The following is a 55329-nucleotide window of genomic DNA, read 5'->3' on the forward strand; positions in this document are numbered from 1 at the left end:
GTAGACGCCGCTGCCGGCGTTGACGAGCGCACCGAAGTACGTCATCTCGAGGGCCGACAGCAGGCGCGGATCGGCGTCGGGGCCGACGGCTGAGCGGATCCGTTTGTGGATTTCGCCACCGATGCGGTCGCGCACCTTGCGGACCGTCTCGTCGTCGCCGGACAGCAGGGCCGTCGTGCAGGCGGCCGCCACCCCCGGTTCGTCGGCGACCACGAGCGCGAGGCTGCGCAGTGCCTGCTCGACACGGCTGGCCCTCGTCTGGTTCACGTCGGTGAAGTAGGGCACCTGCCGAACCATGTCCAGGTACACCTCGGCGATGAGGTGGTTCTTGGACGAGAAGTAGGTGTAGGCGGTAGCCGGCGCGACCTTGGCGCGCGCCGCGACGGCCCGCACCGTCAGATCGGCGTAGGACGATTCCCGCAGCATCTCGCGACCGGCGGCCAGGACCTTCTGGAAGGTTTCCTCCTGGCGGCGGTTGCGCGGCTGGTCGTCCGCTTCTTGGCCGGTGCTTGTGAGGGCGGCCACTGCATCGCTGGACACATGTCCAAGTTAGCCGATGGCGCGGTACGGAAGCAAGAAGTGCATGAAAATAGCCTGTTAAACGGGCATTTATGCGGCGGTTTCGGTTGCCGATCTCGTCGGACTCTTGCCACTCGGTGGCGCGTGCGGTTATGGTTCGACTGAACGTTGTCGGACAGCTGTCCAGTAAACATCAGATCGCTGGACGTCGTCCCGAAGGCAGGAGCGCAGATGACCTTGTTGGGTGACGGCGAAAGTCGCCTTCTCATCGACGGAAAATTGGTGCCGGGTTCGCGAGGCACGTTCCCGACCGTCAATCCCGCGACCGAGGAAGTCCTCGGGGTGGCGGCCGACGCCACGGTCGGCGACATGGTGGACGCCATCGACGCCGCCCGCCGGGCTTTCGACGAGACCGACTGGTCCACCAACGTGGAGCTTCGCGTGCGGTGTCTGCGGCAGCTACAGCAGGCCATGCGCGACCACGCCGATGAATTGCGCGAACTGACCATCTCGGAGGTCGGTGCGCCCCGGATGCTGACCGCCGGAGCGCATTTGGACGGCCCGGTCGAAGACCTCAGCTTCGCCGCCGACACCGCGGAGAGCTACCAGTGGACCACCGACCTGGGACATGCCACGCCGCAAGGGATTCCGACCAACCGGACCATCGCCCGCGAGGCCGTCGGGGTCGTCGGTGCCATCACGCCGTGGAACTTCCCGCACCAGATCAATCTGGCCAAGGTCGGCCCGGCACTCGCGGCGGGCAACACCCTGATCCTCAAGCCCGCACCCGACACCCCGTGGGTCGCCGCGGTGCTCGGCGAACTGATCACCCAGCACACCGACTTCCCGGCGGGCGCCATCAACATCATCACGTCCCGGGACCACGGCGTCGGTGCCTTGCTGTCGAAACACGCTGACGTGGACATGGTTTCGTTCACCGGCTCGACCGCCACCGGCCGCGCCGTGATGACCGACGCCGCGGAGACCATCAAGAAGGTGTTCCTGGAACTCGGTGGCAAGTCGGCATTCCTGGTGCTCGACGACGCCGATGTCGCCGCCGCGTGCGCGATGGCCGCGTTCACGGCGTCGATGCACGCCGGCCAGGGGTGCGCGATCACCACCCGGCTCGTGGTGCCGAGGGCCCGCTACGACGAGGCCGTTGCGGCCGCCGCCGGCACGATGGGCGGCATCAAGCCCGGTGATCCGTCCAGCCCGCGCACCGTCTGCGGGCCGGTGATCTCGGCCCGCCAGCGTGACCGGGTGCAGGGCTACCTCGACCTCGCCCTCCAGGAAGGTGGCACGTTCGCCTGTGGTGGCGGCCGGCCGGCCGACCGCGACAAGGGCTTCTTCATCGAGCCGACCGTCATTGCCGGCCTGGACAATTCGGCTCGCGTCGCCCGCGAGGAGATCTTCGGGCCCGTGCTCACCGTCATCGCCCACGACGGCGACGACGACGCCGTCCGCATCGCCAACGACTCGCCGTACGGCCTGTCCGGCACGGTGTTCTCGGCCGACCCGCAGCGGGCGGCCGGCGTGGCGGCGCGGCTGCGGGTCGGCACCGTCAACGTCAACGGCGGCGTCTGGTACTCCGCCGACGCACCGTTCGGCGGATACAAGCAGTCCGGCAACGGGCGGGAGATGGGCATCGCCGGGTTCGAGGAATACCTCGAGACCAAGTGCATCGCCACGCTGGCCACGTAGGCGTCAGCGTCCCAAAACCATTGGCTCACACGAAGTAGACGAGAGGACATCATGAGCAGGTTCGAGAACAAGGTCGCGATCGTGACCGGCGCGGGCGGCGGCATCGGCCAGGTCTACGCCGAGGCGTTGGCCCGCGAGGGTGCCGCCGTCGTCATCGCCGATATCAACGTCGAAGGCGCCGAGAAGGTGGCCGCCGGCATCAAGGCCGACGGCGGCAAGGCGCTGGCCGTGCGGGTCGACGTGTCGGACATCGACTCCGCCAATGACATGGCCGCCCAGGCCGTCGCGGAGTTCGGCGGCATCGACTACCTGGTGAACAACGCCGCGATCTTCGGCGGCATGAAGCTCGACGGCCTGCTGACCGTCGACTGGGACTACTACCGCAAGTTCATGAGCGTCAACCTCGACGGGGCGCTGGTGTGTACCCGCGCGGTTTTCCCGCACATGGAGAAGCGCGGCGGCGGGGCCATCGTCAACCAGTCCTCGACTGCCGCATGGGTTTACGCCAACTTCTACGGTCTGGCCAAGGTCGGCGTCAACGGCCTGACGCAGCAGCTGTCCCGTGAGCTGGGGTGGCGCAACATCCGGATCAACGCGATCGCGCCGGGCCCCATCGACACCGAGGCCAACCGCAGCACCACGCCGCAGGCCATCGTCAAGCAGATCGTCCAGACCCTGCCGCTGGCGCGGATGGGCACGCCCGAGGATCTCGCCGGCATGTGCCTGTTCCTGCTGTCCGACGAGGCCAGCTGGATCACCGGGCAGATCTTCAACGTCGACGGCGGACAGATCATCCGGTCATGAGTTCGGATGTGAAACTGGGCTATATCGGCCTGGGCAACCAGGGCGCACCGATGGCCAAGCGACTGGCCGAATGGCCCGGCGGGCTGACCGTTTTCGACATGCGCGCCGAGGCCATGGCGCCGTTCGCCGAGCTCGGCGCCACCCTGGCCGACAGCATCGCCGAGGTCGCCAAGGCCGATGTAATCAGCGTGACGGTGCTCAACGACGAGCAGGTCCGTGACGTCGTGGCGCAGTTGGCCGAGCATGCCGAACCCGGTACCGTCATCGCGATCCACTCCACCATCGAACCCACCACCGCGGTCGAACTGGCCGAGCAGTTGCGGCCCAAGGGGATTCACATCGTCGACGCGCCGGTGAGCGGCGGCGCCCATGCGGCGAGCAAGGGTGAGCTGGCCGTGATGGTCGGCGCCGACGACGACGCCTACGACAAGGTCAAGCCCGCCTTCAAACAGTGGGCGTCGCTGGTGGTGCGGGCCGGCGAGCCGGGCGCGGGCACCAAGATGAAGCTGGCGCGGAATATGCTGACGTTCATCGGTTTTGCCGCGGCATGTGAGGCGCAGAAGCTGGCCGAGGCATCGGGCATCGATCTGCAGAAGCTGGGGCGCGTCGTCCGGCACAGTGACGCGCAGTCCGGTGGACCCGGCGCCATCATGGCGCGCGACGACACCAAGCCGCTGGCGCCCGACCACTTCCTCTACAACATGTTCGTCCACACCCGCGGGCTGGCGGAGAAGGATCTGTCGCTGGCACTCGGGCTGGGTTCGACTGTGGGAGTGGACCTTCCGCTTGCCGAGCTGGCGCTGGCCAACCTCGCCGAGGGCCTCGGCGTACCGCACCCGAAGGAGTCATGATGGACGAGCTGCGCGCCAAGGGCCTGGCGAAGATGAACGAGGTCTACGGCTGGGAGATGCCCAACATCGAGGGCGACCCGTACTTCGACCTCACCGTGGATCACCTGTTCGGCACCATCTGGAGCAAGCCCGGCCTGTCCATGCGGGAGAAGCGGCTGATGACGTTCACGTGCGTCACCGCCGTCGGCTCGCAGGACCTGGCCGAGATCCAGATCAACGCCGCCTTGCTCAACGAGGAATTCACCGAGGCCGAGCTCAAGGACATCGGCATCTTCCTGACCCAGTACCTCGGCTTCCCACTCGGTTCGGCGTTCAACGGCGCGGTGTCCAAGGTGGTTGCCAGACGGCGTAAGGCGGCCGAGAAAGGCGTGGCGGAGGATCGCAAGGCCAACGTCAACGCCGCGGTCAGGATGAACACCGGGAGCGAGCTCGATGACAAGTAGGTACGCGTCGCTGTCGCGAGCTGAGCTCGCGGCGCTGGTGCCGGAGCTGCTGCTCATCGGCCAGCTCATCGATCGCGCCGGAATGGCCTGGTGCATCGTCGAATTCGGTCGTGAGGAGATGCTGCAGGTCGCCATCGAGGAGTGGGCCGGGTCCAGCCCGCTCTACACCAAGCGCATGCAGAAGGCGCTGAAATACGAAGGCGTCGACGTCATCACGATCTTCAAGGGCCTGCAGCTCGATATCGGCGCGCCGCCGCAGTTCATGGACTTCCGGTACACCGTGCACGACCGCTGGCACGGCGAATTCCACCTCGACCACTGCGGTGCCCTCATGGACGTCGAGCCCATGGGTCCCGACTACGTGCGCGGCATGTGCCACGACATCGAGGACCCGACGTTCGATGCGACGGCCCTGGCCACCAACCGGCGCTGCCAGGTGCGGCCCATCCACCGGCCGCCGCGGGTCCCGGCGGACCGGACCCCGGCCTGCGCGTGGACCGTCATCATCGACGAGTCGTACCCCGAGGTCGGCTTCATCCCGCAGCTCGACATCATCGGCGCGACAGACGCTTACCGCTGCGAGCTCGACGACATCGATCCCGCGGACGAGGGCCAGGCCGACTACTCCGGTCCGCTGGTGAGCGACGTCGACTTCTCCGAGTTCTCGCACTCGGCGCTTGTGCGCATCGCCGACGAGGTGTGTCTGCAGATGCACCTGCTGGTGTTGTCCTTCGCGCTCGCCGTGCGGGCCCGCTGCAACGGCGACGTCGACAAGGAACGGTCCATCCGGACCAAGTCCCTCATCGGCATCTCCGGGGTCGCGGCCGAACGCATCCAGAAGGTGTTGGGGTTGCCGGCCGATGCCGCCGGTGCCCTGCGGGTACTGGAGCTGCATCCGCTCCTCAACCCGGCCGCCTATGTCTCCGTTGATGTTTCGGGCGACGAGGCGCACGTACACCCGTCGCCGGCGCACGAGGACGGCGCGTGGATCACCCTGGTGTCCCCGGAGTCCGATCTGCCGCTGCAGGCCGTCGCGACGGCCGTCAACCCACTGCTGCGGGCCGAGGTTTCGGGTGACGCCACCGACTGGAGCGTCCGGTTCATCGAAACCGACACCCCGGCAAAGGAACTCGGCGAGGTGTCGGTGTGCAAGGTCAGCAGTGGGGCGTCCTGGGTCTTCGAGGAACGCAAGTCCCTGCCGCTGACGGTGGTGTAGGGGTCGCTCAGAAGTCGTCGAACTCGCTGTCGAGGCTCTGGATTCGGCCGGCGACTCCCGACAGGTCGGTGTGGGAGCGCTGGATGATGTCGGCGACGTCGCCGCTGGCCTTGCCGATCGCCGACCACAGCGCGTGGTCGGCGGCAGCGGTCGGCGTCTTCTTCGATTCGTCGGCGAGGTCGGTCACCCACCGCTTGAGCGCGTCGAGTTCGCGCCGTCCGCCGTTGACCACGTCCGCGGACCGCTCGAGTTCGTCGCCCACACGCTTGTCGAGGTCGGCCAGCCGGCCGAGGGTCTGGGCGTGCTTGGCGTTGGCGTCGGCATAGCGGTCGGCCGCGCCGCCGGTCCAGTGCGAACCGGGACCCGCGGCCTTCACCTGATCCTGCAGCTCACGCAACTGCTCGCTCTTGTCGAACTCGGAGCGGTCGTGCGGAACGCCCTCGCCGAAGGTCGCGCGGGCCCGCTCCCACATCAGCAGGAAGGCATCCAGCGGCTCCACCGGTGCGGACCTCCTCGCGTGCGTCGGGCCTGCCCAGTTTAGGACGAGCCGACCAGCTACTAGGGTGTGGCTGTGCGCGTCCTCGTGATCGGCTCCGGTGCCCGTGAACATGCCCTGCTGCTCGCCCTGAGCCGCGACCCCCAGGTGGACTACCTGGCCGTCGCTCCCGGCAATGCCGGTACCTCCGCCGTCGCCGAGCAGCACGACGTCGACATCACCGCCGCCGACGAGGTCGTCGCGCTGGCCAAGAAGCTGACGGCCGACCTGGTCGTGATCGGGCCCGAGGTTCCGCTGGTGCTCGGTGTCGCCGACGCGCTGCGGGCAGCCGGCATCGCAACCTTCGGGCCGTCCAAGGACGCCGCCCGCATCGAAGGCTCCAAGGCGTTCGCCAAGGACGTCATGTCCGCCGCCGGCGTTCGCACCGCGACGAGCGAGATCGTCGACAACCCCGCCCACCTCGATGCCGCCCTGGACCGCTTCGGCCCGCCCGCCGGCCAGCAGGCCTGGGTCGTCAAGGACGACGGTCTGGCCGCCGGCAAGGGCGTCGTCGTCTCCGCCGACCGCGAGGCCGCCCGAGCCCACGCCGCCGAACTGCTCGAATCCGGCCACCCGGTGCTGCTCGAGTCGTTCCTCGACGGGCCCGAGGTGTCGCTGTTCTGCGTCGTCGACGGCGAGACCGTGGTGCCGCTGCTGCCCGCGCAGGACTTCAAGCGCGTCGGCGACAACGACAGCGGACCCAACACCGGCGGCATGGGCGCCTACACGCCGCTGCCATGGCTGCCCGCCGCAGTCGTCGACCAGATCGTCGACGAGGTCGTCAAACCCGTTGCCGCGGAACTGGTCCGGCGGGACAGCTCCTTCTCCGGGCTGCTGTACGCGGGTCTGGCCATCACGTCGAACGGCCCGGCCGTCGTCGAATTCAACTGCCGCTTCGGCGATCCCGAGACCCAGGCGGTCCTGGCGCTGCTGCAGACGCCGCTGGGCACGCTGCTGAACGCCGCCGCCACCGGAACCCTGGACGCGATCGGTCCGCTGCAGTGGCAGGACGGTTCGGCCGTGACGGTCGTCGTCGCCGCCGAGAACTACCCGGGACGCCCCCGCGTCGGCGACGTCATCACCGGGTCGGAGACCGCGGGCGTGCTGCACGCGGGCACCACCCGCCGCGACGACGGCAGCGTCGTCTCCTCCGGCGGCCGGGTGCTGTCGGTGGTCGGCACCGGTGCGGACCTGGCGGCCGCGCGCGCCGAGGCCTACCGGATCATCGAGTCGATCCGCTTGCCGGGCAGCCACTTCCGCACCGACATCGGCCTCGCCGCCGCCGAAGGCCGCATCTCCCTCTAGGGATTCGTGCACGATTTTCCGCGGTGCGCGCGGAAAATCGTGCACAAATCACTGGACGAGGAGCGGGGCCAGCCAGGAAATCTCGGCCGGCAGCTGCGCGCTCCAGAACGAGCCGTCGTGCCCGCCGGGGGAGAAGCCACCCGCCGCGCCGTTCGGCAGCTGCGCGATGAACTGTTTGGTCGCCGAGTAGAACGGGTCGCTGTCACCGCAGTCGATGCGGATCGGGATACCGGCCAGCCCGGGAAGACCCCACACCGAGTTGGCCGCGTAATCGGCCGCGCCGTCGAACGCGCCCGGGGCCGTCGCACCCGATGACGTCCACAACGCCGGGCTGACGGCACAGATCGCCGCGGTGCGGGCCGCACCCAGCCGGGCACCCAGCAGCAGCGCGCCGTAGCCGCCCATGGACCAGCCGAGAAAACCCACCCGCGAGGTGTCGAGGCCCTGCGAGGCCAGCATCGGGATCAGCTCATCGAGCACCATCGCGCCCGAATCCTCGCCGGACGCCCGCTTGTGCCAGTAGCCACCGCCCCCGTCGACGGCCACCACCGCGAACGGCGGCAGCCCCGCGGACACGGCCTGTGCCAGCCCCTGCTCGACACCGCCGGCCATCACTGTCGCGGCGTCGCTGCCTTTGCCGTGCAGCGCGATGACGGGCCGCAGCGGGGCGGTCTGGCCCGGCGGGCGGGCGATGGCCCAGTTGGTCGAGATGCCGCCGCGGGCCTGCGAGACGAAGGAACCGGTCACGTAGGTCGGCGCCGGATCCGCGACGGCCGGAGGCGGCGCCAGCGGCACCCCGACGCTCGTCATGGTCACCGGGTTCGCGGTGACCGTCGGGCGGCCCGACGTCGACCCCAGCGCGAACGCGCCGGCGGCCCCTGCGGCGGCGCCGGCTCCGAGACGGAGGACGGCGCGTCGGCTCAGCTCTGCCATGGCCGCCATCATGCCATCGGCCGCAGCCCGTCATTCCTGAGTAATGCCTAATGGATTACGTGAAATCGTGATCGCCGCGTGACCATTCCTGGCAGCATTTACAGCGTGATGACAGCAGTCACCCCGAAGGGGGAACGGCGACGGTATGCGCTGGTCAGCGCGGCCGCCGAGCTGCTGTGCGAGGGCGGCTTCGACGCCGTCCGGCACCGCGCCGTGGCGCAGCGGGCCGGGCTGCCGCTGGCCTCCACGACGTACTACTTCTCGTCCCTCGACGACCTCATCGAAAAGGCGGTCGAGCACGTCGGAGAATCGGAATCCCAGCAGCTGCGCATGCGCGTCTCGGCGTTGTCGCGGCGTCGCCGCGGCGCGGACGCGACGGCGGATCTGCTGGTCGACCTGCTGGTCGGTGACGGTAACCGGGCGTCCGACCAGTTGATCTCCCGCTACGAGCGGTACATCGCCTGCGCCCGTCAGCCCGGACTGCGCGACGTGCAGCGGCGCATTCTCAAGCAGCGGTCCGAGGCCGTTGTCGAGGTCGTGGAGCGGTCCGGGCGCTCGGTGCGCGCCGAACTGCTGACGGCCCTGGTCTGCGCGGTGGACGGGGCGGTAGTGGCGTCGATGGTGAGCGACGGCGACGGTCCGCGCGCGACGGCCCGGGCGACCCTCGTGGACGTCATCGACGTCCTGGCCCCCTTCGACCAGGAACGCCGGGTCGCCCTGTAAGCGGGCTTAGTAGGCTGTAGTTCCGTGAGCATCCCCAACGTGCTGGCCAATCGTTACGCCAGCGACGAGATGGTGGCCATCTGGTCCCCGGAGAACAAGATCGTCGCCGAACGCCGGCTGTGGCTGGCCGTGCTGCGCGCGCAGTCCGAACTGGGCGTGACCGTGCCGTCCGGCGTCGTCGAGGACTACGAGCGGGTGCTGGAACAGGTCGACCTGGGTTCGATCGCCGCGCGGGAGCGTGTCACCCGGCACGACGTCAAGGCGCGCATCGAGGAGTTCAACGCGCTGGCCGGCCACGAGCACGTCCACAAGGGCATGACGAGCCGCGACCTCACCGAGAACGTCGAGCAGCTGCAGATCCGGCAGTCGCTGGAGCTGGTGTTCTCGCACGGCGTCGCGGTGGTGGCGCGGCTCGCCGAGCGCGCCGCGCTGTACCGCGACCTGGTGATGGCCGGCCGTTCGCACAACGTGGCGGCGCAGGCCACCACCCTGGGCAAGCGGTTCGCCTCGGCCGCCGAGGAGACGCTGATCGCGCTGACCCGGCTGCGGGAACTGATCGACCGGTACCCGCTGCGCGGCATCAAGGGCCCGATGGGCACGTCGCAGGACATGTTGGACCTGTTCGACGGTGACGCCTCGCGGCTGGCGGACCTGGAGCGCCGGGTGGCCGAATTCCTGGGATTCACCGAGGTTTTCACGTCCGTCGGCCAGGTGTACCCGCGGTCGCTGGACCACGACGTGCTGTCCGCGCTGGTGCAGCTGGGCGCCGGTCCGTCGTCGTTCGCGCACACCATCCGGCTGATGGCCGGCCACGAACTGGCCACCGAGGGCTTCGCACCCGGGCAGGTCGGCTCGTCGGCCATGCCGCACAAGATGAACACCCGCTCGTGCGAGCGCGTCAACGGCCTGCAGGTCGTGCTGCGCGGCTACGGCTCGATGGCCGCGGAACTGGCTGGCGCGCAATGGAATGAGGGTGACGTCTTCTGCTCGGTGGTGCGCCGCGTCGCGCTGCCCGACGCGTTCTTCGCGATCGACGGACAGACCGAGACGTTCCTGACGGTGCTCGACGAGTTCGGCGCCTACCCCGCGGTGATCCAGCGCGAGCTGGACCGCTACCTGCCGTTCCTGGCGACGACCCGCATCCTCATCGCCGCGGTGCGCGCCGGCGTCGGCCGCGAGACCGCGCACGAGGTCATCAAGGAGCACGCCGTCGCGGTCGCGCTCGCGATGCGCGAAAAGGGTTTGGAGCCCGACCTTCTGGACCGGCTGGCCGCCGATCCGCGGCTGCCGCTGGACCGCGTCGAGCTCGACGCGGCACTGGCCGACAAGCAGGCGTTCAGCGGCGCGGCCGGTGACCAGGTCGACGCCGTCGTCGCCGCGGTGGACCGCCTGGTGGCGCAGTACCCGGAGGCGGCCAAGTACACCTCGGGCGCCATCCTGTGACCTTGGCGGGAAGCTTGGCCGGGGTTGACCTGACCGACCTCGACAACTTCGCGTCGGGCTTCCCACACGAGCTGTTCGCGCGGCACCGCGCGGAAGCTCCGGTGTACTGGCACGAGCCGACCGAGAACACCCCTGACGGCGAGGGCTTCTGGTCGGTGGCCACTCACGCGGAAACCCTTGCGGTGCTGCGTGATCCGGTGACCTACTCGTCGGTGACGGGCGGTACGCGGCCGTTTGGCGGGACCCTGATCCAGGACCTGTCGATCGCCGGCCAGGTGCTGAACATGATGGACGATCCGCGGCACGCGGAGATCCGGCGGCTGGTGTCGTCGGGGCTGACACCGCGGATGATCGCGCGGGTCGAGGATGACCTGCGTGCCCGCAGCCGGGCGCTGCTGGATGCGGTGTCGCCGGGGGTTCCGTTCGACTTCCTGGTCGACATCGCGGCCGAGCTGCCCATGCAGATGATCTGCATCCTGATGGGTATCCCGGAGTCGCAACGGCATTGGCTGTTCGAGGCCATCGAGCCGAGTTTCGATTTCGGCGGTTCCCGCAAGGCCGCCATCACCCGGTTGTCCGTGGAGGAAGCCGGCTCCCGGATGTACAACTTCGGCATGGAGCTGATCGCATCCAAGCGGGCCGAGCCCACCGACGACATGCTGTCGGTGGTGGCCAACGCCGAAGGCGTGTCAGACCTCGAGGTGTACCTGTTCTTCAACCTGCTGTTCAGCGCGGGCGCCGAGACCACCCGAAACTCGGTGGCCGGCGGGCTGCTGGCGTTGTGCGAGAACCCCTCTCAGCTGGCGCGGCTGCGCGCCGACCTGTCGCTGCTGCCGTCCGCGATCGAGGAGATGGTGCGCTGGACCTCGCCGTCGCCGTCGAAGCGGCGCACCGCCACGCGGGCGGTGTCGCTGGGCGGTTGCGATATCGAGGCAGGGCAGAAGGTGGTCGTCTGGGAAGGTTCGGCCAACCGCGACGAACTCGTGTTCGCCGACCCGATGACGTTCGATGTGGCGCGCAAACCCAACCCGCACTTGGGATTCGGGCAGGGGCTGCACTACTGCCTGGGCGCCAACCTGGCTCGTCTGGAGCTGCGGGTGCTGTTCGAGGAGCTGCTCACCCGGTTCCCGGACATCCAGGTGGTCGAGCCGCCCGAATGGACCCGCAGCAACCGGCACACAGGGCTCCGGCACCTCTGGGTGTCCCTGTCGTGATGTGTGCACGAAAATCCGCGGGTGGCGCGGAAAGTCGTGCACAGATCACGACTTTTCGAGGGTGAACTGATTGACGTCGACCTGGCGCAGCCGGAACAACTTCGCGCACCCGGTCAGGTATTTCATGTACCGGTCGTAGACCTCGACCGATTGCACTGCGATGGCTTCGTCGCGGTGTGATTCGAGGGCTTCGGCCCAGAGGTCGAGAGTTCGCGCGTAGTGCGGCTGCAGTGACTGGACTCTCGTCACCTTGAATCCGGCCGCCGCGGCGTGCTGACGGACCATCGGGCCGGACGGCAGCCGGCCGCCCGGGAAAATCTCGGTCATGATGAACTTGACGAACCGCAGCAGGTCAATCGTGACGGGCAGGTTCGTGTAACGCGGATCGGTGGTGCAGATGGTGTGCAGCAGCATGACGCCGTCGGGTGGGAGGGCGTCGTAGGCCATCTGGAAGAACGCCGGATAGCGTTCGTGACCGAAATGCTCGAACGCGCCGATGGAAACGATCCGGTCGACCGTTCCGTCGTATTGTTCCCAGCCGCCGAGGAGGACGCGACGGGAGCGGGTGGTGTCCATGTCGTCGAAGAGCCGCTCGACGTGGGTGGCCTGGTTCTTGGACAAGGTGAGGCCGATGACGTTCACGTCGTACTTCTCGATGGCGCGGCGCATGGTGGCGCCCCAGCCGCAGCCGATGTCGAGCAACGTCATTCCTGGTCTGAGGCCGAGTTTTCCGAGGGCGAGGGCGATCTTGGCGGTCTGGGCCTGTTCGAGCGTCATGTCGTCGCGCTCGAAGTATGCGCAGCTGTAGGTCTGGCTGGGGTCCAGGAACAGTCTGAAGAAGTCGTCGGATAGGTCGTAGTGGGCTTGAACATCCGCGAAATGCGGTTGAAGTTTATGCGCCATGATGTTCCTTCCTGGCGGTTGGACTGGATTCAGTGCTTCATGAAAAGCATTGAATTGCAACGGATATTGATGTGACGGTGTGATCCCGTCACATCGGCGGCATCAGGACCGAGTCGATCATGTACACCGTGGCATTCGCGGTCTTGACTCCGCCGCACACCAGCGCGGCGTCATTGACTTTCAGACCTGCGCCGTCGCCGGTGACGCTCACCGGCGAGCTCTCGAGGGTGGTGTGGGTGCCGGCCACCGCCGCAGGCGAGAGTTGGCCTTGTACAACGTGATACGTGAGGATTTTGGTGAGTGTGGCGGAGTCCGTCTTGAGTGAATCCAGGGTCGCTGCCGGCAACTTCTTGAAGGCATCATCGGTGGGCGCGAAAACGGTGTATTGGCCATCGTTCAGCGTCGCGACCAGGTTGACGTTCGGGTTCAGCTTGCCCGACAGCGCCGCCGTCAGCGTGGTCAGCATCGGATTGTCGGAGGCGGCCGTCGCGACCGGGTGCAACCCCATCCCGGCGACCGAGCCCGGCCCGGTGGGGACCTGCTGTGCGTAGGCCTCGCAACCAGTGCCCACGAGTGCCATGCCGGGCGGGGCCGATGTCGCTGCCGAGGCAGCACTTGGCATAGAAGCCATGTTCGTACTCGGCGCAGCTGAGGATGCCGACTTGGTGCCGGCGTCCGAACACGCTGACAAGCCGATGACGGCGACAATCGACATGCCGGCGGCCGCGATGTGTGGAAAGCGAGGGTGTTGCATTCGGGTCTCCTTAGTGCGGACGACTGCCGCCGTGGTTTGTTCTTTGTTTACTGGTTCGGAGCCCCCGCGCTTTTGGATGGGTCTGCGGGCAGATTGAATCAGGATTGTCCGCCAACGTGATTCGACTGAAAGGGTGGAGAGGCCAGGTTCGGGTAACCGAAGGCACCGAATTCGCTGCCGCACCCATCCGGGCCGCCCCTGGCTCCGAATCCCTCCTGCGACCCGCAGCGTGATGGCTCGGGCGCTGGACGAGAGTGAGACCACATGACGCAGCGATTTGACGTGGCGATCGTGGGCGGCGGACCGGCCGGTGCCGCCGCGGCGTGGCAGGCGGCGCAGGCCGGGGCCCGTGTGCTGGTACTCGACAAGGCTGAGTTCCCCCGCGACAAGCCGTGTGGCGACGGCCTGACGCCCCGGGCCGTCAGCTACATCCAGAAGATGGGACTTGCCGAGCAGGTTGCGAAGTTCCACCGTGTCAATCGAGCCACCGTCTACAGTCCGAGCCGTTGGGACCTGGCATTTCCGGACCGCCCGGGGATGCCTGATCACGGTCACGTGGCGCGTCGACTGGATCTGGACTTGATGCTGCTCGACCGGGCCGAGTTCTGCGGGGCGCAGGTGCGCCGCGGCGCAGAGGTGGCCGGGCCCATCATCGATTTCGGTGGGCGGGTCGCCGGAGTGATCCTCAAGACCGGGGAACGGGTCGCTGCCGATGCCGTAATCGCCGCTGACGGCGCCCATTCGCCGATCAAGCGGGCACTGGAACTCAAGTCGCGCTACAACGGCTACGCGGCGATCGCGATTCGCGCAGAAATGTCGGCGGAACGCCCGGATGTCGATTCTCTTGACGTACACCTGCAGCTCAGATTCGAGGGCGATCAGCTGCCGGGCTATGGCTGGGTGTTCCCGCTCGGAGGCGGCCGGGTCAACGTCGGCCTGGGTTACGTCAACAGCTACAAGAAGTGGCGACAGATCAATGCAACGCGGCTGCTGGGCGAGTTCCTCGCCGGGCTGCCTGCCGAGTGGAATCTACCGGCGATCGATGAATTGATGAAAGCCAAAGCCGTGCAAGCATGGCGGCTCCCAATGGGTTTCACCGCCTGGCCCCCGTGGCGGCCGGGCGTCCTTTTCGCCGGCGACGCCTTGGGCGCGGCGCGCCCCGCCTCAGGTGCGGGAATCTCGAAGGCCCTGCAGTCCGGTCTGGCAGCCGGTGAGTGCGCTGTCGCGGCGCTGACCAATGGCGGCCCAGGCGATTTCACCAACTACGCCCAGCGGGTAGAGGAGGCGTGGGGTACGGAATACCGCCGCGGCCGGTGGTTCCACAAGTTGGTCGGTGTACCGGCGATCGCGGCCGCCGGCGTGCACACACTCGACGTCGTCAGCAATCCGTCCGTGCGCGCGAGACTGCTGTTCTGGGAGCAATGGTCCAACGCTCAGAGCTAGCGGGTGATACGCAGTGGCCCAGTGTATTTGGCGTGTGACAGCGTGCGACCGGCCCGGACGGGCCGATCGCACGCATACCTAGGCCGCCGGCTTGTGATAGCCGGCCAGGGTGACGTCGAGCAGACCTTCGGTGAAGTAGCGTTCGCACCCACGCAGATATCTCATGAAGCGCTGGTAGACCTCCTCGGATTGGATTTCCACCGCCTTCTCGTGGTTGGCCTCGAGCGCGTCGCCCCAGATCTTGAGCGTCCGGATGTAGTGCGGCCGTAGGGATATGGCCTCGGGGACGACGAAACCGGCTTGTTCACCGTGGGTGATCATCATCTCCGTCGTCGGAATCCGGCCGCCGGGGAAGATTTCGGTGACGATGAACTTGATGAACCGCGCCGTCTCGAAAGTGACCTTCTTGCCGTCCGCGTGCAGCTCGTACGGGTGGTAGCCGACGCTGCTCTGAATCGTCATCCGGCCGTCGGCGGGAAGAATGCCGAAACATTTCTTGAAGAAATCCGGATAGCGTTCGAAACCGAAATGTTCGAAGGCCTCGATGGACACGATCCGGTCGACGGGCTCGTCGAACTCCTCCCAGCCGTGGAGCAGCACCCGGCGGGTCCGGTCGGTGTCGATACCGTCCAGGAGTTGTTGCGTGAACGCCCTCTGGTTCTTCGACAAGGTGAGTCCGACAACGTTGACGTCGTACTTCTCGACGGCCCGCTTGAGAGTGGCGCCCCAGCCACACCCGATGTCCAACAACGTCATTCCGGGTTTCAGGTCGAGCTTGTCGAGGTTGAGATCGATCTTCGCGAGCTGCGCGTCCTCGAGGGTCAGGGTCGGGGGTTCGAAGTAGGCGCAGCTGTAGGTACGCGACGGGTCTTGGAAGAGGGCGAAAAAATCGTCTGACAGGTCGTAGTGGGCTTGTACTTCTTCGAAATGGGGTCGCAGTTCGTTTTGGGAACCAGATGCCATGAATCGGGGCCTACTTCTCCAGGGTGAATTGATTGATGTCGACCTGGCGCAGCTTGAAACCCTTTGCGCAGCCGGTCAGGTACTTCATGTAGCGGTCGTAGACCTCGACGGACTGGATCGCTACAGCCTCATCGCGGTGTGCTTCCAGCGCTTCGGCCCACAGGTCGAGGGTTTTCGCGTAGTGCGGCTGCAGCGACTGGACCCGGGTCACCCGGAATCCGGCCGCGGTCGCTTGCTGCTCCACCATCGCTGCCGACGGCAGTCGACCGCCCGGGAAGATCTCGGTGGTGATGAATTTGATGAATCGGGCCAGCTCGAACGTCAGAGGTATTCCGAGTTCCTGGGCCTGCCGCGGGTCGAAGCCACAGATGGTGTGCAGCAGCATGACGCCGTCGGGCGGGAGCGCGTCGTAGGCCATCCGGAAGAACGCCGGATAGCGGTCGTGGCCGAAATGCTCGAAGGCGCCGATCGATACGATGCGGTCCACCGGTTCGTCGTACTGCTCCCAGCCTTCCAGCAGGACTTTCCGTGAGCGCGTGGTGTCCAGGCCGCCGAGCAGCTGATCGACATGTGCGGCTTGGTTTTTCGAGAGTGTCAGCCCGACGACGTCGACGTCGTACTTCTCGATCGCGCGCCGCATGGTCGCGCCCCAGCCGCAGCCGATGTCGAGCAATGTCATACCGGGCTCGAGGCCCAGCTTGCCCAACGCCAGGTCGATCTTCGCCAACTGGGCCTGCTCCAGCGTCATGTCGTCGCGCTCGAAATAGGCACAGCTGTACGTCTGGCTCGGATCCAGAAACAGTCTGAAGAAATCATCTGACAGGTCGTAATGCGCCTGGACGTCCGCAAAATGCGGCTTGAGTTTTTCTGCCATGGCTTCCTCTCCAGGCCGACGGCCTGAGAATGCTGATCGCGGGCACACACCTGATCAGCCGGCGACATCGACGGCCCGCAGGGAGGTGCGGTTGCCCTGTACACGTGTGTGGCGCCCGCACGGTTCACGAGCACGACAACAGGTATTCGTTGCCAGGTTTCAGTTGGATGGGTGGGACGCCGAAATTGATGAGTTGGCCCAGTTGCTGGAGCGACATCGGCGCAGCGTTCGACAGCGCAGGAATTCGCGGTCTGGCGGCGCCCGCGCTGCTGGAGCGATCAGCCAGAGAAGCCCTGAAATATATTGCCGACGGCTTACCAGTGAAGCAACGACTCAGGCGCAATGCAAGAGCAAACGCCCACGAACGGTCGGTGCGTCCGTCAGGACGACGTGGGGCGGGCCGGGCGCAGGCCGGCCGACCGCAACTCCAGTGCCGCCAGCTTCCGGATCGCGATGGTGTCGTGGGTACGCCAGGCGGTCACCGGGTCGTCGGAAACCTCGGTCAGCTTTGCCAGCGGCCGGTTGGCCAGCGCCCGTAACGCCAGCAGCTGTTCGCCGGCATCGGTCGACGCCAGCGTCACCGCCGTCCACTTACGGCGGAAGAACCTGATCCGCAGCACCAGCCACGGCATTGCGACGGCGAGGATCGGCGGCAGCGCCACCGCCAGCGCGAGCACCCAGGCCAGCCAACTGGCCGTGCTGTTCAGGCTGTCGCCGGCGCCCGCGATGTCGACCGCGGCGCTGCCGGCCGACCGCAGCGGACCGCCGAACGCCTTCCCGATCAGGGGAATGCCGTCGGCGTTGTGGCCGGCGGAGGCCAGGCTGTCGGCGACGCCGTCGGCACCGTCGTGTACTTGGCGCCCGACATCGGCGATGGTGGCGATCGCGCTGTGCACCGCGACGCCGACCGAGATCCAGATCGCGAACCACACCAGCGCGACGACGTCGCTGGTCAGCTGGGCGAGCAACCGGCCCGGCGTCCGGGCATAGGGCACGTAGCGCGAACTCATGCCACCCATCCCAACAGATAGGGTGGTCCGATGCGCCCAGCTTTGTCCGACTACCGGCATCTGACCAGCGGCAAGGTTCGCGACCTGTACCGCATCGACGACGACCACCTGCTGTTCGTCGCGTCGGACCGGATCTCGGCTTTCGACTACGTGCTCGACAGCGAGATCCCGGACAAGGGCCGCGTGCTCACCGCCATGAGCGTCTTCTTCTTCGATTACCTGGCCGAGCAGCTGGGCACCGCCAACCACCTCGCCGGCCCGGCCGACGACGCGCGCATCCCGGCCGAGGTGCTGGGCCGCGCCCTGGTGGTGCGCAGCCTGGAAATGATGCCGGTCGAGTGCGTGGCGCGCGGATACCTGACCGGTTCGGGGCTCATCGACTACCGCAAGACGGGCCAGGTGTGCGGCATCGCGCTGCCGGCGGGGCTGACGGAGGCCAGCCGGTTCGGTGAGCCGCTGTTCACGCCGGCGACCAAGGCCGAGATCGGCGCGCACGACGAGAACATCGCGTTCGACGCCGTCGTGAAGCTGGTCGGGGCCGAGCGGGCCGAGCAGCTGCGCGACGAGACCCTGAAGGTCTACAGCGCCGCCGCCGCGCACGCGCTGACCAAGGGAATCATCCTGGCGGACACCAAGTTCGAGTTCGGGGTCGACGCCGACGGCGGGCTGGTGCTGGCCGACGAGGTGCTGACGCCGGACTCGTCGCGGTACTGGCCGGTGGACGGCTACACCGAGGGTGTGGTGCAGCCAAGCTTCGACAAGCAGTTCGTCCGGAACTGGCTGACCGGCCCGGACTCCGGCTGGGACCGCGCCGGCGACACCCCGCCCCCGGCGCTGCCCGACGACATCGTCGAGGCCACCCGGGCGCGCTACATCGAAGCGTACGAACGGATTTCGGGCCGCCGGTTCGCTGATTGGATCGGCGCATGAGCGAGGCTCCCGTCGCGAAGAAGGTCGATCACCGTCGCGAACACCACGGTGACGTGTTCATCGACCCGTACGAGTGGATGCGGGACAAGAACGATCCCGAGGTGATCGCGCTCCTGAATGCGGAGAACGCCTACACCGAGGAGATCACCGCACCGCTGGAACCGTTGCGGCAGAAGATCTTCGACGAGATCAAGGCCCGCACCAAGGAGACCGACCTGTCGGTGCCGACCCGGCGCGGCGACTGGTGGTACTACGCCCGCAGCTTCGAGGGCAAGCAGTACAGCGTGCACTGCCGGTGCCCCATCAGCGATCCCGACGACTGGACCCCGCCGCAGCTCGACGAGCACACCGAGGTCCCCGGCGAGCAGGTGCTGCTGGACGAGAACGTCGAGGCCGAGGGCCATGACTTCTTCTCGCTCGGCGCGGCCACCGTCAGCGTCGACGCCAACATCCTGGCGTACTCCGTCGATACCGTCGGCGACGAGCGATACACGTTGAAATTCAAGGACTTACGTACAGGCGAGCTGTACGACGACCGCATCACCGGCATCGGTGCCGGCGGCACCTGGGCGGCCGACAACCGGACGCTCTACTACGTCACGGTCGACGATGCCTGGCGGCCGGACACCGTCTGGCGGCACCGACTGGGCTCCGGGCTGCCCGGCGAGAAGGTGCACCACGAATCCGACGAGCGGTTCTGGGTGGGCGTCGGCCGCACCCGCAGTGACAAGTACATCTTCATCGCCGCCGGCAGTGCCGTCACGTCCGAGATGCGCTACGCCGATGCCCGCGATTCCAAAGCCGAATTCAAAGTGGTGTTGCCGCGCAAGGACTCCGTCGAATACTCGGTCGAGCACGCGGTGGTCGGCGGCGAGGATCGCTTCCTCATCCTGCACAACGACGGCGCCGAGAACTTCGCGCTGGTGGACGTGCCGGTGTCCGATGCCCCGCTGACCAGCCTGGACGGTGCCCGCACGCTCATCGCGCACCGCGACGACGTGCGACTGGACGGTGTCGACGCGTTCGCCGACCAGCTGGTGGTCAGCTATCGGCGCGAGGCATTGCCGCGGATTCAGCTGTGGCCCTTCGACTCCGACGGCAACTACGGCGAGACCCAGGAGATCGCCTTCGAGTCGGAGCTGATGTCGGTCGGCCTGTCGGGCAACCCGAACTGGTCGTCGCCGCGGCTGCGGATCGGTGCGACGTCGTTCGTCATCCCGGTGCGGATCTATGACCTGGACCTGGCCACCGGTGAACGAATCCTGTTGCGCGAGCAGCCTGTTCTCGGGGACTACCGACCCGAGGACTACCTCGAGCGCCGGGATTGGGCGGTGGCCGCCGACGGCACGAAGGTGCCGCTGTCGATCATCCAGCGGGTGGGCGCGCCGACCCCGGCGCCGGCGCTGCTGTACGGCTACGGCGCCTACGAGTCCTGCGAGGACCCGCGTTTCTCGATCGCCCGACTGTCCCTGCTCGACCGCGGCCTGGTGTTCGTCATCGCGCATGTGCGTGGCGGCGGCGAGCTGGGCCGCGGCTGGTACGAGCACGGCAAGCTGCTGGAGAAGAAGAACACCTTCACCGACTTCATCAGTGCCGCAGAGCATCTGGTCGCCACCGGCGTCACCCGGCCGGAGAACCTCGTGGCCCTCGGCGGCAGTGCCGGTGGACTGCTGATGGGTGCCGTGGCCAACATGGCGCCCCAGCTGTTCGCCGGCATCCTGGCGCAGGTGCCCTTCGTCGACGCCCTGACCACCATCCTCGATCCGTCGCTGCCGCTCACCGTCACCGAGTGGGACGAGTGGGGTAATCCGTTGGCGGACAAGGACGTCTACGACTACATGAAGTCCTACACGCCGTACGAGAACGTGACGGCCCAGGACTACCCGGCGATCCTGGCGATGACGTCGCTCAACGACACCCGCGTGTACTACGTCGAGCCCGCGAAATGGGTTGCCGCGCTGCGTAGTACCAAGACCGACAACCATCCCGTCCTGCTCAAGACCGAGATGGCAGCCGGCCACGGCGGCACCAGTGGGCGCTACGAACGCTGGAAGGAAGCCGCGTTCCAGTACGCCTGGGTGCTAGCCACCGCGGACCGCGACAAATATGGCAGCGGCCAGGTAGACGACCTCCTGGACGGAGCGCACGCCTAGGTTCGACGCCATCGATGGTGGGGTGTCGGGCATCTGCGCGGCGTAGATGTTGGCCGGGAACATGGCCAGCATCAACAGGAACAGGCAGATGGCGGCCGCGACGCGCGTGGGCGGAAACAGCAGCCCGATGGCGCCGAGCAGTTCGAGCACGCCGGTGACGGCCACCAGCCGTTCCGGTGACGGCAGCTGTGGGGGAACAATCGCGGTCATGTCGCGCCGCATGCCCGGCGTGAAGTGCGCGACGCCTGTCATGAAGAACATCAGGGCCAGGCCGACCGCGATGGCGCTCGGCCAGCTGTTGACGTAGCCGACTCCGAGCCACCCCGCGACGCGGGCGCCGAGGCTGCCCAGAACGAGAACGAGAAGAACGGCCACGGTGCGCCCCTCCATGATCTAGTCGATGTCTAGATTGAGGATAGCGTTGAACTTGGCGCTGTCAAGATAGGATGCGGCCATGGCCAAGGGCAGCTACCACCATGGCGATCTGAAGGCCGTCATCCTGGAGCAGGCGGCCGCACTCGTCGCCGAGCGCGGCGCCGATGGCATCTCGTTGCGCGAGCTGGCCCGCGTCGCCGGGGTGTCGCATGCGGCGCCCGCGCACCACTTCTCCGATCGGCGGGGGTTGTTCACCGCGCTGGCGACCGAGGGCTTCACGCAGCTGGCCGCTGCCCTCACCGAGGCGGAGCCCGAATTCGCGCACGCGGCAAGGGCTTACGTGCAGTTCGCCCTCGACCACCCCGGCCACTACGCCGTCATGTTCGACAAGATGCTCTACGACGCGGACGACCCGGCCCTGCGCGCCGCCGAAGCCGAGGCGGCCGCCGAACTCACGGCCGGCGTCGCAACCCTGGCTGATCCCAACGCCCAGAACGACCCCGACGGCTCGGCCCTGGCCGCGTGGTCGCTGGTCCACGGCTTCGCGTTGCTGACCCTCAACGGCGCGGTCACCGACGCCGACCCTGTCGACACCGCCGAACGCCTCGCCCGCATCCTCTTCTCCGGCTAGCCCCACCTCCCGCACCCACTTCCTGCGAGCGGCCGTGTTTGTACGGGAACACGCCGCAATCTGCGTGCAGAAAGGTCGCGCTCACAACTGCTGAGCGGCCGTGTTTGTCCGGCAACACGCCGCAATCTGCGTGCAGGAAGGTGTCGCGGGTGGCTGCTGAGTGGCCGCGTTTTGTACACGTAGGTCGGCGTGTCGCCGGACAAACACGGCCGCTCGCGCTGAAGGGCAGCAGGGAGAGAAAAGGGGCAGTGTTCAGGCGGCACCAATGTCACGGCAACCGACGGGACACCTGACGTTGTCACACTGCTTACATGGCTGGCCAATTGATCGTCTCGATCTCGGGGATCCGGGACCGCACGCTGGGCGACGTCGCCGACATCTGTGCCGAACTCGACACCCGGCAGATTCCCGCGTCGCTGCTCGTTGCCCCGCGGCTCAAGGGCGGCTACCGGCTGGAGCGCGACATCCCCACGGTCGAGTGGTTGACCAAACGCCGCGCGGCGGGCGCCGCCGTCGTCCTGCACGGGTTCGACGAAGCCGCCAGCAAGAAGCGCCGCGGCGAGTTCGCGGCCCTGCCCGCGCACGAGGCCAACCTGCGGCTGATGGGCGCCGACCGGGTGCTCGAGCACCTCGGCCTGCGCACCCGACTGTTCGCCGCGCCCGGCTGGACGGCATCGCAGGGCACCGTCACCGCGTTGCCGCGCAACGGCTTCCGGCTGCTCGCCGGCGACACCGGCATCACCGACCTGGTGCGCTCGACGACCTTGCGGTCGCGGGTCTTCGGCATCGGCGAGGGCTTCCTCACCGAACCCTGGTGGTGTCGCACCCTGGTTCTTGCCGCCGAGCGCACGGCCCGGCGCGGCGGCACCGTCCGGCTTGCGGTGGCCGCCTCCCAGCTGCGGCGGACCGGGCCGCGGCAGGCCATGCTCGACGCCATCGACCTGTCGCTCATGCACGGTTGCGCGCCCGCGGCCTACGAGTGGACACCCGACCCGGCACTAACCGACGCGGCCTGAAGGTTGGGACGCTAGCGTGGCCCCATGGACGCTGACGTCATCGTCGTGGGGGCCGGGCTGGCCGGGCTGGTCGCCGCCGCCGAACTGCTGGAGCGGGGCCGCTCGGTTCTGATCGTCGATCAGGAGAACGAAGCCAATATCGGCGGCCAGGCGTTCTGGTCGTTCGGTGGACTGTTCTTCGTCGACAGCGCCGAACAGCGTCGCGTCGGCATCCGCGACAGCTACGAGCGGGCGCTGGAAGACTGGCTGCGCACAGCGGGATTCGACCGCGACGAGGATCACTGGCCCGAGCAGTGGGCACGGGCCTACGTCGACTTCGCCGCCGGCGAGAAGCGCAGCTGGCTGCGCGAACGCGGCCTGCAGACGTTCGCGTTGGTCGGCTGGGCCGAACGCGGTGGCTGGGACGGCAAGGGGCCGGGCAACTCCGTGCCGCGCTTCCACATCACCTGGGGTACCGGTCCTGCACTGGTCGACATCTTCGCCCGCCGGGTCGTCGGCCACCCCAAAGTGCGCTTCGCGCACCGGCATCGGGTCGACGAACTCATTGTCGATGGCGGCGCCGTCACCGGCGTGCGCGGCGCGGTGCTGGAACCGTCTGCCACCGCCCGTGGCGAGGCGTCGTCGCGTAACACTGTGGGGGAGTTCGAGTTCCGCGCGCAGGCGGTGATCGTCGCCAGTGGCGGCATCGGCGGCAACCACGACCTGGTACGCCAGAACTGGCCCAAGCGCATGGGCCGGGTGCCCGGCCAGCTGCTGTCCGGCGTGCCCGCGCACGTCGACGGCCGCATGCTCGGCATCAGCCAGGCCGCCGGTGCCAGTGTCATCAACAACGACCGGATGTGGCACTACACCGAGGGCATCACCAACTACGACCCGATCTGGCCGCTGCACGGCATCCGCATCCTGCCCGGGCCGTCGTCGCTGTGGCTGGACGCCACCGGCAAGCGGCTGCCCGACCCGCTGTACCCGGGCTACGACACCCTGGGCACGCTGGAGTACATCTGCCAAACCGGTTACGACTACACGTGGTTCGTGCTCGACCAGAGCATCATCGCCAAGGAGTTCGGGCTGTCCGGCCAGGAGCAGAACCCCGACCTCACCGGCAAGAATCTGCGGGAAGTGCTGGGGCGCAGCCGGGGTGGCGGTCCCGCTCCGGTCCGCGCGTTCGTCGACAAAGGCGTGGACTTCGTGTCGGCGAACACATTGCGCGACTTGGTTTCTGCCATGAACAAGGTGCCCGACGTCGAACCGCTGGACTACGCGACCGTCGAGGCCGAGGTCGCCGCCCGCGACAAGGAGATGACGAGCAAGCTCACGAGCGACGGTCAGACCGTCGCCTACCGGGCCGCGCGCTCCTACCTGCCGGACCGGTTGGCCCGCATCGCCGGACCGCACAAACTGACCGACCCCAAGGCCGGGCCGATGATCGCCGTCAAACTGCACATCCTGACCCGAAAGTCGTTGGGCGGCTTGCACACCGATCTGGACTCCCGGGTGCTCACGCCGGAGGGTGCGGTGCTCGACGGGCTGTACGCGGCCGGCGAGGCGGCCGGTTTCGGCGGCGGCGGCGTGCACGGCTACCGGGCGCTGGAAGGCACGTTCCTGGGTGGCTGCATATTCTCCGGCCGCGCCGCCGGACGCGCCGCGGCCCGCGCCGTCGGCTGAGCTTCCTACCTGCGTGCGGGCGACCGCACGCGGTCGGCGCCCTTGGCGCGCGGGGAGCGGTGTAATACCTGCGGGCCGGCGGCCAGGATCGCCAGGCACACCATCGACGTGGCGTAGAGCGCGCCGCCGATGATGTCGGTGAAGTAGTGGAAGTCGTTGCTGGCCATGCCGATAGAGGGGATGGCGGCGCCGATCGTGGCGATCGTGACGCTCCACACGTGAACGCCGATCCCGAGCACCAGCATGGCCGCAACGGTGATCGCCACGGTGGTGTGACCGCTGGGATACGCCAGATTCTCGCCGTACCAGGGCCGGCCGAACAGCACCTTGAGCACCTTGGCGCCGATGATCGAGATGACCGGGCACAACGCGGCGACGGTGGCCAGCCGCCACTCGCGTCGCCACATTGGGATGGCGACCGCCAGCACGTAGAGCGGCACCAGCACCTTGACGCGGTTCAGCAGCAGCATCCAGTACGGGTGGTCACCGAGCAGCGCGCGCGACGTCTGCATGAACCAGTGATCCACGGCCGAGTCCCCCGACCGGACGACGATGCCCAGCGCGATCATCGCGGTGAACCCGACCAGCGGCCACCACATCAAGAACCGTCGCGTGTTCAGAACCGCATCTCCTGCTCGGGAGTGAGCACCCGGAAGTCGGTGTCGGTCATCTCGTCGAGCCGGCCGTAGTAGATGCCCTTGGCCTGTTCGGCGACGACGCCCTGGTGGATCGGCACCGCGTGCTGCGGCGCGACGGCCCGCAGGAAGTCGACGGCCTCGGCGATCTTCATCCACGGCGCGGCGGCCGGTGCCGCCAGCACCTCGACCGGCTCATCCGGCACGAACAGCGCGTCGCCCGGATGCATCAGGCGGGCAGCGTGACCAGCATCACCGACCAGGTACGAGATGTTGTCGATGATCGGAATCTCCGGGTGGATCACCGCGTGCTTGCCGCCCGCGCCACGCACCGTCAGGTGACCGATCGACAGCGTGTCGCCGACGTGCACCGCCTGCCACGCGCCACCCAGCTGCGCCGCGGTCATGGGGTCGGCATACAGCTTGGCCTGCGGATTCGCCTCGACGAGGGCCGGCAGCCGGGCCGGATCGGCGTGGTCGGGGTGCTGATGGGTGATCAGGATGGCGTCCAGTCCCGTGATGGCCTCGAAGCCGTGCGAGAAGTTGCCCGGGTCGAACAGGACCGTCGCCTGTGCGTCGCCGTCGGTGAATCGGGCCAACAGGCAGGAATGTCCGAAGTGCGTCAGCTCCATCAGTCCATTGTGCGGGCATCGCGGCGTACAAGGGCGCCGGTAGAGTACAGATGTCTTCCCGTCGCTACGCTCGCCTCGGCAGAGCAATCCGACCCGAACAAAGGAGCGCGCGTGGCCCGCGTCGTTGTGCACGTGATGCCCAAGGCCGAAATCCTGGACCCGCAAGGCCAGGCGATTGTGGGAGCGCTGGGGCGCCTCGGGATCACCGGGGTGTCCGACGTCCGCCAGGGCAAGCGGTTCGAGCTCGAGGTCGACGACACCGTGTCCGACGAGACGCTGGAGCACGTCGCCGAGACGCTGCTGGCCAACACCGTCATCGAGGACTTCTCGGTGCACCGGGAGAACGCATGACCACCGCTGGGGCGAGCGCAGCGACGGGAAATTCGCGAGTCGGTGTCATCACCTTCCCCGGCACGCTCGACGACGTCGACGCGGCACGGGCGGTCCGGGCCGTCGGCGGCGAGGCCGTCAGCCTCTGGCACGCCGATCCCGACCTCAAGGGCGTCGACGCCGTCATCGTCCCCGGCGGCTTCTCCTATGGCGACTACCTGCGCTGCGGCGCCATCGCCAAGTTCGCGCCCGTCATGACCTCGGTCGTCGAAGCGGCCGGCAAGGGCATGCCCGTGCTGGGCATCTGCAACGGCTTCCAGGTGTTGTGCGAGGCCGGGCTGCTGCCGGGCGCGCTGACCCGCAACGAGGGTCTGCACTTCATCTGCCGCGACGTGTGGCTCGAGGTCACCGCGACGTCGACCGCGTGGAGCAGCCGCTACGAACCCGGCGCCGACATCCTGATCCCGCTCAAGTCGGGTGAGGGACGGTACGTCGCGTCGGAGAGCGTGCTCGACGAGCTCGAAGGTGAAGGCCGCGTGGTCTTCCGCTACCGCGACAACATGAACGGCTCGATGCGCTCGATCGCCGGGATCAGCTCGGCCAACGGCCGCGTCGTCGGCCTGATGCCGCACCCCGAGCACGCCACCGAGGCCCTCACCGGCCCGTCGGACGACGGACTCGGCATCTTCTTCTCAGCGCTCGACGCGGTCCTGAGCGCCTGACGCCCTTCTGCTTGCCAGCGAGGGTGCATACAGATCGCGAAAATCGCACGCGAGACGCGCTGGGCGCACCCTCGTTGGCGTGGCCGACGCAGCTGCGCCCAGGCTTCAGCGTCAACTCGATTTGAGCATCCCGACCCGTTGACCCTGACCTGAGGGCGCACCTCACTCGAACAAGTGCGCCCTGGGTACAGGATCAATGCGGTGGTGAACAACCGATGCGTCAGCTGTCGAGCGCGACCGACGCCTCGGCGGTGTAGCAGAGGAACGTCAGCGTCTCCTGCAGGTACAACTGCACCGTCTCGGCATCGTGCGACAGGTAGCCGATGGTCACGTCGGTGCCCAGCTGCAGATCGAAATCGCCTCCGCGCGTGGACAATACGAACGCGCCGTCGATGGCGGGCGCCCAGATGATCTCACCGTCGACCAGACGGTTGAGGTGCTCCAGCAGCGGGTAGCCGTGCTCGGTGGTCTCGCTGACCTTGGTGTAGGCCTCCGCCGACAGCAGCACCGAGTACGGCCCGTCCACACCGGCGAGCCGCAGCTCCGACAGCGCCTGCGAGATGACGTCCGGGTAGCCGCGGGGGTCGCTCGGCAGCGCCAGCGCCGGGTTGGAGCTGGCGGCCCGGATGCCCTCGATCTGCGCGGCGGGGTAGCCCTCGAAGATCGCCCGGTCCTCCGAGAACGCCAGCTTCTTGGCGGCTTCCTTCACCGGATCCCAGTCGGAGTCCTGCGCGCCGCGCTCGACGTCGTCGATGGCCGTGCGCGTCACCGTGAACGGCACCCGCAGCCGCACCAGCGGCCGGGCTTCCCGAAGATGCGCCACCACACCGTCGGCGGGTGACGTGACATCGACGAGGTGGCCGGTGCTGACCGCGGCCGTCTTGGGTCCACCCGGTTCACTCACGTCGACGACGCGGCGGCCGGCGATGTGCCGCTTGAACGTCCGCGCGGCTTCCTCCTCGATCTGCGCCCACGCGGCGGCGGTGACGGGAGCGAGATCGCGGTACAGGTTGTTCATTGCGGTTGACCTTTCAGACTGCCGATGGACAGGGTGCCGGGGGACGTGGGTTGGGCTTCGGGTTCGGCCGGTGGCGCGGCGGGCAGGGGCGGCGGGGCATCGAGGAAATCGACTGTGGGAGTGAAGAACAACACTCCGGTGACCGCGGTGGAGAAATCCAGGATGCGATCGGTGTTGCCCGGCGGATCGCCGATGAACATATTGCGCAGCATGCGTTCGGTGACGGCCGGGTCGGCCGAGTACGCGATGTAGTACGTGCCGAATTCCCCTGAGCCGACGCGGCCGAACGGCATGTTGGCCCGCACGATCTGCAGCTGGTTGCCGTCGTCGTCCTCGATGACGTTGAGGGCCAGGTGTGAGTTGGGCGGCTTGACGTCGTCGGCCATCTCGATGTCCTCGAGCTTGCTGCGGCCGATCACCCGCTCCTGCTCGGTGACACTGAGTGATTCCCACGACGCCATGTCGTGCAGGTACTTCTGCACGTGAACGTAACTGCCACCGGCGAATCCGGGATCGTCGTCGCCGACCAGCGCCGCGACCACGGCGTCCGGACCGTCCGGGTTCTCGGTGCCGTCGACGAAGCCCAGCAGGTCGCGGTTCTCGAAGAACTTGAATCCGTGGACCTCGTCGACCACCTTCACCGCGCCGTCGAGCGATTTCAGGATCTGGCTGGCCAGCTCGAAACACACGTCCATGGCGTTGGCCCGGATGTGGAACAGCAGATCGCCCGGGGTCGACGGCGCGTGGTGACGCGCACCCTGCAATTCGGGGAACGGATGCAGGCCGGCCGGGCGCGGCCCGCTGAACAAGCGATCCCAGGCGTCCGAGCTGATGCCGGTCACCAGGCTCAGACGGCTTGCGGGCGTGCGGAATCCAACTGCCCGAACGAGTCCGGACAGCCCGGTGAGCGCATCGTGCACTTCGGGCTCGGCGCCCTCATCGATGGTGGCGATGAGAAAGATGGCAGCAGATGTCAACGTGGTGAGAACGGGCTGAGGCCGTGCGGGACACACGAACTCGACCCTAGCGGCAACCGCAACGGATTTCCGGGTGATGATGGCCTCATGACCGGAGCTACTGCCGCGGGCCTCTGCGGGTTCATCGACGCGTCGCCCTCGCCGTTCCATGTGTGCGCGACGGTGGCCGCGCGGCTGACCGCCGCCGGCTTCACCGAACTCGCCGAGACCGACGCCTGGCCCGGCTCTCCGGGCAACTACTTCACGGTGCGGGCCGGCTCGCTTGTCGCCTGGCGCAGCACCGACGAGCCACTGCCCTTCCGCATCGTCGGCGGCCACACCGACAGCCCCAACCTGCGGGTCAAGCAGCACCCAGACCGGTTCGTCAGCGGCTGGCAGGTGGTGGCGCTCGAGCCTTACGGCGGTGCGTGGCTGAACTCCTGGCTGGATCGCGACCTCGGGATCAGCGGCCGGCTCTCGGTGCGGCGCGGCAACAGCGTCGAGGACGTCCTGGTCCGGATCGACGACCCGATCCTGCGGGTGCCGCAGCTGGCCATCCACCTGTCCGACGACCGCAAGGGCGTCAGCCTCGACCCGCAGCGGCACGTCAACGCGGTGTGGGGCGTCGGGACCGGCACCCGTGAGTTCGTGGCGTTCGTCGCCGAGCACGCGGGTGTCGACGGTGCCGACGTCCTGGCCGCCGACCTGATGACGCACGACCTGACGCCGTCCCGGCTGATCGGCGCCGACGGCGAGCTCGTCAGCGCACCCCGGCTCGACAACCAGGGCACCTGCTACGCCGGGCTGGAGGCGTTCCTGGCCGCTCCGGCTGCCGACTACGTTCCGGTGCTGGCGCTGTTCGACCACGAAGAGGTCGGCTCGACGTCCGACCATGGCGCGCAGTCCGATCTGCTGCCGACGGTGCTGGAGCGCATCGTGCTGGCGGCCGGTGGGACGCGCGAGGACCTGCTGCGCCGGCTGGCCGGGTCGATGGTGGCCTCGGGCGACATGGCGCACGCCACCCACCCGAACTACCCGGAGCGGCACGAGCCCGGGCACCTCATCGAGGTCAACGCCGGGCCGGTGCTCAAGGTCCAGCCCAACCTGCGGTACGCCACCGACGGCCGGACCGCCGCGGCGTTCGCATTGGCCTGCGCGCAGGCCGGGGTACCGCTGCAGCGGTATGAGCACCGCGCCGACCTGCCGTGCGGATCGACCATCGGCCCGATGACCGCCGCGCGCACCGGCATCCCGACCGTCGACGTCGGCGCCGCGCAGCTGGCCATGCACTCGGCGCGCGAGGTGATGGGCGCGCTCGACGTGCCGGCCTACGCCGCGGCGCTGCAGGCGTTCCTGTCACCGGCCTGACCTACAGTCTGGCCATGGCACTCAAAGTGGAGATGGTCACATTCGACTGCACCGACGCGCAGGCCCTCGCCGACTGGTGGGCCGCGCAATTCGGCGGCAAGGTGCACACCCTGATGCCGGGGGAGTTCTTCGTCGTCAACTTCCCGGAGGGTCCGAACCTGGGCTTCCAGCAGGTCGACGACCCGACGCCCGGCAAGAACCGGCTGCACCTGGACTTCCACCTGGAAGGCGACATCGAGCCCGAGCTCGAACGCCTCAAAGCCGCGGGCGCGACGGAAACCGAGCGGCACGCCTTCGGCGAAGTGGCCCGATGGGTGGTGCTGGCCGACCCGGAAGGCAACGCGTTCTGTATCGCGGGCGCGGCCTGACGAGCTAGGGGCCGGCCTGCTCGACCAGTTCGACGCCGGTGGACACCACCGGCTCCGACGCGGCATGCCACGCCTTCGACGCGACGACGATCGCGCCGGCACAGATACACACCAGGGCCGCGATCACGGCAAACACCGCGATCGCACCACGGTTGAGTCCAATGTGAAGTCTCATCCGGCCACGCTAAAACCGCGGGATGAGGCCCCGATTGGTCCTACCTAGCAGCCCGCTATGAGGGCTGCCCGATGAGTTCCCGCGCCCGCGCAAGTCGACTTAGTGTTGAACCAACGACCGCGAACGGAGTCCGCCATGGCCGACGCCAAGGATGTATCGAACCCCCGGGCCGCATGGGCCGGCCGCACCGCATCACAGAAGGCCGGCCTGGCGCTGAGCGCCTTCCTCCTGCTGTTCCTGCTGGCCGATGCCATCCCGAAGATCCTCGGGGTGGAATTCGCGCGCACCGCGACCGAGGGACTCGGCTTCCCGCCCTACCAGACGTACGTCATCGGGTGGGTGCTGCTGGCGTGCATCGTCGTGTGGGTGATTCCCCGCACGGCCGTGCTGGGCTCGGTCGGGCTGACGGCCTACCTCGGCGGCGCCGTGACCATCGACATGCACCACGAGGCGTGGTTCCCGGTGGTCTTCGCGGTGGCCTTCGGCCTGCTGATCTGGGGCGCGCTCATCCTGCGGCGGCCGGCGCTGCTCAAGGTGCTGGTCAGCGGCGACGAGTAGCCGGCGCTCGCCGTGGCGGGCGGGCCAGGTCGGCAACGGTAGACTCTCTGCGTGACGTCCTCGGTCGATACCGTCAATAACGCGACTACCACGCCCGATCAGCCGCAGCCGTATCGCGAGCTCGGCCTCAAGGATGACGAGTACCAGCGCATCCGCGAGATCCTCGGCCGCCGGCCCACCGACGCCGAGCTGGCCATGTACTCGGTGATGTGGAGCGAGCACTGCTCGTACAAGTCCTCCAAGGTGCATCTGCGCTACTTCGGTGAGACCACCACCGACGAGATGCGCGCCGGCATGCTGGCCGGCATCGGCGAGAACGCCGGCGTCGTCGACATCGGTGACGGCTGGGCCGTCACCTTCAAGGTCGAATCGCACAATCACCCGTCGTACGTCGAGCCGTACCAGGGCGCGGCCACCGGCGTCGGCGGCATCGTCCGCGACATCATGGCCATGGGTGCCCGCCCGGTCGCCGTCATGGACCAGCTGCGCTTCGGCGCGGCCGACGCGCCCGACACCCGCCGCGTGCTCGACGGTGTCGTCCGCGGTGTCGGCGGCTACGGCAACTCGCTGGGCCTGCCGAACATCGGCGGCGAGACCATCTTCGACCCGTCCTACGCCGGCAACCCGCTCGTGAACGCCCTCTGCGTGGGCGCCCTGCGCGTCGAGGACCTGCACCTGGCCTTCGCGTCCGGCACCGGCAACAAGATCATCCTGTTCGGCGCCCGCACGGGCCTCGACGGCATCGGCGGCGTCTCGGTGCTGGCCTCGGACACCTTCTCCGGCGATGAGTCCGGCGCCGGCCGCAAGAAGCTGCCGAGCGTTCAGGTCGGCGACCCGTTCACCGAGAAGGTGCTCATCGAGTGCTGTCTCGAGCTGTACGCCGCGCACCTCGTGGTCGGCATCCAGGACCTCGGCGGCGCCGGATTGTCCTGCGCCACTTCGGAACTGGCATCGGCCGGTGACGGTGGCATGCACATCGACCTGGACAAGGTGCCGCTGCGCGCGACGGGCATGACCCCGGCCGAGGTGCTCTCCAGCGAGTCGCAGGAGCGCATGTGCGCCGTCGTGACGCCGGAGAACGTCGACGCCTTCATGGCCGTCTGCCGCAAGTGGGACGTGCTGGCCACCGTCATCGGTGAGGTCACCGACGGCGACCGGCTGAAGATCAGCTGGCACGGCGAGACCGTCGTCGACGTGCCGCCGCGCACCGTCGCCCACGAGGGCCCGGTCTACAACCGGCCCGTCCAGCGCCCCGACACCCAGGACGCGCTGATCGCCGACACCTCTGCCACGCTGCCCCGGCCCAAGACCGGCGACGAGCTGCGCGCCACCCTGCTGCAGCTGCTCGGCAGCCCGCACCTGTGCAGCCGGGCCTTCATCACCGAGCAGTACGACCGCTACGTCCGCGGCAACACCGTCCTGGCCGAGCACGCCGACGGTGGCGTCCTGCGCATCGACGAGGCCACCGGCCGCGGCATCGCGGTGTCGACCGACGCGTCGGGCCGCTACACGCAGCTGGACCCGTACACCGGTGCGCAGCTGGCGCTGGCCGAGGCCTACCGCAACGTCGCCGTCACCGGCGCGACGCCGGTCGCCGTCACCAACTGCCTCAACTTCGGCTCGCCGGAGGATCCGGGCGTCATGTGGCAGTTCTCGCAGGCCGTGCGCGGCCTCGCGGACGGCTGTGCGGCCCTTGGCATTCCGGTCACCGGCGGCAACGTCAGCTTCTACAACCAGACCGGCTCGACGGCGATCCTGCCGACGCCGGTGGTCGGCGTGCTCGGCGTCATCGACGACGTGCACCGCCGCATCCCGACCGGCATCGGCCTGGAGCCGGGCGAGACGCTGATCCTGCTGGGCGACACCTACGACGAGTTCGACGGTTCGGTCTGGGCCCAGGTCACCGCCGACCATCTCGGTGGCGTGCCGCCGCGGGTGGACCTGGCCCGCGAGCAGCTGCTGTCCGAGGTGCTGACCGCCGGTTCGCGCGACGGACTGATCTCGGCCGCCCACGACCTGTCCGAGGGCGGGCTCATCCAGGCCGTCGTCGAGGCGGCCCTGGCCGGCGAAACCGGTTGCCGCGTCCTGCTTCCCGAGGATTCGGACCCGTTCGTGCAGCTGTTCTCCGAGTCGTCGGGCCGTGTCCTTGTCGCGGTGCCGCGCACCGAGGAGAGCCGCTTCATGGCGATGTGCGAGGCCCGCGAACTGCCGGCCGTCCGCATCGGTGTGGTGGATCCGGGCAGCGACTCGGTGGAGGTGCAGGGTCAGTTCAGCGTCACGCTGGACGAACTGCGCACAACCTCCGAGAGCGTGCTGCCCGCCCTGTTCTCCCATGAGTGATTTGTGCACGAAAATCCGCGCCCACCGCGGAAAATCGTGCACAAATCGCTGAGATGGTGACCCGTGGCCGGGCGTAAGGCGCCCGACCCGGCGGCGACGCGCGCGGCGGTGTTGCTGGTGGCCGACTGGCTGCGGGACGAGCAGACCGAGACGCCGCCGCGCGCCGCGATCGCCGAGGCCGTCCGGCTGACGGCCCGCACGCTGGCGGCCGTCGCACCGGGCGCCAGCGTCGAGGTCCGCGTCCCGCCATTCGTTGCGGTGCAGTGCATTTCGGGCCTCAGTCACACCCGCGGTAATCCGCCCAACGTGGTGGAGACGGACCCGCGCACCTGGCTGCGGCTGGCCACTGGGCTGTTGTCGCTCGACGACGCGGCGGGCGCCATCGAGATGTCCGGGTCACGGGCGCGGGAGATCGGCCCGTGGCTGCCACTGGTCGACCTGTAGCGCTCACTTGAAGAACGGGTATTCCTGCACCCAGTGAAAACCCCTGTTGCGCAAGGTGAATTGATCGAGGTCGACCTGATCGAGGGCGATCTGAACCGGGCGGCCGTGCAGCGTGCCGGTCAGTTGCAGCTGCCGGTCCGACGGCCGTGACACCTTCAGCTCGGCCAGTGCCGCGCCGCCGGGTTCGGACACCGTGATGGTGTCGGACTTGACGGTGGCCGGGGCGTCGACCAGTTCGCCGTTCATCCGCTGGTACGTCAGCGCGCCGTCCGTCTCGAAAACGACGCGTTGCCAACGGGTTTGATCCGTCGTCAGCGGCGGCACCGGCTTGCCGTCCACGCTGAACTCCCGGACCGACCAGATGCCGTACAGCTCGGGCTTGGCCTTGCCGCCGCCGTAGGCGTGCCACGCCTGCCAGCTCGCGAAGACGCATCCGACCAGCACCCAGAGACCCAGCACGGCCTGCGCGGTGGCCGCTCTGCGATTGGCCCGCTCAGAGCTGAACAGCGGGGGTTGGCTGACCGGCTCCGACGGGCGCTGCAGGACGAAGAGGTCCGTCAGCCGGCGCAGCTGCGGGGCGAGCAGCACCAGGCTCATCAACAGCAGATGGCCGGAGAGGATCTTGACCGGCACGTCGAACGTCATGTTCAACAGGAACACCTGGGCCATGCTGGCCAGCCCGAGCAGCGTCCCCAGCGTCGCGGTGCGGGGCAGGAACATCAGCAATCCGGCCAGCACCTCGACGGCGCCGAGTGTCATCTCGTACGGATGCGAGCTGCCCACCTGCAACCACAGCACCGAGGCCGGACTGAAGTCGCCGAACGACCGCAGCAGCGCGGACGGCGGCGGCGACGGCATCTGGGTGGGCACCAGTTTGGCGAACCCGTAGAACAGCATCTGGCCGGCGACGCACAAGCGCACGAACGTCAGGAACCACGCCGACAGTCGCGCGTAGTCGGGCCGCCGGCGGTCCAGCAGCGTCCACACCGCGGTCCCGACGGCCGCGACGACCGCCAGGGTGAACACCATCACCCACACCACGGTCTGGTCGCCACTGCCCGAGTCCTGGTGCAGCACCGCGTCGACGCCGAACACCTCGCGGCCGACCCACTGCAGCGGCGGGCCCAGCACGGTCATCTGCCACATCACCGCGAGCTTCGGTAGGAACTCGCCCACGATCCCGAAGAAGGCAAAAGTGATCTGCGCGAACAACACACAGAACAGGCCGAAGTACAGAAAGCAGAATCTGAATGCGATCTTCGTCACGCTCGACCATGGCCGGGTCGCGTCGGCGGTGACGGGATCGAGGACGGGAGTATCAGGGCTCTCTGATAATTGACTGGCCACGAAACCCATATAAACAGCCGGACTGAAGTGGGCTGATGAGACGGTGTGAGGCCGTGCGCGAAGTCGTCCGCGGCGCGGGAGTCGAGCCCGAAACAGGCCCGACGCGTGCGCCTCCGGTGGGCGACGCGCCGACAGGCAGAAGATTCGATTCCGTTTCCCGCCCGGCTGGACCGTAGACTCATTCCTGTCACCAACCGCCTCCCCGGGAGCAGCCCTATCGTGACCGAACAGACCGAGAACGAGCCACGCGAGGAATGCGGCGTATTCGGGGTCTGGGCCCCTGGCGAGGACGTGGCAAAGCTCACGTACTACGGCCTTTATGCGCTGCAGCACAGAGGGCAGGAAGCGGCAGGCATCGCCGTCGCCGACGGATCTCAAATCCTGGTGTTCAAGGACCTCGGCCTGGTCAGTCAGGTGTTCGACGAGCAGACCCTGGCCGCCATGCACGGCCACGTCGCCGTCGGGCACTGCCGCTACTCGACCACCGGCTCCACGACGTGGGAGAACGCGCAGCCGGTGTTCCGCAACACCGCCGCCGGCACCGGCGTCGCACTCGGCCACAACGGCAACCTGGTCAACACCGCCGAACTGGCGGCCCGGGCCCGCGAAGACGGCCTGATCAACGCGCGTGGCCATGTCGCCGCCACCACCGACTCCGACATCCTGGGCGCCCTGCTGGCGCACGGCGCCGCCGACTCGAGCCTGGAACAGTCCGCGCTGGAACTGCTGCCGCAGGTTCGCGGCGCGTTCTGCCTGACCTTCATGGACGAGAACACCCTCTACGCCGCGCGTGACCCGCACGGCGTCCGTCCGCTGTCCCTGGGCCGGCTGGACCGCGGCTGGGTCGTCGCCTCCGAGACCGCCGCACTGGACATCGTCGGCGCCTCGTTCGTCCGCGACATCGAGCCCGGTGAGCTGCTGGCCATCGACGCCGACGGTGTGCGCTCCACCCGGTTCGCCAACCCCGAGCCCAAGAGCTGCGTCTTCGAATACGTCTACCTGGCCCGTCCGGACAGCACCATCGCCGGCCGTTCGGTCCACGCCGCGCGCGTCGACATCGGCCGCCGGCTGGCCCAGGAGAAGCCCGTCGACGCCGACCTGGTCATCGGGGTGCCCGAATCGGGCGTGCCCGCGGCCGTCGGCTACGCGCAGGGCTCGGGTATCCCGTTCGGTCAGGGCCTCATGAAGAACGCCTACGTCGGGCGCACCTTCATCCAGCCGTCGCAGACCATCCGTCAGCTCGGCATCCGGCTCAAGCTCAACCCGCTGAAGGAAGTCATCCGCGGCAAGCGGCTGATCGTCGTCGACGACTCGATCGTCCGCGGCAACACCCAGCGCGCCCTGGTCCGCATGCTGCGGGAGGCCGGCGCCGTCGAGGTGCACGTGCGCATCGCGTCGCCGCCGGTGAAGTGGCCGTGTTTCTACGGCATCGACTTCGCCACCCCCGCCGAGCTGATCGCCAACGCCAAGAGCACCGAGGCCAGCGAGGACGAGATGCTCGAGGCGGTCCGGCACGCGATCGGCGCCGACTCGCTCGGCTACATCAGCCGGCAGGGCATGATCGCCGCCACCGAACAGCCCGCTTCCCGACTGTGCGCGGCCTGCTTCGACGGCAACTACCCGATCGAACTGCCAGGTGAAGCTGCCCTCGGCAAGAACGTCGTCGAGCACATGCTGGCGTCGGCGGCCCGCACCGGCCTGCCGCTGACCGCCGACAACGACAACGCCTCAGCCCTGCGCCGCCCCTGACCCGGCCGCCCTGGATGGGCGCGACGTGCATCCGCGAGGGTGCGACCGGTAGCCTTGGGGCCGATGACTAGCCAGGATGAGCGAGCTGAATCGATTGGCGCCTCCTACGCTTCGGCGGGGGTTGACATCGAGGCAGGCGATCGCGCCGTCGAATTGTTCAAGCCCCACGCCAAGAAGGCCACCCGCCCCGAGGTGCGAGGCGGCCTCGGAGGTTTTGCCGGGCTGTTCGGCCTGAAAGCCGGGTACCGCGAGCCACTGCTGGCTTCGTCGACCGATGGTGTGGGCACCAAGCTCGCCGTGGCGCAGGCCATGGACAAGCACGACACCGTCGGCATCGACCTCGTCGCGATGGTCGTGGACGACCTCGTGGTGTGTGGCGCCGAGCCGCTGTTCCTGCAGGACTACATCGCCGTGGGCCGCACCGTGCCCGAGCGGGTGGCCGAGATCGTCTCGGGCATCGCCGAGGGCTGTGTGCAGGCCGGCTGTGCGCTGCTGGGCGGTGAGACCGCCGAGCACCCGGGCCTGATGGAGCCCGACCACTACGACATCTCCGCGACGGGCGTCGGCGTCGTCGAGGCCGACGACCTGCTGGGCCCCGAGAACGTCCGCCCCGGCGACGTGATCATCGCCATGGCCGCCACCGGCTTGCACTCCAACGGTTACTCGCTGGCCCGCAAGGTGCTGCTCGAGATCGACCGTATGAGCCTGTCGGGCCACGTCGAGGAGTTCGGCCGCACGCTCGGTGAAGAACTGCTGGAGCCGACGCGCATCTACGCCAAGGACTGCCTGGCGCTGGCCGCCGAGACCCAGGTCCGCACCTTCTGCCACGTCACCGGTGGTGGGCTGGCCGGAAACCTGGAACGTGTGATCCCGCACGGCCTGACCGCCGAGATGGACCGCGGTACGTGGACGCCGGCACCGGTGTTCCAGATGATCGCCCAGCGCGGCCGCGTGGAGCGTGCCGAAATGGAGAAGACGTTCAATATGGGTGTCGGCATGGTCGCCGTCGTCGCGCCGGAGGACACCGACCGCGCGCTGGCGATTCTGACGGCCCGGCACCTGGACTGCTGGACTCTGGGCACCGTCAACAAGGGTGGCAAGAGCAGCGTTCGCGCCGAGTTGGTGGGCCAGCACCCGCGCTTCTGACCTCAGGTCGCGCGCGGGGCTGGGCCGGCGGCCCTGGATCAGGGCCGCTCGTGGGGTCTAGTGACGCCAGTCGTCTTCGGGCACGGCCCAGCGACCGGCAGGCTCGTCGTCCGAGTCGTCGTCGCCCAGGTCGTCATCGAAGGCACTTGTGCTGTAACCAACGGAGTCGTTCGAGAGCTCTCGTTGCAGCCGACCGAAATCGGTCTGCGGTGAGCTGTACTTAAGGTCTCGAGCAACCTTGGTCTGCTTCGCCTTTGCTCGGCCGCGGCCCATGGGGGACCCCCTCGCGCAATAACGGAGCGGCCCGATGTGCAGGCGGCTCCGATCTGAGTGTGTTTATTGTCCTGCCGCTAGCTTACCGTGCCCGGCGGTCTCATGCTGGCAGGCCACCCTCACCGGGCGTCTGGAGGGCGAATCGGCCGAATCGGTCAGTCCTGGCCGAACAGGATGACCTGACGGATGGCCTGGCCGTCGGCCAGCCGATCCATCGCCTCGTTGATCTGATCGAGCCGAATCCGCGCGGAAATGAGCTTCTCCACCGGCAGCTTCCCCTCCCGCCACAGCTGTGCGTACCGCGGGATGTCGCGGGCCGGTATCGACGAGCCCAGATAACTGCCGACGACCGTCCTGGCCTCGGCGGTGACTGTCAGTGGCGAGATGGCGGCCAGCGCCGCCGCGGCCGGCAGGCCGACCGTGATGGTGCTGCCGCCCGGCTGCGTCGCGCCGAAGGCCGTCTCGAACGCGCGGGGATGCCCGGCGCACTCGATGACGTGACGGGCCTTGATGCCGAGTTCAGCGACCTGAGCTGCGGTGTAGGTCTCGGTCGCGCCCAGCGCGGCGGCCTGGCCGAGCTTGTCCTCGGCGGTGTCGGCCGCGATGACCCGCTCGACCTGCAACGCCCGCGCGGTGATGACGGCTGCCATGCCGACGCCGCCGAGCCCGACGACCAGCACGCTGTCGGTCGGCGCGGGCTTGGCGACGTTGAGGACCGCGCCGCCCCCGGTGAGGACGGCGCAGCCGAGCATCGCGGCGACGTCGGGCGGGATATCCGACCCGACGGGCACGACGGAGGCCCGGTCGACGACGGCGTGGGTGGCGAAACCGGACACGCCGAGATGGTGATGCACCGGCCGGCCGGCCGCGCTCAGGCGGCGGCCGGCCAGCAGGGTGCCCGCGGCGTTCGCCGCTGACCCGGTCGGGCACGGCAGACGGCCGCCTTCGGCGCAGTCGGGGCACTCGCCGCAGCGGGGGAGGAACGACATCACGACGCGCTGCCCGGGACGGATGTCGCCGACGGCGTCACCGGCGCCGACGACGACACCGGCGGCCTCGTGCCCCAAGAGCATCGGCAGCGGGCGGGGCCGGTTGCCGTCGACGACGCTGAGGTCCGAGTGGCACACGCCGGCCACCTCGATCTGGACCAGCAGCTCGGTCGGGCCGGGATCCGCCAGCTCCAGCTCACCGACGGTGATCGGCCGCGACCGCGCGTACGGCCGGGCCCGCCCGGACTCCTCGAGGACCGCCCCGGTGATCTTCATCGCCGGGCCAATGCCGCGAAGGCGTCGTCGGTGCGGTCGAGCGCGTCGTCGATGTCCGCGGTCGTGTGGGCCGCGCTGAGGAACCAGTTGTGGTGCGGGTGCAGGTAGACGCCACGGGCGCCGGCCTCGTCGCACCACAGTCGGGTCTGGCTGAAGTCGTCGTCACCGGCGAACCGCAGCAGCGGCATCTGCACCGGCCCCGTCTGCACGACCTCGAACCCGTGCGCGCGGGCCTGGGCGGCGAGCCCGTCGCGCAGGCGTTGGCCGGAGTCGAACATGCGCTGCATCGCGTCGGTGTCGCGCAGTTCCCGGATGGTCGCCAGCGCGGCCGCCATCGACACCGCGGAGTACCAGAAGGATCCCGTGGCGTAGATGCTGCCGGCCGCTTCTCTCAACCTGTCGGTGCCCGTAACCGCAGCCAGCGCATAGCCGTTGGCGATGGCCTTGGACCACGCCGACAGATCGGGGCGCACGCCCAGCGGTTCCCAACTCCCCGCCAGGTCCAGCCGGAAGCCGCAACGGACGTCGTCGAGGATCAGCGCGGCGCCGGCGCGGTCGCACAGCTCGCGTAACCCCTTGGCGAACAACGGATCGGCCAGCTCCTGATCGCGGAACACGTCGTGCCGGAACGGGCAGACGATGACGGCGGCCAGATCGTCGCCGGCGCGGTCGACGGCGGCGCGCAGGGAATCGAGGTCGTTGTACTCGAAGTAGTCGAGATGCGCCCGATCCTCCCGGGTCACCCCCGCCGTCACGGGGGTGCACCACGGCACCGCACCGTGATACGCGCCGTGGGCGATGAGCACCTTGCGCCGCCCGGTCGCCGCGCGCGCGATCGTCACGCACGCGGTGGTGGCGTCGGTGCCGTTCTTGGCGAGCATCGCCCAGTCGGCGTGGGCGACGGTGTCGACGAGCAGTTCGGCCAGTTCCACCATCACCGGAGCCGCGCCGTTGAGGCAGTCACCCTTGGCGATCTGCTCCGAAACTGCTTGCTGCACAGCAGGATTGCGGTGGCCCAGGACGACCGGGCCCCAGCCGCACATGAAATCCAGGTACGTGTTGCCGTCGGTGTCGGTGATGCGGCAGCCGTCGCCCGAGGCCATGTACTGCGGCAGCGTGGCCGAGAACGACCGCGTGTTCATGTGCCCGTACATGCCGCCGGGGACGACGAGCCGGGCCCGTTTGGTCAGGGCGGTGTCGTTGTGGTCGATCATCGCAACAGCTCCCGGGCCACCGCCGCAACACCGGGCGCGTCCAGCCGGTACTTGGCGTACAGCGCCGCCGGGGGACCGACGGGGATGTATTCGTCGGGCACACCGTGTTTGGCGAACCGCACGGCGGGCGCGCCGTTCAGGAACAGCGCTTCGGCGACCGCGGATCCCAGTCCATTGGTGACGTTGTGTTCCTCGACGGTGAGGATGGCGCCGGTCTCGTGCGCGGCGGCGAGTACCTCGTCGATGTCGAGCGGCGCGACGGTGTGCATGTCGACGACGCGGGTCCTGATGCCGTCGTCCGCCAGGATCGCCGCGGCCTCCAGTGCCGGGTGGACCTCGCTGCCGGTGGCGATGATGGTCAGGTCGTGGCCGTCGCGCAGCCGGATGGCCTTGCCGAAGGTGAGGTCGGGCACCGTCGGGTAGACCTCGGGGTCACGGCCGCGGCCCAGCCGGATGTACATCGCGCCCGGGTGGTCGACCGACGCCCGCAGGATCGCGCGCAGGTGGTTGGCGTCGGTCGCGCAGACGACGGTCAGCTCGGCAAAAGTGCGCAGCACGCCAAGGTCTTCCAGCGCGTGGTGGCTGGTGCCGTAGAACCCCATCGACATGCCCGAGTGGTGCCCGACGATCCGCACGGGCATCCGCGGGTACGCGCAGTCGGTGCGGATCTGCTCGGCACACAGCAGCGCCGAGAACGACGCGAACGTCGCGGCGAACGGCACGTAGCCGCACGAGGCCATACCGGCCGCGGACGTGATCATGCCCTTCTCGGCGATGCCCATGTTGAAGAACCGGTTGGGATGGCGCGCCGAGAAATCGGTGGCCCGGTTGGCGCTCGCCAGATCGGCCGTCAGCACGACGACGCGCGGATCGTGGTCGGCCAGGTCGGCCAGTTCCTCACCGAACACGAACGCGGGGATCGAACTGACGTCGCTGCCGTCGAACGATCGCTTGTCGCGCAGTTCGGTGGCACCGCCGCCGAAAATCTCTGCCTGGTCCTGGGTTTCGGTCATTTCGCTGCCTCCAGCGGACGCAGGCCGGCCTGCAGTTCCGCGATCACGTCGTCGTAGTCGGCGCCGACGAGGTTGCCGACGTGCCAATCGGGGTTGTATTCCATGAGCTGCACGCCGCGGCCCTTGACCGTGTCGGCAACGATGAGTTGTGGTGGGCCGTCGGGTTTGTCGGGCAGGGCGCCGAACAAATCCAGCAGCGCGGCGGGGTCGTGCCCGTCGACGCGGTGGGTCTGCCAGCCGAACGCGGCGAAGCGGTCTTCGATGGGCTCGACGCTCATCACGTCATCGGTGAAGCCGTCGATGCACAACTGATTGCGGTCGACTATGGCGACCAGCTTTCCGAGGCGGTAGTGCCCCGCGGCGTTGGCGGCCTCCCAGATCTGGCCCTCGTGCAGCTCGCCGTCGCCCAGCATGCAGAACGTGCGGTACGGGCGGCCGCCGACCCGTCCGGCGAAGGCCATACCGACGGAGATGGACAGGCCGTGGCCGAGTGAGCCCGAGCTGAAATCGATACCCGGGATCTTCTTCATGTCGGGGTGGTCGCCGAACGAGCTGCCCAGGCGCGTGTAGTCGTCGAGCGCCGACGGCGGGAAGAAGCCGACATCGGCCAGCACGGGGTACAGGCCGATGGCGGCGTGGCCCTTGCTGAGGACGAAGCGGTCACGGTCGGCCCATTTCGGTTCTGCCGGGCGGTATTTCAGGACCGAGTAGTACAGCGTCGCGAACAGTTCGGCGGCCGAGAAGGACGACGTGTAGTGGCCGGCGCCGGCGATCCGGGACAGTCGCACGGTCTCGAGCCGGATGAACTTCGCCCGGTCGACGACTTGCTCCAGTGCGGCCGCCCGGCCGGGCGTTCCCGTTGGTGGAATCATCTGCTGCTCCCTTGCAGTGGGTGGTGCCGACCGGGGCGTGCCAAAGGTGATGTGGCGCAACGGGTATGGCGCTGATCGCAGTTTCGGCTGTGGTCGGCCTCACGCTATGGTGGGAGATCTTTCGAGGTACAAGGTGCGGAACCGAAGTTCGTTCGGAAACTCAGGCGAACAAGACACATTTTTCGGTCATGGTCCGTATTGTCCGAGTTGCGCCGAAGGATGTGCTGCCCGAACGCGGATGTGGACGCCGCGGATCCAGGCTGTGGGACGAGGAGGTTCAGATGCAACGGTATGAGGACGACCGGGTCGGAGAGGTCAAGACCGACGAGATCGACGAGTTGTTGCTCTGGGAGCTGACCACCAACGGGCGGCGCACCAACAACGAGTTGGCCCGCAAGGCGGGGATCGCGCCGTCGACCTGCCATGCCCGGATCAAGCGGCTCGAGCAGCTCGGTGTGATCCGCTCGATAAACGCCTTCGTGGACTACGAGGCCCTCGGATTCCCGGTGCAGGCAATCGTTTTCGTGCGGCTGCCGGCGTCGGCGCGTGATCAGGTCAAGAGCTACGCCAGCCGCGTGATCCGGTTTCCCCAGGTGCTCAACGTGTTTCACATGGGCGGGCCGGACGACTTCCTGATTCACGTGGCCTGCACGTCGACCAGTCAGCTGCGCGACTTCGTCGCGACCAAGCTCAGTTCCGGGCCCGTCGCGGCCACGACCACCAGCATCATGTTCGACCACTACATCGGGGTCCAGCACATGGAATACGTCAGCGGTTACGACGAGATGCGTCGGCCGATCCGGTAAATACCGAAGAAATTTCGGCGGGCACCAGCTTCGGCCGGGCTTGTTTCGAAGATCATCGAAACTTCCGGACCACCTGGCGCACGATGTTCGGAATCTTCCCGGGGCACGAAATGTGGTCTGCATCATAGGCAGCGTCTTGCCGCCATGGCCCGCCCGAGAGGAATTCGACGATGACCGCAGCAACGGAACTGCTCGCCAAACACCGGATGTCGATCGGTGGTCAGGCGCGCGACAGCGCCTCCGGTGAGGTCATCGAGATCCGCGACAAGTTCGACGGCCACCTCATCGGCACCGTGCCGGCGGGCACGATCGCCGACGCGCAGGACGCCCTCGACGCGGCCGTGGCAGGTGCCGAAACCTGGTCGGCAACACCGGCTTTCCGTCGCGCCGCCATCCTCAAGACCGCCGCGGCGCAGATCCGGGCCGACCGCGCGCAACTGAGCGCGATGCTGTCGGCGGAGAACGGCAAGACCATCGCCGACGCGAGGCTGGAGATCGACACCACCGCCCGCATCTTCGACGGCTTCGCCGAGGAGTCCCTGCGGCTGTTCGGGCAGACCATCCCGCTCGACATTCAGGACGGGCTGCAATCGGACCTCATGCTCACGGTGCGTGAGCCGCTCGGCGTCATGGTGGGCATCGTCCCGTTCAACTTCCCGGCCGAGCTGTACGCGCACAAGGTGGGCGCCGCGCTCGCCGCGGGCAACGCCATGATCGTCAAGCCGCCGGAGGACGACCCGATCGTGACGGTGATGCTCACCGAGATCCTGCACCGGGCCGGAGTGCCCGGCGCTGCACTGCAATTGGTCACCGGCTATGGCCATGTCGTCGGCGCGCACCTGGCCGGCAGCCCCGACATCGCGGCGGTCACGTTCACCGGCAGCACGGCGGTGGGCGCCGTCATCGCCGCCGCCGCGGGCCGCAACGTCGTGCGCGTCTTCCTCGAACTCAGCGGCAACGACGCCTTCATCGTCTGCGACGATGCCGACCTGGACACGGCCGTCGACCATGCCGTCGCGGGGCGCACCTACGCCAACGGACAGGTGTGCGTGGCCACCAAGCGCATCATGGTCGTCCAGTCCCGCTATCAGGAGTTCGTGGACCGCCTGCGCGAGCGGGTCGCGGCGCTACGGGTCGGCGATCAGCGCGGCGAAACCACCGATGTCGGTCCGCTCATCAGCGTCGAGGCGGCCCGGACCGTCGAACGGCAGATCCACGAGGCCGTCGAGCAGGGCGCGCGCGTGCTGGTCGGTGGCACGCGGCGCGGCGCCTTAATCGACCCCACGCTGCTGGAGATCGACACGCGCGTCGGCATCGCCACCGACGAAGAAATCTTCGGGCCGGTCTTCTCGGTGCTCGCCGTCGACAACCTCGACGAGGCGATCGAACTCGCCAACGCCTCCCAATTCGGGCTCAATGCAGCGGTTTTCACCAACGACGTCACACAGGCCATCCGCGCCGGCCGGCGCATCAAGGCCGGCATCGTCTCGGTCAACGGCGGCAACACCTACCGGCCCGACGTGGCCGCGTTCGGCGGCTACAAGAAGAGCGGCCTGGGGCGTGAAGGGATCGCCTACACGCTCGACGAATTCACCCAGATCAAGAGCATCGTGCTGCGGGGCGTGCTCGCCGACTGACCCCGCCCGACCACCCCGCCGTTCCTGGGTTCCCGGAATTCACCCCGACAGCGTCGTCAGAAAGCCGAAAATCAATGATCAACACTCCACCATCCGACCCCGCGACGACGCTGGAAGCAGCGCCCGGGACACACACCATGCTGCAGCGCGGGCTGGGCGTGGGCTCCATCGTGTTCATGGTCGTCGCCGCGGCCGCCCCGCTGGCCGTCGTCACCGCCAGCGTCCCGATCATCATCTCGGTGAGCGGCAGCGCCGCCGCCCCGCAGTTCTTCCTGATCGCGATGGTGATCCTGGCGCTGTTCTCGGTCGGCTTCACCTCGATGAGCAAGTACGTGCCGAATGCCGGCGCGTTCTACTCGTACATCCAGCGCGGGCTGGGGCGGCACGTCGGGGTAGGGGCGGCGGCGTTGGCGCTGGGGTCCTACGGGGTGATGCTCATCGGGCTGTACACCTACCTCGGTGTGGCCACGTCGAAGCTGTTGACCGCCGTGCACATCGGAATTCCGTGGTGGGCCAGTGCGATTGGCTGGGTCTGTCTAGTCGGGGTGCTGGGCTACCGCGACATCGAGCTGAGCTCCAAGGTGCTGGGCGTGCTGCTTATCGCCGAGACGCTGGCCGTAGTGCTCGTCGACATCGGCGTCATCTGTGCGGGCGGAGCCGGCTGGTCCGGCGGTGAGGGCGGCCTGAGCCTCGTACCGCTGTCACCGTCCGAATTCGCCACAGGTGCACCGAGTCTCGGGCTGATGTTCGCGTTCTTCTGCTTCATCGGATTCGAGGCCACCGCGGTGTTCCGGAATGAGGCCAAGGACCCCGACCGCACCATCCCGCGGGCGACCTACACCGCGGTGGTCTTCATCGGCCTGTTCTACGCCCTGGCGGCGTGGGCCGTCGTCGAGGGCCTGGGCGTCGACCGCGCCGTCGACGCTGCCAAGGCCGAGCCCGAGAACGTCGTGCAGAACCTGGCGAGCACCTACGTCTCGCCGATCCTCACCGACGTCATCCAGGTGCTGCTGGTGACCAGCTTCTTCGCCTGCGTGCTGTCGTTCCACAACGTCATCACGCGCTACCAGTTCACGTTGGCGACCAAGGGGCTGCTGCCCGCGTCGCTCGCCGAGATCGACGAACGCCACCGCACGCCGTCCCGCTCGTCGCTGGTGTTCACGGTGATCTCGCTGACCGCGATGGTCGCCGTCGCGGTGATCGGCTGGGACCCGATCACCCAGACCTACATGTGGTTCTCCGGCGCGTCCACACTGGGCCTCATCGCCCTCATGGCAATGACGAGCCTGGCCGTCATCGTCTTCTTCCGGACGCAGGAGCACGGTGCGAGCCTGTGGCACACCGTGATCGCGCCCGGCCTGTCCTTCCTTGGCCTCACCGCGATCCTGCTGCTGGTGATCAAGAACTTCGCGCTCCTGGTCGGCAGCACCACCACCGCGGTCGTGCTCGGCGGGCTCATCGCCGCGATCTTCGCCGCGGGCGTCGTCGTCGCCGAGCGGGTCCGGCGCCGCCGTCCCGACCGCTACCGGGCGCTGGTGCAGGACAACTAGTTCCGGGCGCCGCCGCGCAACCGGTCCACCGCGGCCCGGCCCGCGCCGGCGGACGTATCGGCCTCCGGCAGCGAGTCCGCGTCGATCGCGGCGGGCACCTGGGCGTCACCGCCGGTGGTCAGCTCCGTATCAGCGGGCACGCCGCGCTTGAGCAGCGCCAGCGCGATCGGGCCCAGGTCCACATGCTCGGCGACGGTGCCCACGCGGCCGATCGCCCGGCCACCGGCGAGCACCGGATCACCCGTCGCGGGACGGTCATCGCCGCCGTCGAGATGCAGCAGGACCAGCATGCGGGGCGGCTTGCCCAGGTTGTGGACCCGCGCGACGGTCTCCTGGCCGCGGTAGCAGCCCTTGTCCAGATGCACGGCGCCGACGCCCGGCCCGCCGATCCAGCCGACCTCATGCGGGATGGTGCGCTCATCGGTGTCGACACCCAACCGCGGCCGCAGCGCCGCCACCCGCAGGGCCTCGTAGGCCCACAACCCGGCGGGCCGGACGCCCGCATCCAGCAGCCGCTGTCGCCATGCCGCGGCGTCGGCCCGCGGCACCACGAGCTCGATCTCCTCGGCGCCCAGCCGGCGCACGAAACCGCCCTGGGGCAGCGGCGCGGCCGTCCAGTCGGTGTCCGGGGTCGGCAGGTCCAGCTGGTTGACGGCGGGTCCGAGCAGCGACAGCACCGCGAGGTCGGCCGGGTTCACCTCGACCTTGGACCAGAACACCATCTTGCGCAGGAAGTCGGCGAGCGGCTGCCCGCGCCACGATTCGGTGTCCAGCGTGGTGGCGCCGCCGAGCTCGGTCTGCAGCCAGTGGTCCTCGACGCGGCCCTGGCCGTCGAGGCTCAGGTTCTGGACGACGGACCCCTCCGGCAGGGCGCTGACGTGCTGGCTCGAGATGGTGTGCAGCCAGCTCTGGCGGTCGTCGCCGGTGAGTGCGATGGTCGCGCGGTGGCCGCGGTCGACGACGATGGCCTCGGTGGCGGCGGCACGCTGCTCCCCGAGCGGGTCGCCGTAGTGCCAGACGGCGCCGGCGTCGGGTCCGGATTCGGGGGCGGGAACTGCGCTCATGCTTCGAGCGTAGTTGGCGTCCCGACTAGCCTTCTGGCCGTGACCACCCCGCCGCCGATCGTCGTCGCAGTCGACGGCTGCCGGTCCACGGTCCGCGCCGACGATCCCGTGTTCTCGCGCGGCGACGGGGTCTTCGAGACGGCATTGGTGCGGGGCGGCGTCGTCCTCCTGCTCGACGAGCACCTGGCGCGGTTGGCGGGGTCGGCGGTACTGGCTGGGCTGCCGTGCCCCGATTCCGAGCGGTGGCGGGCGGCGGTGGCGTCCGCGGTCGGCCAGTGGCCCGGCGGAGAGGCCGTGCTGCGGCTGGTGCTCGGCCGCGGTGCCGACGGTGTGGTGGCGTTCGTGATGGTCTCGGCCGTGCCGGCGCGCGTCGCCGCGGCCCGCCGGGACGGTGTCGCGGCGGTGACACTGGTGCGGCCGCACTGGCCGCTCGCGGCCGCGAAATCGCTGTCCTATGCCGCGAACGTCGCCGCACTGCGGCACGCCGAACGGGCCGGCGCCGGCGACGCCGTGTTCGTCGACGCGACGGGCGCGGTGCTCGAAGGGCCGCGCTCGGCCGTCGTGCTGGCGGTCCGTGGCGCGGCCGGCGAACCGGTTCTGGTGACGCCCGATGCGTCGTCGATCCTGCCGTCGACCACGCAGCGCGCGCTGTTCGCGGCCGCAGCGGCGCAGGGTGTCGAGTGTGTGTACCGGCGGGTGACCGTGCCGGATTTGTTTGCCGCACAAGGTGTTTGGCTGCTTTCCGCGATCACGCTGGCGGCGCGGGTGCATACCTTGGACGGGCGCGCGCTGGCGGGCTCGCCTTTCGAGGCCTTGATCGGCGGGTTGATCGACGGGCAGATCTGAGTCCGAGAAAAATCGGTTGTCGGGTCTTCGACCTGGGAGTACGGTCGCACGTACACAGGGAAGGAGGTGGTCCGACAAATTGATTGATTCTTTGAGGACATGTGAGGTGGCTGCCCGCTAGTAGCGCAGGGTAATTCCCGAGCGCACTCGCGAATTCCCGCAGCCACCCGGCCCCCGAGCCTCCCGGTCTTGTCCAACCAGGAACCTTGGCTCGGGGGCCGCCCCATGTCCGGGGTAGGTCAGCCGGCCGGCGGGGGCGCTGGCGCGAGCGAGTTGCACGCCTGCGTCGCGGACTTCCAGGTGTTCTCGTCGACCCCTGGAGGAGCCGGCGGGGTGCCGTGCTCGCCCCCGGGCGGCGGACCCTGATGGCCCTCGTGCTTGCCCGGAGCGCCCGGCGGCGGGCCCTGCGGCGGCGCGGGAACGCCGTGCTCGGTCAGGCACTGCGCGAAGGCGTCACCACCGGGTGGCGTGCCCGGAGCTTCCGAGCCGGATGCCGGTGCCGCGCTGCTGGACGAGGCTGCCGACGACGCCGTGGTCGAACTGCTCGGTGCCGAGTCGCTGCTCGACGAACACCCGACCACACCGCCGACCAGTGCGGCCGCGGTCGCACTGAAGACGGCGAGACGAATAGCGGAAGGAACCACGTTTCCCCCAATCTGGTTGCGAATACTGACCAGGCAGACGCTAGAGAGCGCCGATGGGGGAGTGATATCGAGAATCTAGGCGTCGCCTGTGAAGTGGCTGCGCCGGGAGCTACGAGATCAGCGGGGCGAGCTGACGGACCGTCAGCCGACGAAACGAGACAGGCGCGCGGAGAGGTGCGGGGTCAGGCCGCCGTCGGCGTCCACGCGCTCCTCGACGTAGGCCAGGTCGCCGTTCTCGATGATCCCGTACAGCCGCTTCGCGCCGCCGACAAGCATGCCGGACTTGCTGCGGGCCAGGGCGTCGGTGGCCAGTTCCCAGGAGGCCTGGTTCAGCGGGGTGCCGTAGAACAGCTCGACGTAGCCGGCCGAATGTGCCAGCAGCAGCTCGATGGCCTGGGACTCGTCCTGCCCGTGGGGATCGTTCGGATCGTTCACGAACCGCCAGTAGCCGGTCTCGCGCAGGCCCGGGCCGGCGTATTCGCCGTTCTCGTCGAGCCGCCAGGAGCGGGCATCCCAGTTGAGGTAGTCGCCGCCGTTGTGCGACACGATGATCTGCTGACCGAACCGGTAGTCGCCGGCGGACTCACGGCCCTCGCCCTCACCGCGCCAGACGCCGACGAGCGGCAGCAGGGCCAGCAGGGCGTCGTTGAAGTCCGCACCTTCGCGCAGGTTGGCGGTGTCCGCGGGCAGCGGCAGGTCGTCGAACCCGGGCACGTTGCGCGCGGCCGTGGCCTTGGCGCGATCGGCTGCCGCGGCAATGGCGCGGTCGCCGGAGCCGCTCAGTGCGCCGAGCTCGCCCAAGCCGTCAGGGTCCTGGTCGGACGTCACGACTCGTCGGTGATCAGGCGGTACAGCGCGTAGAGCGCGAACCAGGTGATGGCCAGCGTGGCCACGACCAGCAGGATCTCGAAGAAAAGCACCACGGGGAGACAGATTACTCGGGGCTTCGGTGTGACGTGCGCCGCACCGGCCCGTCAAATGCGACGAGCGGCCGTATCTGTACGTCCGGACACGGAGTGTCGGGGTACAAACACGGCCGCTCGCGGCAGTGAGAACTAACTCAGGTCATGCGACCTTGACGTCGACCTCGTGGATGCCGGCACCGGTCGGCGCAACCACGGCGTCGCCGTTGCCGACCTTGGACAGTGCGCGCAGTGTCCAGGTGCCGGGCGCGGCGAAGAAGCGGAAGTCACCGGTGGCCGACGCGACGACCTCGGCGGTGAACTCGTCCGTGCTGTCCAGCAGGCGCACGAATGCCCCACCGACCGGCTGGCCCGAGCCGTCGACGACGCGGCCGGTGATGACCGTTTCCTTCTCCAGGTCAACGCTGGCCGGCAGCGTCAGGCCTTGCTTGGGTGCAGAGCACATATTCAGTTTCCCAACTCGATCGGGGCACCCACCAGGGAGCCGTATTCGGTCCAACTGCCGTCGTAGTTCTTTACATTCCGGTGGCCGAGCAGTTCCTGCAGCACGAACCAGGTGTGCGACGAACGCTCACCGATGCGGCAGTAGGCGATGGTCTCCTTCTCGCCGTCGAGGCCGGCGTCGGCGTAGATCTTCGCCAGCTCCTCGTCGGACTTGAAGGTGCCGTCGTCGTTTGCGGCCCGGCTCCACGGCACGTTGATGGCGCTCGGCACGTGGCCGGGGCGCTGGCTCTGCTCCTGCGGCAGGTGCGCGGGAGCCAGAATCTTGCCGGAGAACTCGTCGGGCGAACGCACGTCGACCAGGTTCTTGGTGTTGATCGCGGCGATCACCTCGTCGCGGAACGCGCGGATGCTGTTGTCGATGGGCTTGGCCTCGTACGAGGTCGCCGGGCGGACGGTGGCGTCCTTGACCAGCGGGCGGTCGTCGAGCTCCCAGCGCTTGCGGCCGCCGTCGAGCAGCTTGACGTCGTCGTGGCCGTACAGCTTGAAGTACCAGTAGGCGTAAGCCGCGAACCAGTTGTTGTTGCCGCCGTACAGGATGACGGTGTCGTCGTTGCTGATGCCCTTGTCGGACAACAGCTTCGAGAACTGCTGCTGGTCGACGAAGTCACGCTTGACCGAGTCCTGCAGATCATCGCGCCAGTCCAGCTTGACGGCGCCGGGGATGTGCCCCTCGTCGTCGTAGGCGCTGGTGTTCTCGTCGACCTCGACGAACACCACGCCGGCGGTGTCGAGGTTGTTCTCGGCCCATTCGGTCGAGACCAGGACGTCGGAACGTGCCATGTACGAATTCCTTTCGGTTGCTTATGAGCTCTAGCGGGTCAGGTGGTGGCGGGGGCGCCGGTGCCGCGGAATCGCGCCACGAGCGGGTAAATCTGGCAACCGAGGCAGATGCCGAAGGCGGCGTTGAGGAAGGCGGCGATCAACGCGAACGCGGTGGCACCGAGGCCCAGCGCGGTGATACCCGTCGCGAAGCCGACGAATCCCACGATGGCGAACAGCAGTCCGACGAGCTGGGCGAACTTCAGCGGCGCGACCGGTTCCTTCTCGCTCACCGGGGCCAGCCGCGGCGCGATGAAGGTGGCGAAGATCCGGCCGTAGGGATGCTTGCGCGGTCCGCCGATGGCGCCGATCGCGAACACGACGGCCTGCAGACCGAGAATCACGGCCGCGGCGATCGGGCTGGCGGCCGAAACGAGCAGCGTGAGGATCAGCACGGCGGTGGTGACCCAGGCTGCGAAGCGGGGTCCGCGCACGTCGACCTGCGGGGTTTCGATGGAATTGTCTGACATGGGAAAGCTCCTGTTGGTTGTAAATGTGGACTGGCCACAGAAGGGCTGCTCGGAGCGCAACACGAAATGACGGCGCGGCTACTCAGCAGCTACAACAACAACAGCAACAACCCGCAACGCGGCACAGATCTACTGCGCGACGCTTGGTGAGCAGGAGCTCGCGGGGGGCCAACACGGCAGACAGCTTACCCAACAACGGGGTGGTCAGGCCAACAGCGGTAGCAGGGCCTCGCGCAGATCAGCGGATTTCGGGACGCCCGCGGTGCGGTACCGCTGCTGCCCCGCGGCGTCGAAGATGAATGTCGTCGGCAGCGAGAGCACCGACAGTCGTCGGGCCGCAACGGGATTGGCGTCGAGATCGAGTTCGACGTGCGCGACCCCGAGGTCGTCACACACCTGGTCGACGACGCGGCGCACGGCCGCGCAGGGTCCGCACCACGTTGCGCTGAAATGCACGACGGTCGGGCCGGTGGTCGACAGGCCGAGGTCGGCGTTGTCGTTTTCGGCCGACGCCTCGGCCGGTACCACTTCCTTCATCAGGCCGGCGCGCAGCGTCAGCAGGCGGCCGATGATGTACGCGATCCCGAGCGCGGCGACCAGGACCGTCAGCACCACAACTGTGGAGTTCATGATTGTCTGAACCCATCCAGGGGCACGGTTACTCCCGTCGCGATGCCTTCGATGATGACGTCGGAGCCGCGGGCCCCCTCGCTGGTCGGGGTCAGCCCGAACGGCAGCTTCATTCCCGGCATCGTGGTGGAGAAGGCCCGCAGGACCGCGGCCTTCTTGTCGTCGGGCACCTTTTCTTCCGCGGTGCCCGGGCCGGTGAGCACGTCGGTCGCCGTGAACACCAGGTTGGTGCGGTCGGCGCCGGTGATGGACAGGTCCACCGAGACGCTGACGCGCTTGTCGAGGCCGGCGGCGGCCGGGGTCCCGGTGAACACGAGGCCGTGGTTCTCGGAGATGCCGGATTCGGTGGTGCCGCCGGTCGCATCGTTGGAATCGTTGGTGGGGGCTTCCACCAATAGGTCCTTGATGCCCATGAAGCGGCCGACATGGGTCGAGTCGACGATGATGCGGCTTTCCAGCTTCGCCGCGGTCAATTTGGCGTCGGGTCCGATGAGCCAGGACTTGGGCGTCGCGACCATGTCGTACAGCGTGGCCTCGATGGACGCCTTGCCGACGACGGGGTGCGCGACGGCGGCCGCCTTGACCTCGACCTGCTGGTAGCGGCCCCGCGCCGCCTGGGTTGCGAAGGGGAAACCGAGGATCGACACCCACGGATCGAAGTGCAGGTGGGCCGCGGTCCGGACGCTGCGGGACATTCGATATTCGGCGAAGATCGCGAAGCCGAAATCGGTGCCGACGACCGCGAGGATCAGCACGACCGCTGGGATCAGCAGCCGGGTCAGCACCTTACGCATCCGGACATTCTGGCGTACGGCCAGCCGCGCAGTGGTGCGACCGGCCGTTCCAAGCCGCTAAATCGCAGGTGGCAAGCTATCGTTAGATGATCTTGGCCGGTAACGGCCATGTGTCAGCCATGATTCTCCGGAGTTGAATCGGATTGAACTGCGACAGCGTCGTCGCGGGGGAGAGTCCGGTGTGGCCCCGGACGTACTGGAGGACCCGTTGGATCTTCTGCTACTGACCGTCGACCCGCACCCGGAGTCTGTGCTCCCGGCGCTGGCGCTACTGCCGCACAGTGTGCGGCCGGCACCCACCGAGGTGTCGTCGTTGCTGGAAGCCGGCAACGCCGATGTGGCGATCGTCGACGCGCGCACTGATCTCGCGGCCGCCCGCGGACTCTGTCGTCTGCTGGGCAGCACCGGAGCGTCCGTACCCGTGGTGGCCGTGGTCAACGAGGGCGGCCTGGTGGCCGTCAACGTCGAGTGGGGTATCGACGAAATCCTGCTGCCCGGCACCGGCCCGGCCGAGATCGACGCCCGGCTGCGGCTGCTCGTGGGACGCCGTAACGGCGTCGCCGACCAGCAGAGCGCCGGCAAGATCACGCTCGGCGAACTCGTCATCGACGAGGGCACCTACACCGCGCGGCTTCGTGGCAAGCCTCTCGATCTGACCTACAAGGAATTCGAGCTGCTGAAGTACCTGGCTCAGCACGCCGGCCGGGTCTTCACCCGCGCCCAATTGCTCCAGGAGGTGTGGGGCTACGACTTCTTCGGCGGCACCCGCACCGTCGACGTGCACGTCCGGCGCCTGCGCGCCAAGCTCGGCCCCGACTACGAGTCGCTGATCGGCACCGTCCGCAACGTCGGTTACAAGGCCGTCCGGCCCGCGCGCGGCCGCACCAACGGCGCGGCCGAATCGGTCGACGACATCGACGACGAGGACGACGGCGACTCCGGTGACGTCGAGAACGGCGCCCGCCAGACCCAGCCTGTGCAGTGACGGAACTGACCTGGCACACCGCACTGAGTGCTGCCGACCAGACGGCCATCCGTGAACTCGTCGCGGCGGCGACCGCCGCCGACGGCGTGGCCCCGGTCGGGGACCAGGTGCTGCGCGAACTCCCGCTGGACCGGACCCGGCATCTGCTGGCGCATGACTCCGGTGCGCTGGTCGGCTATCTGAATCTCGCGCCGGACATGGCCGAGGCCGTCGTCGCCGTCGACGCCCGGCGCCGGGGGATCGGCAGCGAGCTGATCCGCACCGGCCTGGCCGCCGGTGGCCCGGCCACCCGAATCTGGGCGCACGGCAACCTCGATGCCGCGCGGGCCACCGCCGCGGCGCTCGGCCTGACCGCGGTGCGCGAACTCTGGCAGATGCGCCGCTCGTTGTCGGCCCTGCCTGCGCTGACCGAGGTACCGGGTGTTCGGCTGACCACCTATCCGGGACCCGACGTCGACGCCGAACTGCTGCGCGTCAACAACGCGGCGTTCCACTGGCACCCCGAGCAGGGTGGCTGGACGCAGGCCGAGGTGGACGAGCGCCGGGGTGAGTCGTGGTTCGATCCGGCCGGGTTGTTCCTGGCGTATGACGCCGACGATCTGACCGGGGAGCGGTTGCTCGGCTTCCACTGGACGAAAGTTCATCGGACTCCGGACACCGAGTCTTCTGACGCCTCCGGCGTGGGCGAGGTGTACGTCGTCGGCGTCGGCCCGGACGCGCAGGGCCGCGGCCTCGGTGCGTTGCTGACGCTGGCCGGCCTGCACTACCTGGCAGACCGGCTGGGGACGGACGGCACCGTACTGCTGTATGTCGAGGCAGACAACACCG

At 68.3% G+C, this 55329-nt stretch carries 59 protein-coding genes (2 of these 59 running past the window's edge); 30 read left to right on the forward strand and 29 right to left on the reverse strand.

Going from position 1 to position 55329, the window contains the following annotated elements; genetic code table 11:
- Positions 1–540, reverse strand: the 5' portion of a protein-coding gene (locus tag H289_RS0100305) for a TetR/AcrR family transcriptional regulator (protein WP_029104616.1). The gene continues 66 nt to the left of window position 1, outside the view; the window shows 540 of its 606 coding nt (coding positions 1–540); the start codon lies at positions 538–540; the stop codon falls past the left edge of the window.
- Between the two features lie 210 nt (positions 541–750).
- Here H289_RS0100305 and H289_RS0100310 point away from each other — a divergent pair, with 210 nt between their 5' ends.
- From H289_RS0100310 to H289_RS0100330, 5 genes are read left to right on the forward strand one after another with little or no spacing between them, the layout of a single operon-like run.
- Positions 751–2220: an aldehyde dehydrogenase gene (locus H289_RS0100310; protein WP_020098752.1), complete on the forward strand. Its 1470-nt coding sequence runs from the start codon at positions 751–753 to the stop codon at positions 2218–2220.
- Positions 2221–2271: 51 nt separating this feature from the next.
- Entirely contained in the window at positions 2272–3024 is a 753-nt protein-coding gene (locus tag H289_RS0100315) for an SDR family oxidoreductase (RefSeq protein ID WP_020098753.1), read from the forward strand.
- A complete protein-coding gene (locus H289_RS0100320) occupies positions 3021–3875 on the forward strand; it encodes an NAD(P)-dependent oxidoreductase (RefSeq protein ID WP_020098754.1) in 855 nt (284 codons plus the stop codon). Before H289_RS0100315 ends, H289_RS0100320 begins: the two co-directional genes overlap by 4 nt.
- Positions 3875–4318, forward strand: a complete 444-nt coding sequence (locus H289_RS0100325) for a carboxymuconolactone decarboxylase family protein (RefSeq protein ID WP_020098755.1) — start codon at positions 3875–3877, stop codon at positions 4316–4318. The genes H289_RS0100320 and H289_RS0100325 overlap by 1 nt, the downstream gene beginning before the upstream one ends.
- Entirely contained in the window at positions 4308–5534 is a 1227-nt protein-coding gene (locus H289_RS0100330; protein WP_029104617.1) for a hypothetical protein, read from the forward strand. Before H289_RS0100325 ends, H289_RS0100330 begins: the two co-directional genes overlap by 11 nt.
- Positions 5535–5541: 7 nt before the next feature.
- Here the strand turns inward: H289_RS0100330 and H289_RS0100335 are convergent, their stop codons facing one another.
- The gene (locus H289_RS0100335) at positions 5542–6033 is read right to left on the reverse strand and encodes an EspA/EspE family type VII secretion system effector (protein WP_020098757.1); all 492 of its coding nucleotides are present in this window, start codon (positions 6031–6033) and stop codon (positions 5542–5544) included.
- 72 nt (positions 6034–6105) lie between these two features.
- Here H289_RS0100335 and purD point away from each other — a divergent pair, with 72 nt between their 5' ends.
- Positions 6106–7374 carry a phosphoribosylamine--glycine ligase gene (gene purD / locus H289_RS0100340; RefSeq protein ID WP_020098758.1) on the forward strand — a complete coding sequence of 423 codons (1269 nt, stop codon included), beginning with the start codon at positions 6106–6108 and terminating at the stop codon, positions 7372–7374.
- A gap of 48 nt (positions 7375–7422) precedes the next feature.
- Here purD and H289_RS0100345 read toward each other — a convergent pair whose 3' ends face one another.
- On the reverse strand, positions 7423–8319 hold the full coding sequence (locus tag H289_RS0100345; protein WP_020098759.1) for an alpha/beta hydrolase: 897 nt from the start codon (positions 8317–8319) through the stop codon (positions 7423–7425).
- 96 nt (positions 8320–8415) lie between these two features.
- On the opposite strand from H289_RS0100345, the gene H289_RS0100350 reads away from it, so the two are divergent.
- Genes H289_RS0100350 through H289_RS0100360 form a run of 3 tightly spaced genes read left to right on the forward strand, consistent with a single transcriptional unit; the run spans position 8416 to position 11687 of the window.
- On the forward strand, positions 8416–9030 hold the full coding sequence (locus H289_RS0100350; protein ID WP_020098760.1) for a TetR/AcrR family transcriptional regulator: 615 nt from the start codon (positions 8416–8418) through the stop codon (positions 9028–9030).
- Positions 9031–9054: 24 nt separating this feature from the next.
- Positions 9055–10473 (forward strand): adenylosuccinate lyase, encoded by a 1419-nt coding sequence (gene purB, locus H289_RS0100355; RefSeq protein ID WP_020098761.1) that lies wholly within the window; start codon positions 9055–9057, stop codon positions 10471–10473.
- A complete protein-coding gene (locus tag H289_RS0100360) occupies positions 10470–11687 on the forward strand; it encodes a cytochrome P450 (protein ID WP_020098762.1) in 1218 nt (405 codons plus the stop codon). The genes purB and H289_RS0100360 overlap by 4 nt, the downstream gene beginning before the upstream one ends.
- Before the next feature lie 45 nt (positions 11688–11732).
- On the opposite strand, the gene H289_RS0100365 is transcribed toward H289_RS0100360, so the two are convergent.
- A complete protein-coding gene (locus H289_RS0100365) occupies positions 11733–12590 on the reverse strand; it encodes a cyclopropane mycolic acid synthase family methyltransferase (protein WP_020098763.1) in 858 nt (285 codons plus the stop codon).
- A gap of 88 nt (positions 12591–12678) precedes the next feature.
- On the reverse strand, positions 12679–13305 hold the full coding sequence (locus tag H289_RS0100370; RefSeq protein ID WP_502685691.1) for a fasciclin domain-containing protein: 627 nt from the start codon (positions 13303–13305) through the stop codon (positions 12679–12681).
- A gap of 303 nt (positions 13306–13608) precedes the next feature.
- Here H289_RS0100370 and H289_RS0100375 point away from each other — a divergent pair, with 303 nt between their 5' ends.
- The gene (locus H289_RS0100375) at positions 13609–14787 is read left to right on the forward strand and encodes a geranylgeranyl reductase family protein (RefSeq protein ID WP_029104619.1); all 1179 of its coding nucleotides are present in this window, start codon (positions 13609–13611) and stop codon (positions 14785–14787) included.
- Positions 14788–14865: 78 nt separating this feature from the next.
- Here H289_RS0100375 and H289_RS0100380 read toward each other — a convergent pair whose 3' ends face one another.
- The 3 genes from H289_RS0100380 to H289_RS0100395 all read right to left on the reverse strand — a co-directional run bounded on the left by H289_RS0100380 (position 14866) and on the right by H289_RS0100395 (position 17634).
- Complete coding sequence (locus H289_RS0100380) at positions 14866–15750, reverse strand: cyclopropane mycolic acid synthase family methyltransferase (protein WP_020098766.1); 885 nt, start codon at positions 15748–15750, stop codon at positions 14866–14868.
- Between the two features lie 10 nt (positions 15751–15760).
- Positions 15761–16624, reverse strand: a complete 864-nt coding sequence (locus H289_RS0100385) for a cyclopropane mycolic acid synthase family methyltransferase (RefSeq protein ID WP_020098767.1) — start codon at positions 16622–16624, stop codon at positions 15761–15763.
- A 380-nt stretch (positions 16625–17004) separates the two neighbouring features.
- Positions 17005–17634 carry a hypothetical protein gene (locus tag H289_RS0100395; protein WP_029104620.1) on the reverse strand — a complete coding sequence of 210 codons (630 nt, stop codon included), beginning with the start codon at positions 17632–17634 and terminating at the stop codon, positions 17005–17007.
- 30 nt (positions 17635–17664) lie between these two features.
- Here H289_RS0100395 and H289_RS0100400 point away from each other — a divergent pair, with 30 nt between their 5' ends.
- Both H289_RS0100400 and H289_RS0100405 read left to right on the forward strand, forming a co-directional pair.
- A complete protein-coding gene (locus tag H289_RS0100400; RefSeq protein ID WP_029104621.1) occupies positions 17665–18564 on the forward strand; it encodes a phosphoribosylaminoimidazolesuccinocarboxamide synthase in 900 nt (299 codons plus the stop codon).
- Positions 18561–20717, forward strand: a complete 2157-nt coding sequence (locus H289_RS0100405) for a S9 family peptidase (protein WP_020098771.1) — start codon at positions 18561–18563, stop codon at positions 20715–20717. Before H289_RS0100400 ends, H289_RS0100405 begins: the two co-directional genes overlap by 4 nt.
- Here H289_RS0100405 and H289_RS0100410 read toward each other — a convergent pair.
- Positions 20646–21092: a DoxX family protein gene (locus H289_RS0100410; RefSeq protein ID WP_029104622.1), complete on the reverse strand. Its 447-nt coding sequence runs from the start codon at positions 21090–21092 to the stop codon at positions 20646–20648. The genes H289_RS0100405 and H289_RS0100410 overlap by 72 nt on opposite strands.
- 79 nt (positions 21093–21171) lie before the next feature.
- Here H289_RS0100410 and H289_RS0100415 point away from each other — a divergent pair, with 79 nt between their 5' ends.
- The 3 genes from H289_RS0100415 to H289_RS0100425 all read left to right on the forward strand — a co-directional run bounded on the left by H289_RS0100415 (position 21172) and on the right by H289_RS0100425 (position 24404).
- Positions 21172–21723 carry a TetR/AcrR family transcriptional regulator gene (locus H289_RS0100415; RefSeq protein ID WP_020098773.1) on the forward strand — a complete coding sequence of 184 codons (552 nt, stop codon included), beginning with the start codon at positions 21172–21174 and terminating at the stop codon, positions 21721–21723.
- 311 nt (positions 21724–22034) lie between these two features.
- Entirely contained in the window at positions 22035–22739 is a 705-nt protein-coding gene (locus H289_RS0100420) for a DUF2334 domain-containing protein (protein WP_020098774.1), read from the forward strand.
- A gap of 24 nt (positions 22740–22763) precedes the next feature.
- Positions 22764–24404 (forward strand): FAD-binding dehydrogenase, encoded by a 1641-nt coding sequence (locus H289_RS0100425; RefSeq protein ID WP_020098775.1) that lies wholly within the window; start codon positions 22764–22766, stop codon positions 24402–24404.
- Between the two features lie 5 nt (positions 24405–24409).
- On the opposite strand, the gene H289_RS29390 is transcribed toward H289_RS0100425, so the two are convergent.
- Complete coding sequence (locus tag H289_RS29390; RefSeq protein WP_020098776.1) at positions 24410–25003, reverse strand: phosphatase PAP2 family protein; 594 nt, start codon at positions 25001–25003, stop codon at positions 24410–24412.
- 17 nt (positions 25004–25020) lie between these two features.
- Positions 25021–25671 carry an MBL fold metallo-hydrolase gene (locus tag H289_RS0100435; RefSeq protein ID WP_020098777.1) on the reverse strand — a complete coding sequence of 217 codons (651 nt, stop codon included), beginning with the start codon at positions 25669–25671 and terminating at the stop codon, positions 25021–25023.
- Between the two features lie 111 nt (positions 25672–25782).
- Here H289_RS0100435 and purS point away from each other — a divergent pair, with 111 nt between their 5' ends.
- The gene (gene purS / locus H289_RS33270; RefSeq protein WP_020098778.1) at positions 25783–26022 is read left to right on the forward strand and encodes a phosphoribosylformylglycinamidine synthase subunit PurS; all 240 of its coding nucleotides are present in this window, start codon (positions 25783–25785) and stop codon (positions 26020–26022) included.
- Positions 26019–26723 carry a phosphoribosylformylglycinamidine synthase subunit PurQ gene (gene purQ / locus H289_RS0100445; RefSeq protein WP_020098779.1) on the forward strand — a complete coding sequence of 235 codons (705 nt, stop codon included), beginning with the start codon at positions 26019–26021 and terminating at the stop codon, positions 26721–26723. Before purS ends, purQ begins: the two co-directional genes overlap by 4 nt.
- A 220-nt stretch (positions 26724–26943) precedes the next feature.
- Here purQ and H289_RS0100450 read toward each other — a convergent pair whose 3' ends face one another.
- Both H289_RS0100450 and H289_RS0100455 read right to left on the reverse strand, forming a co-directional pair.
- On the reverse strand, positions 26944–27741 hold the full coding sequence (locus H289_RS0100450; RefSeq protein WP_020098780.1) for a family 1 encapsulin nanocompartment shell protein: 798 nt from the start codon (positions 27739–27741) through the stop codon (positions 26944–26946).
- Positions 27738–28754: a Dyp-type peroxidase gene (locus tag H289_RS0100455; RefSeq protein WP_029104624.1), complete on the reverse strand. Its 1017-nt coding sequence runs from the start codon at positions 28752–28754 to the stop codon at positions 27738–27740. The genes H289_RS0100450 and H289_RS0100455 overlap by 4 nt, the downstream gene beginning before the upstream one ends.
- Positions 28755–28805: 51 nt before the next feature.
- Between H289_RS0100455 and H289_RS0100460 the strand changes: the two genes are divergently transcribed.
- Positions 28806–30065 carry a M18 family aminopeptidase gene (locus H289_RS0100460; RefSeq protein WP_051128362.1) on the forward strand — a complete coding sequence of 420 codons (1260 nt, stop codon included), beginning with the start codon at positions 28806–28808 and terminating at the stop codon, positions 30063–30065.
- 14 nt (positions 30066–30079) lie between these two features.
- The gene (locus H289_RS0100465) at positions 30080–30433 is read left to right on the forward strand and encodes a VOC family protein (protein WP_020098783.1); all 354 of its coding nucleotides are present in this window, start codon (positions 30080–30082) and stop codon (positions 30431–30433) included.
- 4 nt (positions 30434–30437) lie between these two features.
- On the opposite strand, the gene H289_RS32710 is transcribed toward H289_RS0100465, so the two are convergent.
- Positions 30438–30608, reverse strand: coding sequence for a hypothetical protein (locus H289_RS32710; protein ID WP_020098784.1), 171 nt, complete (start codon positions 30606–30608; stop codon positions 30438–30440).
- Between the two features lie 135 nt (positions 30609–30743).
- Here H289_RS32710 and H289_RS0100475 point away from each other — a divergent pair, with 135 nt between their 5' ends.
- The 3 genes from H289_RS0100475 to H289_RS0100485 all read left to right on the forward strand — a co-directional run bounded on the left by H289_RS0100475 (position 30744) and on the right by H289_RS0100485 (position 33950).
- The gene (locus tag H289_RS0100475) at positions 30744–31166 is read left to right on the forward strand and encodes a DoxX family protein (RefSeq protein WP_020098785.1); all 423 of its coding nucleotides are present in this window, start codon (positions 30744–30746) and stop codon (positions 31164–31166) included.
- 51 nt (positions 31167–31217) lie between these two features.
- Entirely contained in the window at positions 31218–33506 is a 2289-nt protein-coding gene (purL, locus tag H289_RS29395) for a phosphoribosylformylglycinamidine synthase subunit PurL (protein ID WP_020098786.1), read from the forward strand.
- A 63-nt stretch (positions 33507–33569) separates the two neighbouring features.
- Entirely contained in the window at positions 33570–33950 is a 381-nt protein-coding gene (locus H289_RS0100485; protein ID WP_020098787.1) for a sterol carrier family protein, read from the forward strand.
- 3 nt (positions 33951–33953) lie between these two features.
- On the opposite strand, the gene H289_RS0100490 is transcribed toward H289_RS0100485, so the two are convergent.
- Entirely contained in the window at positions 33954–35306 is a 1353-nt protein-coding gene (locus H289_RS0100490; protein ID WP_231387940.1) for a DoxX family protein, read from the reverse strand.
- A 207-nt stretch (positions 35307–35513) separates the two neighbouring features.
- Between H289_RS0100490 and purF the strand changes: the two genes are divergently transcribed.
- Both purF and purM read left to right on the forward strand, forming a co-directional pair.
- The gene (purF, locus tag H289_RS0100495) at positions 35514–37046 is read left to right on the forward strand and encodes an amidophosphoribosyltransferase (protein ID WP_036419967.1); all 1533 of its coding nucleotides are present in this window, start codon (positions 35514–35516) and stop codon (positions 37044–37046) included.
- Positions 37047–37109: 63 nt separating this feature from the next.
- The gene (purM, locus tag H289_RS0100500; RefSeq protein WP_020098790.1) at positions 37110–38192 is read left to right on the forward strand and encodes a phosphoribosylformylglycinamidine cyclo-ligase; all 1083 of its coding nucleotides are present in this window, start codon (positions 37110–37112) and stop codon (positions 38190–38192) included.
- Positions 38193–38249: 57 nt separating this feature from the next.
- Here the strand turns inward: purM and H289_RS0100505 are convergent, their stop codons facing one another.
- The 5 genes from H289_RS0100505 to H289_RS0100525 all read right to left on the reverse strand — a co-directional run bounded on the left by H289_RS0100505 (position 38250) and on the right by H289_RS0100525 (position 42829).
- Positions 38250–38465, reverse strand: coding sequence for a DUF3073 domain-containing protein (locus tag H289_RS0100505; RefSeq protein WP_020098791.1), 216 nt, complete (start codon positions 38463–38465; stop codon positions 38250–38252).
- A gap of 155 nt (positions 38466–38620) precedes the next feature.
- Complete coding sequence (locus tag H289_RS0100510; protein WP_020098792.1) at positions 38621–39730, reverse strand: alcohol dehydrogenase catalytic domain-containing protein; 1110 nt, start codon at positions 39728–39730, stop codon at positions 38621–38623.
- The gene (locus tag H289_RS0100515) at positions 39727–40944 is read right to left on the reverse strand and encodes an aminotransferase class III-fold pyridoxal phosphate-dependent enzyme (RefSeq protein WP_020098793.1); all 1218 of its coding nucleotides are present in this window, start codon (positions 40942–40944) and stop codon (positions 39727–39729) included. Before H289_RS0100515 ends, H289_RS0100510 begins: the two co-directional genes overlap by 4 nt.
- Positions 40941–41957, reverse strand: coding sequence for a transketolase family protein (locus H289_RS0100520; protein WP_020098794.1), 1017 nt, complete (start codon positions 41955–41957; stop codon positions 40941–40943). Before H289_RS0100520 ends, H289_RS0100515 begins: the two co-directional genes overlap by 4 nt.
- Positions 41954–42829: a transketolase gene (locus H289_RS0100525; protein ID WP_020098795.1), complete on the reverse strand. Its 876-nt coding sequence runs from the start codon at positions 42827–42829 to the stop codon at positions 41954–41956. The genes H289_RS0100520 and H289_RS0100525 overlap by 4 nt, the downstream gene beginning before the upstream one ends.
- 281 nt (positions 42830–43110) lie before the next feature.
- Here H289_RS0100525 and H289_RS0100530 point away from each other — a divergent pair, with 281 nt between their 5' ends.
- The 3 genes from H289_RS0100530 to H289_RS0100540 all read left to right on the forward strand — a co-directional run bounded on the left by H289_RS0100530 (position 43111) and on the right by H289_RS0100540 (position 46822).
- Positions 43111–43635 carry an Lrp/AsnC family transcriptional regulator gene (locus tag H289_RS0100530; RefSeq protein ID WP_036419968.1) on the forward strand — a complete coding sequence of 175 codons (525 nt, stop codon included), beginning with the start codon at positions 43111–43113 and terminating at the stop codon, positions 43633–43635.
- Positions 43636–43805: 170 nt separating this feature from the next.
- Positions 43806–45272: an aldehyde dehydrogenase family protein gene (locus tag H289_RS0100535; RefSeq protein WP_020098797.1), complete on the forward strand. Its 1467-nt coding sequence runs from the start codon at positions 43806–43808 to the stop codon at positions 45270–45272.
- Between the two features lie 74 nt (positions 45273–45346).
- Positions 45347–46822, forward strand: coding sequence for an APC family permease (locus tag H289_RS0100540; RefSeq protein WP_020098798.1), 1476 nt, complete (start codon positions 45347–45349; stop codon positions 46820–46822).
- Here H289_RS0100540 and ygfZ read toward each other — a convergent pair.
- A complete protein-coding gene (gene ygfZ / locus H289_RS0100545) occupies positions 46819–47886 on the reverse strand; it encodes a CAF17-like 4Fe-4S cluster assembly/insertion protein YgfZ (protein ID WP_020098799.1) in 1068 nt (355 codons plus the stop codon). The genes H289_RS0100540 and ygfZ overlap by 4 nt on opposite strands.
- A gap of 39 nt (positions 47887–47925) precedes the next feature.
- Between ygfZ and H289_RS0100550 the strand changes: the two genes are divergently transcribed.
- On the forward strand, positions 47926–48732 hold the full coding sequence (locus H289_RS0100550) for an aminodeoxychorismate lyase (protein WP_020098800.1): 807 nt from the start codon (positions 47926–47928) through the stop codon (positions 48730–48732).
- A gap of 239 nt (positions 48733–48971) precedes the next feature.
- Here H289_RS0100550 and H289_RS32155 read toward each other — a convergent pair whose 3' ends face one another.
- The 8 genes from H289_RS32155 to lmeA all read right to left on the reverse strand — a co-directional run bounded on the left by H289_RS32155 (position 48972) and on the right by lmeA (position 53516).
- On the reverse strand, positions 48972–49376 hold the full coding sequence (locus tag H289_RS32155; protein ID WP_081633269.1) for a hypothetical protein: 405 nt from the start codon (positions 49374–49376) through the stop codon (positions 48972–48974).
- Positions 49377–49517: 141 nt separating this feature from the next.
- Entirely contained in the window at positions 49518–50204 is a 687-nt protein-coding gene (locus tag H289_RS0100560; RefSeq protein ID WP_020098802.1) for a heme-binding beta-barrel domain-containing protein, read from the reverse strand.
- 237 nt (positions 50205–50441) lie between these two features.
- Complete coding sequence (locus H289_RS0100570) at positions 50442–50744, reverse strand: DUF1416 domain-containing protein (protein WP_020098804.1); 303 nt, start codon at positions 50742–50744, stop codon at positions 50442–50444.
- Positions 50745–50746: 2 nt separating this feature from the next.
- Positions 50747–51583 (reverse strand): sulfurtransferase, encoded by an 837-nt coding sequence (locus tag H289_RS0100575; RefSeq protein WP_020098805.1) that lies wholly within the window; start codon positions 51581–51583, stop codon positions 50747–50749.
- A 38-nt stretch (positions 51584–51621) separates the two neighbouring features.
- Positions 51622–52092: a DUF4395 domain-containing protein gene (locus H289_RS0100580; protein WP_020098806.1), complete on the reverse strand. Its 471-nt coding sequence runs from the start codon at positions 52090–52092 to the stop codon at positions 51622–51624.
- Between the two features lie 82 nt (positions 52093–52174).
- A complete protein-coding gene (locus tag H289_RS33960; protein ID WP_350224456.1) occupies positions 52175–52267 on the reverse strand; it encodes an Ms5788A family Cys-rich leader peptide in 93 nt (30 codons plus the stop codon).
- 29 nt (positions 52268–52296) lie between these two features.
- Positions 52297–52722: a thioredoxin family protein gene (locus tag H289_RS0100585; protein WP_029104627.1), complete on the reverse strand. Its 426-nt coding sequence runs from the start codon at positions 52720–52722 to the stop codon at positions 52297–52299.
- Positions 52719–53516: a mannan chain length control protein LmeA gene (gene lmeA, locus H289_RS0100590; RefSeq protein ID WP_020098808.1), complete on the reverse strand. Its 798-nt coding sequence runs from the start codon at positions 53514–53516 to the stop codon at positions 52719–52721. Before lmeA ends, H289_RS0100585 begins: the two co-directional genes overlap by 4 nt.
- A gap of 208 nt (positions 53517–53724) precedes the next feature.
- Here lmeA and H289_RS29400 point away from each other — a divergent pair, with 208 nt between their 5' ends.
- Together H289_RS29400 and mshD are read left to right on the forward strand one after the other, a co-directional pair.
- Positions 53725–54501 carry a winged helix-turn-helix transcriptional regulator gene (locus H289_RS29400; protein WP_036419969.1) on the forward strand — a complete coding sequence of 259 codons (777 nt, stop codon included), beginning with the start codon at positions 53725–53727 and terminating at the stop codon, positions 54499–54501.
- A protein-coding gene (gene mshD, locus H289_RS0100600; protein ID WP_020098810.1) for a mycothiol synthase crosses the window boundary here: on the forward strand, positions 54498–55329 show its 5' portion. The gene runs 83 nt beyond the window's last position; the window shows 832 of its 915 coding nt (coding positions 1–832); it begins with the start codon at positions 54498–54500; its stop codon lies off the right edge, out of view. The genes H289_RS29400 and mshD overlap by 4 nt, the downstream gene beginning before the upstream one ends.

This window comes from Mycobacterium sp. 360MFTsu5.1 (assembly GCF_000383495.1).
Lineage (GTDB): Bacteria > Actinomycetota > Actinomycetes > Mycobacteriales > Mycobacteriaceae > Mycobacterium > Mycobacterium mucogenicum_B.

Excerpts from the sequence above, each read along its gene's own strand:
- H289_RS0100310 (WP_020098752.1), top strand. The coding sequence starts at position 751 with ATGACCTTGTTGGGTGACGGCGAAAGTCGCCTTCTCATCGACGGAAAA.
- H289_RS0100315 (WP_020098753.1), top strand. The coding sequence starts at position 2,272 with ATGAGCAGGTTCGAGAACAAGGTCGCGATCGTGACCGGCGCGGGCGGC.
- H289_RS0100320 (WP_020098754.1), top strand. The coding sequence starts at position 3,021 with ATGAGTTCGGATGTGAAACTGGGCTATATCGGCCTGGGCAACCAGGGC.
- H289_RS0100325 (WP_020098755.1), top strand. The coding sequence starts at position 3,875 with ATGGACGAGCTGCGCGCCAAGGGCCTGGCGAAGATGAACGAGGTCTAC.
- H289_RS0100330 (WP_029104617.1), top strand. The coding sequence starts at position 4,308 with ATGACAAGTAGGTACGCGTCGCTGTCGCGAGCTGAGCTCGCGGCGCTG.
- H289_RS0100345 (WP_020098759.1), bottom strand. The coding sequence starts at position 8,319 with ATGATGGCGGCCATGGCAGAGCTGAGCCGACGCGCCGTCCTCCGTCTC.
- H289_RS0100350 (WP_020098760.1), top strand. The coding sequence starts at position 8,416 with ATGACAGCAGTCACCCCGAAGGGGGAACGGCGACGGTATGCGCTGGTC.
- H289_RS0100365 (WP_020098763.1), bottom strand. The coding sequence starts at position 12,590 with ATGGCGCATAAACTTCAACCGCATTTCGCGGATGTTCAAGCCCACTAC.
- H289_RS0100370 (WP_502685691.1), bottom strand. The coding sequence starts at position 13,305 with ATGTCGATTGTCGCCGTCATCGGCTTGTCAGCGTGTTCGGACGCCGGC.
- H289_RS0100375 (WP_029104619.1), top strand. The coding sequence starts at position 13,609 with ATGACGCAGCGATTTGACGTGGCGATCGTGGGCGGCGGACCGGCCGGT.
- H289_RS0100380 (WP_020098766.1), bottom strand. The coding sequence starts at position 15,750 with ATGGCATCTGGTTCCCAAAACGAACTGCGACCCCATTTCGAAGAAGTA.
- H289_RS0100385 (WP_020098767.1), bottom strand. The coding sequence starts at position 16,624 with ATGGCAGAAAAACTCAAGCCGCATTTTGCGGACGTCCAGGCGCATTAC.
- H289_RS0100395 (WP_029104620.1), bottom strand. The coding sequence starts at position 17,634 with ATGAGTTCGCGCTACGTGCCCTATGCCCGGACGCCGGGCCGGTTGCTC.
- H289_RS0100400 (WP_029104621.1), top strand. The coding sequence starts at position 17,665 with ATGCGCCCAGCTTTGTCCGACTACCGGCATCTGACCAGCGGCAAGGTT.
- H289_RS0100405 (WP_020098771.1), top strand. The coding sequence starts at position 18,561 with ATGAGCGAGGCTCCCGTCGCGAAGAAGGTCGATCACCGTCGCGAACAC.
- H289_RS0100415 (WP_020098773.1), top strand. The coding sequence starts at position 21,172 with ATGGCCAAGGGCAGCTACCACCATGGCGATCTGAAGGCCGTCATCCTG.
- H289_RS0100420 (WP_020098774.1), top strand. The coding sequence starts at position 22,035 with ATGGCTGGCCAATTGATCGTCTCGATCTCGGGGATCCGGGACCGCACG.
- H289_RS0100425 (WP_020098775.1), top strand. The coding sequence starts at position 22,764 with ATGGACGCTGACGTCATCGTCGTGGGGGCCGGGCTGGCCGGGCTGGTC.
- H289_RS29390 (WP_020098776.1), bottom strand. The coding sequence starts at position 25,003 with ATGTGGTGGCCGCTGGTCGGGTTCACCGCGATGATCGCGCTGGGCATC.
- H289_RS0100435 (WP_020098777.1), bottom strand. The coding sequence starts at position 25,671 with ATGGAGCTGACGCACTTCGGACATTCCTGCCTGTTGGCCCGATTCACC.
- purQ (WP_020098779.1), top strand. The coding sequence starts at position 26,019 with ATGACCACCGCTGGGGCGAGCGCAGCGACGGGAAATTCGCGAGTCGGT.
- H289_RS0100450 (WP_020098780.1), bottom strand. The coding sequence starts at position 27,741 with ATGAACAACCTGTACCGCGATCTCGCTCCCGTCACCGCCGCCGCGTGG.
- H289_RS0100460 (WP_051128362.1), top strand. The coding sequence starts at position 28,806 with ATGACCGGAGCTACTGCCGCGGGCCTCTGCGGGTTCATCGACGCGTCG.
- H289_RS0100465 (WP_020098783.1), top strand. The coding sequence starts at position 30,080 with ATGGCACTCAAAGTGGAGATGGTCACATTCGACTGCACCGACGCGCAG.
- H289_RS32710 (WP_020098784.1), bottom strand. The coding sequence starts at position 30,608 with ATGAGACTTCACATTGGACTCAACCGTGGTGCGATCGCGGTGTTTGCC.
- H289_RS0100475 (WP_020098785.1), top strand. The coding sequence starts at position 30,744 with ATGGCCGACGCCAAGGATGTATCGAACCCCCGGGCCGCATGGGCCGGC.
- H289_RS0100490 (WP_231387940.1), bottom strand. The coding sequence starts at position 35,306 with ATGGGTTTCGTGGCCAGTCAATTATCAGAGAGCCCTGATACTCCCGTC.
- purM (WP_020098790.1), top strand. The coding sequence starts at position 37,110 with ATGACTAGCCAGGATGAGCGAGCTGAATCGATTGGCGCCTCCTACGCT.
- H289_RS0100505 (WP_020098791.1), bottom strand. The coding sequence starts at position 38,465 with ATGGGCCGCGGCCGAGCAAAGGCGAAGCAGACCAAGGTTGCTCGAGAC.
- H289_RS0100510 (WP_020098792.1), bottom strand. The coding sequence starts at position 39,730 with ATGAAGATCACCGGGGCGGTCCTCGAGGAGTCCGGGCGGGCCCGGCCG.
- H289_RS0100515 (WP_020098793.1), bottom strand. The coding sequence starts at position 40,944 with ATGATCGACCACAACGACACCGCCCTGACCAAACGGGCCCGGCTCGTC.
- H289_RS0100520 (WP_020098794.1), bottom strand. The coding sequence starts at position 41,957 with ATGACCGAAACCCAGGACCAGGCAGAGATTTTCGGCGGCGGTGCCACC.
- H289_RS0100525 (WP_020098795.1), bottom strand. The coding sequence starts at position 42,829 with ATGATTCCACCAACGGGAACGCCCGGCCGGGCGGCCGCACTGGAGCAA.
- H289_RS0100530 (WP_036419968.1), top strand. The coding sequence starts at position 43,111 with ATGCAACGGTATGAGGACGACCGGGTCGGAGAGGTCAAGACCGACGAG.
- H289_RS0100535 (WP_020098797.1), top strand. The coding sequence starts at position 43,806 with ATGACCGCAGCAACGGAACTGCTCGCCAAACACCGGATGTCGATCGGT.
- H289_RS0100540 (WP_020098798.1), top strand. The coding sequence starts at position 45,347 with ATGATCAACACTCCACCATCCGACCCCGCGACGACGCTGGAAGCAGCG.
- ygfZ (WP_020098799.1), bottom strand. The coding sequence starts at position 47,886 with ATGAGCGCAGTTCCCGCCCCCGAATCCGGACCCGACGCCGGCGCCGTC.
- H289_RS0100570 (WP_020098804.1), bottom strand. The coding sequence starts at position 50,744 with ATGTGCTCTGCACCCAAGCAAGGCCTGACGCTGCCGGCCAGCGTTGAC.
- H289_RS0100575 (WP_020098805.1), bottom strand. The coding sequence starts at position 51,583 with ATGGCACGTTCCGACGTCCTGGTCTCGACCGAATGGGCCGAGAACAAC.
- H289_RS0100580 (WP_020098806.1), bottom strand. The coding sequence starts at position 52,092 with ATGTCAGACAATTCCATCGAAACCCCGCAGGTCGACGTGCGCGGACCC.
- H289_RS0100585 (WP_029104627.1), bottom strand. The coding sequence starts at position 52,722 with ATGAACTCCACAGTTGTGGTGCTGACGGTCCTGGTCGCCGCGCTCGGG.
- lmeA (WP_020098808.1), bottom strand. The coding sequence starts at position 53,516 with ATGCGTAAGGTGCTGACCCGGCTGCTGATCCCAGCGGTCGTGCTGATC.